Source organism: Alkalinema pantanalense CENA528, assembly GCF_050753345.1.
GTDB classification, from domain to species: Bacteria; Cyanobacteriota; Cyanobacteriia; order Leptolyngbyales; family Leptolyngbyaceae; genus Alkalinema; species Alkalinema pantanalense.
Genome location: NZ_JBLZFX010000006.1, coordinates 1 through 57,671, shown reverse-complemented (window position 1 = coordinate 57,671; position 57,671 = coordinate 1). Strand labels below are relative to the sequence as shown.

44 protein-coding genes, 2 tRNA genes and 1 pseudogene (1 of these 47 running past the window's edge) are annotated in these 57,671 nt (G+C 49.2%); 23 read left to right on the top strand and 24 right to left on the bottom strand.

Going from position 1 to position 57,671, the window contains the following annotated elements; all coding sequences use genetic code 11:
* The 4 genes from ACN4EG_RS03625 to ACN4EG_RS03610 form a co-directional block, all read right to left on the bottom strand.
* Positions 1-2,026 carry the 5' portion of a prolyl oligopeptidase family serine peptidase gene (locus ACN4EG_RS03625; RefSeq protein WP_431627816.1) on the bottom strand. The gene continues 35 nt to the left of window position 1, outside the view, so only the first 2,026 of its 2,061 coding nucleotides appear in the window; its start codon is at positions 2,024-2,026; the stop codon falls past the left edge of the window.
* Between the two features lie 182 nt (positions 2,027-2,208).
* Positions 2,209-2,571 (bottom strand): dihydroneopterin aldolase, encoded by a 363-nt coding sequence (gene folB, locus ACN4EG_RS03620; protein ID WP_431627815.1) that lies wholly within the window; start codon positions 2,569-2,571, stop codon positions 2,209-2,211.
* 125 nt (positions 2,572-2,696) lie between these two features.
* Entirely contained in the window at positions 2,697-3,497 is an 801-nt protein-coding gene (locus ACN4EG_RS03615) for a Ycf66 family protein (RefSeq protein ID WP_431627814.1), read from the bottom strand.
* A gap of 213 nt (positions 3,498-3,710) precedes the next feature.
* On the bottom strand, positions 3,711-3,827 hold the full coding sequence (locus ACN4EG_RS03610) for a photosystem II reaction center X protein (RefSeq protein WP_431627813.1): 117 nt from the start codon (positions 3,825-3,827) through the stop codon (positions 3,711-3,713).
* A gap of 156 nt (positions 3,828-3,983) precedes the next feature.
* Here ACN4EG_RS03610 and ACN4EG_RS03605 point away from each other — a divergent pair, with 156 nt between their 5' ends.
* A complete protein-coding gene (locus tag ACN4EG_RS03605) occupies positions 3,984-4,271 on the top strand; it encodes a YggT family protein (protein WP_431627812.1) in 288 nt (95 codons plus the stop codon).
* Between the two features lie 59 nt (positions 4,272-4,330).
* Positions 4,331-4,576: a hypothetical protein gene (locus tag ACN4EG_RS03600; protein WP_431627810.1), complete on the top strand. Its 246-nt coding sequence runs from the start codon at positions 4,331-4,333 to the stop codon at positions 4,574-4,576.
* Positions 4,577-4,661: 85 nt separating this feature from the next.
* On the opposite strand, the gene ACN4EG_RS03595 is transcribed toward ACN4EG_RS03600, so the two are convergent.
* Entirely contained in the window at positions 4,662-6,068 is a 1,407-nt protein-coding gene (locus ACN4EG_RS03595) for an ATP-binding protein (protein WP_431627809.1), read from the bottom strand.
* 393 nt (positions 6,069-6,461) lie between these two features.
* Between ACN4EG_RS03595 and lepA the strand changes: the two genes are divergently transcribed.
* From lepA to ACN4EG_RS03580, 3 genes are all read left to right on the top strand, one after another.
* Complete coding sequence (gene lepA, locus ACN4EG_RS03590; RefSeq protein WP_431627808.1) at positions 6,462-8,282, top strand: translation elongation factor 4; 1,821 nt, start codon at positions 6,462-6,464, stop codon at positions 8,280-8,282.
* A 266-nt stretch (positions 8,283-8,548) separates the two neighbouring features.
* Positions 8,549-9,508 carry a UDP-glucuronic acid decarboxylase family protein gene (locus tag ACN4EG_RS03585; RefSeq protein WP_431627807.1) on the top strand — a complete coding sequence of 320 codons (960 nt, stop codon included), beginning with the start codon at positions 8,549-8,551 and terminating at the stop codon, positions 9,506-9,508.
* A gap of 172 nt (positions 9,509-9,680) precedes the next feature.
* Complete coding sequence (locus tag ACN4EG_RS03580) at positions 9,681-11,081, top strand: UDP-glucose dehydrogenase family protein (protein WP_431627806.1); 1,401 nt, start codon at positions 9,681-9,683, stop codon at positions 11,079-11,081.
* A gap of 662 nt (positions 11,082-11,743) precedes the next feature.
* On the opposite strand, the gene ACN4EG_RS03575 is transcribed toward ACN4EG_RS03580, so the two are convergent.
* On the bottom strand, positions 11,744-12,439 hold the full coding sequence (locus ACN4EG_RS03575) for a lysophospholipid acyltransferase family protein (RefSeq protein ID WP_431627805.1): 696 nt from the start codon (positions 12,437-12,439) through the stop codon (positions 11,744-11,746).
* 544 nt (positions 12,440-12,983) lie between these two features.
* On the opposite strand from ACN4EG_RS03575, the gene ACN4EG_RS03570 reads away from it, so the two are divergent.
* Both ACN4EG_RS03570 and ACN4EG_RS03565 read left to right on the top strand, forming a co-directional pair.
* A tRNA-Glu gene (locus tag ACN4EG_RS03570) sits at positions 12,984-13,056 on the top strand.
* 261 nt (positions 13,057-13,317) lie between these two features.
* A tRNA-Glu gene (locus ACN4EG_RS03565) sits at positions 13,318-13,390 on the top strand.
* Between the two features lie 100 nt (positions 13,391-13,490).
* Here ACN4EG_RS03565 and ACN4EG_RS03560 read toward each other — a convergent pair.
* Positions 13,491-17,108, bottom strand: coding sequence for a CHAT domain-containing tetratricopeptide repeat protein (locus ACN4EG_RS03560; RefSeq protein WP_431627804.1), 3,618 nt, complete (start codon positions 17,106-17,108; stop codon positions 13,491-13,493).
* Positions 17,109-17,417: 309 nt separating this feature from the next.
* Between ACN4EG_RS03560 and ACN4EG_RS03555 the strand changes: the two genes are divergently transcribed.
* Complete coding sequence (locus ACN4EG_RS03555; RefSeq protein ID WP_431627803.1) at positions 17,418-22,820, top strand: AAA family ATPase; 5,403 nt, start codon at positions 17,418-17,420, stop codon at positions 22,818-22,820.
* Between the two features lie 143 nt (positions 22,821-22,963).
* Positions 22,964-25,078 carry a carotenoid oxygenase family protein gene (locus tag ACN4EG_RS03550; protein ID WP_431627802.1) on the top strand — a complete coding sequence of 705 codons (2,115 nt, stop codon included), beginning with the start codon at positions 22,964-22,966 and terminating at the stop codon, positions 25,076-25,078.
* A gap of 156 nt (positions 25,079-25,234) precedes the next feature.
* Here the strand turns inward: ACN4EG_RS03550 and ACN4EG_RS03545 are convergent, their stop codons facing one another.
* From ACN4EG_RS03545 to ACN4EG_RS03535, 3 genes are all read right to left on the bottom strand, one after another.
* Complete coding sequence (locus tag ACN4EG_RS03545; RefSeq protein WP_431627801.1) at positions 25,235-26,734, bottom strand: anthranilate synthase component I; 1,500 nt, start codon at positions 26,732-26,734, stop codon at positions 25,235-25,237.
* A gap of 165 nt (positions 26,735-26,899) precedes the next feature.
* The gene (locus tag ACN4EG_RS03540) at positions 26,900-27,094 is read right to left on the bottom strand and encodes a chlorophyll a/b-binding protein (protein WP_431627800.1); all 195 of its coding nucleotides are present in this window, start codon (positions 27,092-27,094) and stop codon (positions 26,900-26,902) included.
* 48 nt (positions 27,095-27,142) lie between these two features.
* Positions 27,143-28,138, bottom strand: a complete 996-nt coding sequence (locus ACN4EG_RS03535) for a succinate dehydrogenase/fumarate reductase iron-sulfur subunit (RefSeq protein ID WP_431627799.1) — start codon at positions 28,136-28,138, stop codon at positions 27,143-27,145.
* Positions 28,139-29,245: 1,107 nt separating this feature from the next.
* Here ACN4EG_RS03535 and ACN4EG_RS03530 point away from each other — a divergent pair.
* Positions 29,246-29,647 carry an AbrB family transcriptional regulator gene (locus ACN4EG_RS03530; RefSeq protein WP_431627798.1) on the top strand — a complete coding sequence of 134 codons (402 nt, stop codon included), beginning with the start codon at positions 29,246-29,248 and terminating at the stop codon, positions 29,645-29,647.
* An 89-nt stretch (positions 29,648-29,736) separates the two neighbouring features.
* Here ACN4EG_RS03530 and cbiE read toward each other — a convergent pair whose 3' ends face one another.
* The 3 genes from cbiE to ACN4EG_RS03515 are packed head-to-tail and all read right to left on the bottom strand — an operon-like array spanning position 29,737 to position 32,635.
* A complete protein-coding gene (cbiE, locus tag ACN4EG_RS03525; protein WP_431627797.1) occupies positions 29,737-31,134 on the bottom strand; it encodes a precorrin-6y C5,15-methyltransferase (decarboxylating) subunit CbiE in 1,398 nt (465 codons plus the stop codon).
* A gap of 13 nt (positions 31,135-31,147) precedes the next feature.
* A complete protein-coding gene (locus ACN4EG_RS03520; RefSeq protein ID WP_431627796.1) occupies positions 31,148-31,849 on the bottom strand; it encodes a precorrin-8X methylmutase in 702 nt (233 codons plus the stop codon).
* A gap of 6 nt (positions 31,850-31,855) precedes the next feature.
* Complete coding sequence (locus ACN4EG_RS03515) at positions 31,856-32,635, bottom strand: DUF1868 domain-containing protein (RefSeq protein WP_431627795.1); 780 nt, start codon at positions 32,633-32,635, stop codon at positions 31,856-31,858.
* A gap of 289 nt (positions 32,636-32,924) precedes the next feature.
* Here ACN4EG_RS03515 and holA point away from each other — a divergent pair, with 289 nt between their 5' ends.
* Both holA and ACN4EG_RS03505 read left to right on the top strand, forming a co-directional pair.
* Positions 32,925-33,908 (top strand): DNA polymerase III subunit delta, encoded by a 984-nt coding sequence (gene holA, locus ACN4EG_RS03510; RefSeq protein WP_431627794.1) that lies wholly within the window; start codon positions 32,925-32,927, stop codon positions 33,906-33,908.
* Between the two features lie 378 nt (positions 33,909-34,286).
* Complete coding sequence (locus ACN4EG_RS03505; protein ID WP_431627793.1) at positions 34,287-34,865, top strand: DUF4168 domain-containing protein; 579 nt, start codon at positions 34,287-34,289, stop codon at positions 34,863-34,865.
* Positions 34,866-35,279: 414 nt separating this feature from the next.
* Here the strand turns inward: ACN4EG_RS03505 and aroQ are convergent, their stop codons facing one another.
* The 4 genes from aroQ to ACN4EG_RS03485 form a co-directional block, all read right to left on the bottom strand.
* Complete coding sequence (gene aroQ / locus ACN4EG_RS03500) at positions 35,280-35,717, bottom strand: type II 3-dehydroquinate dehydratase (protein ID WP_431627792.1); 438 nt, start codon at positions 35,715-35,717, stop codon at positions 35,280-35,282.
* Positions 35,718-35,800: 83 nt separating this feature from the next.
* Positions 35,801-35,941: a hypothetical protein gene (locus ACN4EG_RS03495; protein WP_190573468.1), complete on the bottom strand. Its 141-nt coding sequence runs from the start codon at positions 35,939-35,941 to the stop codon at positions 35,801-35,803.
* A 243-nt stretch (positions 35,942-36,184) separates the two neighbouring features.
* Positions 36,185-37,438: a competence/damage-inducible protein A gene (locus ACN4EG_RS03490; RefSeq protein WP_431627791.1), complete on the bottom strand. Its 1,254-nt coding sequence runs from the start codon at positions 37,436-37,438 to the stop codon at positions 36,185-36,187.
* A 72-nt stretch (positions 37,439-37,510) separates the two neighbouring features.
* Positions 37,511-38,560, bottom strand: a complete 1,050-nt coding sequence (locus ACN4EG_RS03485) for a glycosyltransferase family 4 protein (RefSeq protein WP_431627790.1) — start codon at positions 38,558-38,560, stop codon at positions 37,511-37,513.
* 311 nt (positions 38,561-38,871) lie between these two features.
* Here ACN4EG_RS03485 and ACN4EG_RS03480 point away from each other — a divergent pair, with 311 nt between their 5' ends.
* Positions 38,872-38,997 (top strand): hypothetical protein, encoded by a 126-nt coding sequence (locus ACN4EG_RS03480; protein ID WP_431627789.1) that lies wholly within the window; start codon positions 38,872-38,874, stop codon positions 38,995-38,997.
* A 23-nt stretch (positions 38,998-39,020) separates the two neighbouring features.
* On the opposite strand, the gene glyA is transcribed toward ACN4EG_RS03480, so the two are convergent.
* Positions 39,021-40,316, bottom strand: a complete 1,296-nt coding sequence (gene glyA / locus ACN4EG_RS03475) for a serine hydroxymethyltransferase (RefSeq protein ID WP_431627788.1) — start codon at positions 40,314-40,316, stop codon at positions 39,021-39,023.
* Between the two features lie 411 nt (positions 40,317-40,727).
* On the opposite strand from glyA, the gene ACN4EG_RS03470 reads away from it, so the two are divergent.
* Complete coding sequence (locus ACN4EG_RS03470; protein WP_431627787.1) at positions 40,728-40,925, top strand: hypothetical protein; 198 nt, start codon at positions 40,728-40,730, stop codon at positions 40,923-40,925.
* Between the two features lie 164 nt (positions 40,926-41,089).
* On the top strand, positions 41,090-41,587 hold the full coding sequence (locus ACN4EG_RS03465) for a Tic20 family protein (protein ID WP_431627785.1): 498 nt from the start codon (positions 41,090-41,092) through the stop codon (positions 41,585-41,587).
* Between the two features lie 230 nt (positions 41,588-41,817).
* Here the strand turns inward: ACN4EG_RS03465 and ACN4EG_RS03460 are convergent, their stop codons facing one another.
* The gene (locus ACN4EG_RS03460) at positions 41,818-42,627 is read right to left on the bottom strand and encodes a fumarylacetoacetate hydrolase family protein (protein ID WP_431627783.1); all 810 of its coding nucleotides are present in this window, start codon (positions 42,625-42,627) and stop codon (positions 41,818-41,820) included.
* Positions 42,628-42,766: 139 nt separating this feature from the next.
* Between ACN4EG_RS03460 and rpsF the strand changes: the two genes are divergently transcribed.
* Together rpsF and ACN4EG_RS03450 are read left to right on the top strand one after the other, a co-directional pair.
* Complete coding sequence (rpsF, locus tag ACN4EG_RS03455) at positions 42,767-43,084, top strand: 30S ribosomal protein S6 (RefSeq protein WP_431627781.1); 318 nt, start codon at positions 42,767-42,769, stop codon at positions 43,082-43,084.
* A gap of 423 nt (positions 43,085-43,507) precedes the next feature.
* Entirely contained in the window at positions 43,508-44,074 is a 567-nt protein-coding gene (locus tag ACN4EG_RS03450; protein ID WP_431627780.1) for an Npun_F5560 family protein, read from the top strand.
* A gap of 228 nt (positions 44,075-44,302) precedes the next feature.
* Here the strand turns inward: ACN4EG_RS03450 and ACN4EG_RS03445 are convergent, their stop codons facing one another.
* A complete protein-coding gene (locus ACN4EG_RS03445) occupies positions 44,303-44,650 on the bottom strand; it encodes an STAS domain-containing protein (RefSeq protein ID WP_431627779.1) in 348 nt (115 codons plus the stop codon).
* Positions 44,651-45,113: 463 nt separating this feature from the next.
* Between ACN4EG_RS03445 and ACN4EG_RS03440 the strand changes: the two genes are divergently transcribed.
* Positions 45,114-45,764, top strand: a complete 651-nt coding sequence (locus tag ACN4EG_RS03440) for a DedA family protein (RefSeq protein ID WP_431627778.1) — start codon at positions 45,114-45,116, stop codon at positions 45,762-45,764.
* A 367-nt stretch (positions 45,765-46,131) separates the two neighbouring features.
* Here ACN4EG_RS03440 and ACN4EG_RS03435 read toward each other — a convergent pair whose 3' ends face one another.
* Positions 46,132-47,334 carry an argininosuccinate synthase gene (locus ACN4EG_RS03435; protein ID WP_431627777.1) on the bottom strand — a complete coding sequence of 401 codons (1,203 nt, stop codon included), beginning with the start codon at positions 47,332-47,334 and terminating at the stop codon, positions 46,132-46,134.
* A gap of 229 nt (positions 47,335-47,563) precedes the next feature.
* Between ACN4EG_RS03435 and ACN4EG_RS03430 the strand changes: the two genes are divergently transcribed.
* Together ACN4EG_RS03430 and ACN4EG_RS03425 are read left to right on the top strand one after the other, a co-directional pair.
* A complete protein-coding gene (locus ACN4EG_RS03430) occupies positions 47,564-48,343 on the top strand; it encodes a Uma2 family endonuclease (RefSeq protein WP_431627776.1) in 780 nt (259 codons plus the stop codon).
* Between the two features lie 65 nt (positions 48,344-48,408).
* Positions 48,409-49,335, top strand: a complete 927-nt coding sequence (locus tag ACN4EG_RS03425; RefSeq protein WP_431627775.1) for a glycosyltransferase family 2 protein — start codon at positions 48,409-48,411, stop codon at positions 49,333-49,335.
* A 107-nt stretch (positions 49,336-49,442) separates the two neighbouring features.
* Here ACN4EG_RS03425 and ACN4EG_RS03420 read toward each other — a convergent pair whose 3' ends face one another.
* Both ACN4EG_RS03420 and ACN4EG_RS03415 read right to left on the bottom strand, forming a co-directional pair.
* Complete coding sequence (locus ACN4EG_RS03420; RefSeq protein ID WP_431627774.1) at positions 49,443-50,651, bottom strand: SGNH/GDSL hydrolase family protein; 1,209 nt, start codon at positions 50,649-50,651, stop codon at positions 49,443-49,445.
* A gap of 262 nt (positions 50,652-50,913) precedes the next feature.
* The gene (locus ACN4EG_RS03415; RefSeq protein WP_431627773.1) at positions 50,914-52,371 is read right to left on the bottom strand and encodes a DUF2079 domain-containing protein; all 1,458 of its coding nucleotides are present in this window, start codon (positions 52,369-52,371) and stop codon (positions 50,914-50,916) included.
* 355 nt (positions 52,372-52,726) lie between these two features.
* Between ACN4EG_RS03415 and rpsB the strand changes: the two genes are divergently transcribed.
* Positions 52,727-53,500, top strand: coding sequence for a 30S ribosomal protein S2 (gene rpsB / locus ACN4EG_RS03410; RefSeq protein WP_431627772.1), 774 nt, complete (start codon positions 52,727-52,729; stop codon positions 53,498-53,500).
* 157 nt (positions 53,501-53,657) lie between these two features.
* Positions 53,658-54,323 (top strand): annotated as a pseudogene (gene tsf / locus ACN4EG_RS03405) (translation elongation factor Ts); the annotation flags it as partial.
* A gap of 271 nt (positions 54,324-54,594) precedes the next feature.
* Here the strand turns inward: tsf and ACN4EG_RS03400 are convergent.
* Complete coding sequence (locus ACN4EG_RS03400; protein WP_431627769.1) at positions 54,595-55,041, bottom strand: tellurite resistance TerB family protein; 447 nt, start codon at positions 55,039-55,041, stop codon at positions 54,595-54,597.
* A gap of 120 nt (positions 55,042-55,161) precedes the next feature.
* Here ACN4EG_RS03400 and ACN4EG_RS03395 point away from each other — a divergent pair, with 120 nt between their 5' ends.
* Complete coding sequence (locus ACN4EG_RS03395) at positions 55,162-57,390, top strand: DEAD/DEAH box helicase (RefSeq protein ID WP_431627768.1); 2,229 nt, start codon at positions 55,162-55,164, stop codon at positions 57,388-57,390.
* Positions 57,391-57,671: the final 281 nt, after the last annotated feature.

The following is a 57,671-nucleotide window of genomic DNA, read 5'->3' as shown; positions in this document are numbered from 1 at the left end:
ACTTGTCGGTTGCTTCCTCAATTTGTTTGGTAGTGGGTTTGCCTGCGCCATGGCCCGCCTTCGTTTCAATGCGAATCAGCACCGGATTTGGCCCCTGGTGAGCCTTTTGCAGTGCTGCTGCAAACTTGAAACTGTGGGCAGGCACCACCCGATCGTCGTGGTCTGCGGTGGTAATCATCGTCGCGGGGTAGTGGGTGCCGGGTTTTAGGTTGTGCAACGGGGAATAGGCATAGATCGCTTGGAACTCCCCCGGATTTTCCGGTGAACCGTATTCTGAAATCCACGCCCAGCCGATTGTGAACTTGTGGAACCGCAACATATCCATCACTCCCACCGCCGGAAGTGCTGCCCCAAATAGGTCGGGTCGCTGAATCATGCAAGCCCCCACCAACAAGCCACCGTTACTGCCCCCGGCGATCGCTAATTTTTTGGGGGATGTGTAGCGTTGGGCAACCAGCCATTCCGCAGCAGCAATGAAATCATCAAAGACATTTTGTTTTTTCAGTTTCATGCCCGCTTCATGCCAAGCTTCGCCATATTCGCCACCGCCTCGCAGGTTTGCCACCACGTAGACCCCACCCCGCTCCAGCCACACCAAATTCGACACGGAAAAGGCCGGGGTGAGCGACACATTAAAGCCGCCATAGCCGTAGAGCAAGGTCGGATTTTTGCCGTTCAGTGCCAACCCCTTGCGGTGGGTGATGAACATCGGCACTTGGGTTCCGTCTTTGCTGAGGTAAAACACTTGTCGGGTTTCATAGCGATCGGCCTCAAATTGGATCTGCGGCTGTTTAAAGACCGTGCTTTCATCCGTTTGTAAGTTGTAGCGGTAGATTGTGTTCGGCGTCACGAAACTGGTAAAGCTGTAAAACGTTTCCGTCTCTTCCCGTTTGCCGCCAAAGCCGCCGACGGAACCCAATCCCGGCAGAACGACCTCTCGCACGTAGGTGCCGTCTAACCCGTGGATTTTGATCTGAGATCGGGCATCCTTCAGGTAGGTCAGCACAAACTGGTTGTTCAGGATATTTACCCCCTGCAAGGTTTCCTCAGCTTGGGGAATAATTTCCCGCCAATGGGCCTTGTCCGGTTGAGCCAGATCGATCGCAATGACCCGACCGCGTGGTGCATCCAGATCCGTCTGTACCCAAAAGGTTGATCCGTCATTCTCAATCACCCCATAGCTCGCTTCCCAGGTGTTAATTAACTCCACCACAGGTGCATCGGGTTGGGTCAGATCTTTGTAGAACAACAAATTACGGCGATCGGTGCCCTGCCAAACGGAAATAATCAGATAGCGACCATCATCGGTCACATAGTTACCAAAGCCCCATTCCTTTTCATCCGGGCGCTCGTAAATTAACTGATCCGCTGCCTGGGGTGTGCCTAAACGGTGATAGTAGAGTTTTTGGTAGTAATTAACCGCAGCAAATTGGCTTTGCTCGTTGGGTTCATCGTAGCGGGCGTAGAAAAATCCCTGGCCGTCCTTTGTCCAAGCGGCCCCGGAAAATTTGACCCACTGGATACGATCGGGCAAATCCTGACCCGTAGCAATTTCCCGTACCTGCCATTCCTGCCAATCGGAACCGGATTTAGAAATCCCGTAGGCCAGCCGCTTGCCGTCATCGGTAATGGCAATGCCTGAAAGGGCTACCGTTCCATCTTCTGATAACTGGTTGGGATCTAGTAAAACGTTGGGTTCCGCGTCTAACGTTTCCAATGTGTACAGCACACTTTGGTTTTGCAACCCATCATTTTTGTAATAGAAATAGCGATCGCCCCGCTTAAACGGCAAGCCATACTTTTCGTAATTCCACAGTTCCGTTAAACGGGCTTGAATCTCCGATCGTTGGGGAATCGTTGCCAAATAATCAAACGTCACTTTATTCTGTGCTTCTACCCAGGCTTGGGTCTCGGCAGAATCTGCGTCTTCCAACCAGCGATAGGGATCGCTGACTGCAACCCCGTGGTAATTGTCTACTTGGTTGGTGACTCTGCTGGTTGGATAGGTAAAACTGGCTTGAGACATACTGGCCTGGGTGATAGTGTGCAATGAAAGACTGATTGTGAACAGGAAACTGAGCAGGAAATTAAGCAAATACTTCATGCTCGCAAATGCTTGAATTGTGACGAGGAACTCTGGAAAAACGCTTTATTGCGGGCACCTAGTTTGTGCTAGTGCCAATAGGAAATTATTAAGACGATTGTTAATCAGGACGATCGTTGGCGGGTAATGTCGATCGTAATTTTTCCGCCGAAGTCAGGAATGGGGGCAGCAGGTTTATGCAGCTGGACGCGCACTTCATGAACCCTCGGAAGGGCTAGAATGCTGTCTGCGATTGCTGTTGCCAGCCGTTCTACTAAGGCAAATTTGGCTTGTTTCACGATCGCTTTTGTTTGTTCAATGACTTGACGATAATCTAGAGTGTCGTTCAGATCATCGGTCTGCCCTGCGATCGTCAAATCCACCGCGATCGATAAATCCACCTCAAACCACTGTCCTAGAACGGTTTCTTCGGGCAGAAATCCAGTGTAGCCGTAGCAACGAATATTCGTCAGTTCAATCCGATCCATGGGGGTTTTAAGGCTGTAATGATGTCCTAATATTTTCTACTGGCATTGGCTGCAATCGGTTCCCAATCCAGCCTGAAATTTCCACAAAAAAAGCCCAGAAATCTCTGAGCTTTCATCTTAAGTTGCTAAGCTTCGTCCGCTGTAGGCCCCCAGCTTTCCTTAGGCGGTGGGGGTTCCACAGGCCGAAAATCAACATAATCCGCAGGCGGCTCATCGGAAGGCGATCGCCGGGGTTTGCTATCTTCTACCGGACGACGGCGGCGGGGACGGGGCACTTCCACCTCATCCGTAGTGATCCCTCGATTACTCAGATCAGGTGCGCTGGAACGAGATGGAATACTCCGGGGGGCAGGTGGTTCATCTTCCCAGCTATTCGACTCGCGACGATCGCGGCGGGGCGCATCCATCGTAGGCAAGTCTGTGGGGTAGTCATCCTCTGGCCGAGCCCGACGGCGGGACGGAGGCCGATCTTCTAGATAGCGATCGCGCTCTGTGCGACGGCGACTGCTGCGATCATCCAAATCATCTCGGCGATCGCCCCGCACTTGGCGGCGAGGTTCCCGATCGTCCAGTCCCCCCATGGCACCATAATTCTCTTCGAACCCAGCGCGATAATTCCGAGGTGGCAAATCATAATCTCGAGGCCCTCCCCCCGACTTAGGTGTATTATCCGGAGTGCGCTTACCGATCGACTCAATAATTAAGGCAACAAACATCCCTGTAAAAATTACTGACTGCAAGGAATGCTGCAGCGTTGCACCTAGATCGACTAGCGACAAAATTCCTACAGAAAGCGCCAAAAACGCATAGACTACATCCGAATCCCGTTTGTATCCCGGCTTAAACCGTTCCAAAAAGAACAGAAAAACCGCAAACAGAATCAGAATAATACCTAGTAGGAGTGGAACGGGAGTACCGAAATTCACAATGAATTCCTCGTCAGGATAAATGCTGGTTCAGCAAGAAAGAATCTGTTCTATGTTAGCGACTTGCAGGGCACTCGGCGCGGGAAAGTTGCCACCATACAAAAAACCTCAGCCCACGATCGACGCACGATCGTACACTGAGGCTCATACGGAAAAGATTGAAAGCCGGAGTAATCGGGACATCCCCTGACCACCCTAGCGAGATCAACTAGACTATGAGCGAGAGATTTTATCTTGTTGGCTAACAAGAATGACAGCGGCCAAAATCCCACCAACAACAACTGCTCCGTACAGTAAGCCCCAGAAGAAATTTGCTAAAGATGGCGTCATAATTCGATCCCGGAATCCTTATAATTCAAGTTGTCTAAATTCTAGGGGTTTGCGGAGCTAGGGGCAAGGGGCAAGCCCTAGGCGGCGCATAATTAAGTACAATTAAAGTTACAAAGCTTTACATTCACGAACATTTACCAATAGGACGCTACAGGTATGTCCATGTTAGAGGTTGCTAATCTAGCCTTGGGAATTGGTCTTGGAGGCATGATTTTTCTCTTCATTTTCCGCATTGTCTTGACCTGGTACCCCCAAGTTGATTTAACTCGCTTTCCGTTCAATGTTGTGGCGCTGCCCACCGAGCCGTTTTTAGTGATTACACGCAAGTTGATTCAGCCGATCGGGGGTGTGGATATTACCCCGATTCTCTGGGTGGGAATTTTGAGCTTGGCACGGGAAATTCTCTTAGGTCAACAAGGTTTAATGACGATGGCGCTGAAGTAAAGGATTGCAGCGGAAAATTGCAGTCAATTGATTTTAATCTCTCAAAAATGCTGCCAACGATGGATGCTTTTTCTCTAGTACCCCCTGTCTGGACTGAAGCGGCGGTTCATGCCCGTGGCTTCCAATGCCCAGCTTGTGCAAAATCTCCGCGAGAGGCCAAGCAGGTCTGGTTGAACCGTCGATCGCCTGTCTATGCCGACGAAGGCCGCAAGTACCAGGAATTCTATCAATGTGATTGCACAACAGTGTGGTGGGCTTGGAGTACCGATCGGCCCAAGCCTGATTCTGCGATCGAATCGGATTGAAGCCCCATTTTCCTTAGGGCGGTCAGGCCAGTTTGATTGAACTTGAATGAAACTTTGATTCAACAAGGTTCCTGTACGCCATGGGCTAGGTTGCGATCGCGACGGGTTCTTGGAACAGCGGCACGGTAAACGTTACGGTTGATCCCAAGCCTTCCCCCATGCTGTAAAAATTGACTTCACCGCCCATCTCATGGACGAGGGTTTGAGAAATTGCCAGCCCTAAGCCTGTGCCGCCATAACGTCTTGTAAGGGAACCATCAATCTGACTAAAGGACTGGAACAGCCGATCTTGTTTTTCCAAGGAGACCCCAATTCCCGTATCTGCCACCCGAATCATGACCAATCCGGGACATTCCTGATTCTGCACGGTGGTCTTTTTACGGACAAACTCAGTACTGATAGTGATGCCGCCTTCGTGGGTGAACTTCACCGCATTACCCACAAGGTTAATTAACACTTGGTAGAGCCGCTGGTAGTTGGCGTAGACAATCACCTCATCATGGGTGCTGGGCATTTGCAAATCGAAAGTCAGTCCTTTTTGTTTGGCAGAGGTGGCCTGAGATCGCTCCAGTTGCTGCAGTACTTCGTTTAAATTCACTGGACTGAGATCGATCTGGAGCTTACCTGCTTCGATTTTGGCCAAATCTAGGACGTCGTTAATAATGTCCAACAAATGTTCCGCCGACTTCAAGGCTTCCTCTAGGAATTCCCGTTGTTCCTCCGGATCATCTGCCATGCCATCCATGATCAACTTCAAAAAGCCAATCATGCCGTTCAACGGGGTACGTAGCTCGTGGGATGTATTAGCCAAAAACTCGCTTTTGAGCCGAGACGCTTCCTCCGCCCGCTCGCGGGCGTCTTCTAGTGCTTCTTGTTTTCGGACTAAGCTATGGTTGACCCGTTGCAATTGCTGGAACAAGCTAGCATGGGCGATCGCCGTACCCACTTGATCGGCTAATTCTTCCAAAAAACCGATTTCTGCCTCTGTCCACGGTTGATGAGTCTTATGGCAACGACAGAGCACAATAAAGCCGTTGGGTTGATCCTGGTGCCCCGTTGCCACAACTAGGCGATCGTAGAGCACATCTTCGATGGGAATGGCATCGGCAACGACACAACAGTCATCCAGCAATCCATTCACTTCAAAGTGGACATCCGCAGGGGTGGGGCGCAAACTGTCCAAGGCTGTCTGAAAGCTGATATCTTGGGCTAAGTTCACCACAGTATTGACCCAAGACTTTAATCCTTCTTGGTGATATTCGGCCTCCACCAACACCACAGACTGATCGGGATCGATCGAATAAATCAAACAACGACTCACATCCAATGCTTGCCCTAGACCATCTACCGTCTGCTGATAGATCGTTTTGAGATCCAAGGTGCGGCGAATGCTCCAAGCAATCCGGGTTAATAGGCGATGGTACAAGTCTGGGCAAGTGCCAAGATTTGTGGTGGGCGAGACGATACCGGGGGAATCGATCGGAGCTGCCATAGCACAATCTTTGAAGGATGACTAATTGTAAGGGCGATGAATTCAAGTTTGCCAACTCTAGCGGTAGAGAGGAACGTTTTTTTGGATCAGGACAACTCGAGCTTTGGTTTTAAGCTTCTTCTATCTAGTGTTAACTCATAATGCTGGTGGTTAACTCATCTCTAATCTGATTCTCAGGGCATTGCCTCCCTCAATCAGCGCAGGGAGTCCATTTATCCCAATGCTTACTTGAGTACGGGGAGCGCGGGGGACTTATCGTTCCCCGAACCCTTCATTAGTTAAAATATTTTAAGCAATCTGCTCTAATGGGTTGTGCCCTCGTGGCAAATGTTTTTCTAATCCTTGTTTCGCTTTCACTTGTTTCGCTTTCACTTTGGATGTATTAAAAGTCCTATGACCGACGTACCCGTCAACCGAATTCGTAACTTCTCTATCATCGCTCACATTGATCACGGCAAATCCACCTTGGCCGATCGGCTCCTGCAAGACACTGGCACCGTGGAAGCGCGGGAGATGAAGGAGCAGTTCTTGGACAACATGGACTTAGAGCGGGAACGTGGCATCACCATCAAACTGCAAGCTGCTCGGATGAAATATCGAGCCCAGGATGGTCAGGACTATATCCTCAACCTCATTGACACGCCGGGACACGTTGACTTTTCCTACGAAGTGTCCCGATCGTTGGCAGCCTGCGAAGGGGCATTACTCGTCGTCGATGCGTCCCAAGGTGTGGAAGCGCAAACCCTGGCCAATGTCTATCTGGCCTTGGAACATAATCTGGAAATCATCCCGGTTCTCAATAAAATCGACTTGCCGGGGGCTGAGCCCGATCGCGTTCGCGAGGAAGTGGAAGAAGTGGTTGGTTTGGATTGCAGCGATGCAATTTTGGCCTCCGCCAAAGAAGGAATTGGTGTACCCGAAATCTTGGAAACGATCGTTCGTAAAGTTCCCCCGCCCCAAGACACGATCGACCAACCGCTGCGGGCCCTTGTTTTCGATAGCTACTACGATGCCTATCGCGGTGTAGTCGTCTACTTCCGCGTCATGGATGGCGTGGTCAATGTTGGCGATAAAGTGCGCTTCATGGCCTCCGGGAAGGAATATGTGATTGACGAATTGGGTGTGCTCGCTCCCACGCAAGTCCGGGTCGATAGTCTCCATGCCGGAGAAGTGGGATACCTCGCAGCTTCGATTAAAGCGGTGGGTGATGCCCGCGTCGGCGATACGATTACGATCGCGGGTAAAGCAGCTCCCGCACCGCTCCCAGGCTACGTCGAAGCTAAACCCATGGTCTTCTGTGGTCTCTTTCCCACGGATGCCGACCAGTTTCCCGATCTGCGGGAAGCGTTGGATAAGTTACGACTCAATGATGCGGCCCTCAGCTTTGAACCGGAAACGTCCAGCGCTATGGGTTTTGGTTTCCGTTGTGGCTTCCTCGGGCTGCTGCACATGGAAATTGTTCAAGAACGGCTGGAGCGGGAGTATAACCTCGACCTGATCACCACTGCACCTTCGGTGGTCTATCGGGTTACCACCATCAAAAGCGAAGTATTACTGATAGACAACCCCAGCCATTTACCCGATCCCCAGTACCGCGAAAAAATTGAAGAACCCTACGTTCAGGTCGATATCATCACCCCAGAAACCTACGTTGGCACCTTAATGGAACTTTGCCAAACTCGGCGAGGCATTTTCAAAGACATGAAATACCTGACACCGGGGCGTACCACGTTAATTTATGAACTGCCCCTGGCGGAAGTGGTTACGGACTTTTTTGACCAGATGAAGTCCCGATCGCGGGGCTATGCCAGTATGGAGTACCAACTTATTGGCTACCGAGAAAATAATCTGGTACGGTTGGACATTCTCATCAATGGCGATCCAGTGGATCCATTAGCAACGATCGTGCATCGAGACAAAGCCTATGGTGTGGGCCGTGCTTTGACAGAGAAATTAAAAGAATTGATTCCCCGGCACCAGTTCAAAATTCCCATCCAAGCGGCGATCGGCAGTAAGGTCATCGCTAGCGAACATATTCCGGCCCTGCGCAAAGACGTTTTGGCTAAATGCTACGGAGGGGATATCTCCCGGAAGAAGAAATTACTGCAAAAGCAAGCTAAAGGTAAAAAACGGATGAAGGCGATCGGGACGGTTGATGTGCCCCAAGAAGCCTTTATGGCAGTTCTGAAGATTGGTCAAGAAAATAAGGGCTAGTCGATTTCACTGTTGACTTCATCAAGCTTTCATAAATTATTCTTGAAGGGCGGACACAGGTGACACCTTATGCTAGGTTGCCTGTGTCATCGGGATTGATTTGAGATATTGCTGTGAGAGTTCGGCCTCAGAAACCCCTGAGGCCAAAACTTGCCTTGATATCCATTCCATCATGGACTTTCCGAGGCTCGCGTTTTCTGGCGAGTTGACCGGATTAAGGATGGGATGACCAGAATCTGTACTCACAACCCTTACAACGTACAACTATGCGAATTTTAGTGACAGGCGGCGCAGGCTTCCTTGGCTCCCACTTGATCGATCGGTTGATGACTGCTGGTCATGAAGTGATCTGTCTCGATAACTTTTATACAGGCAATAAGCACAATGTGGGCCAGTGGCTCGGAAATCCTAATTTTGAGATGATTCGCCATGATGTAACGGAACCGATCCGCTTAGAAGTGGATCAAATTTACCACTTGGCCTGTCCAGCATCGCCCGTTCACTACCAGTACAATCCTGTCAAAACCATTAAAACCAATGTGATGGGAACACTCAACATGTTGGGACTAGCAAAACGGGTGAAAGCTCGCTTTTTCTTGGCATCCACGTCCGAAATTTATGGCGATCCGGAAGTGCATCCCCAACCGGAAGAGTATCGCGGTAACGTCAATACGATCGGCATTCGCAGTTGTTACGACGAAGGGAAACGGGTTGCAGAAACCTTGGCTTTTGATTACCATCGCCAGAATGATGTCGATATTCGAGTGGTGAGAATTTTCAATACCTATGGTCCCCGCATGTTGGAAAACGACGGTCGGGTCGTGAGTAACTTGATTGTCCAAGCCCTTCAAGGCATTCCCTTGACGGTGTACGGCGATGGCTCGCAAACCCGCAGTTTTTGCTATGTCTCGGACTTGGTTGAAGGCTTCATTCGCCTCATGAATAGTGATTACGTTGGCCCGGTCAACTTGGGAAATCCAGGGGAATACACGATTCTAGAATTGGCAAAAACGATCCAGGACATGATCAATCCTGATGCACCCTTAAAGTTTGAACCCCTGCCTCAGGATGATCCCCGCCGCCGTCAACCGGACATTACCCGTGCTAAGACCTATCTTGACTGGGAACCAAAGGTGCCTTTGAAGGAAGGCTTACACTACACGATCGAAGATTTTCGGCAACGGTTGGGCGATCGGGTGGCTGCTGCTGCTTTGCTGAGTCGCTAGCCAAACTGGCCCCCAAAGGCGATGAAAAAGGCTCTCGCTAGTTTCAGGATTTTGGGGGCACGCTATTAACGAAAGGGTATTAGCGAAGGGTTACTCAGCTGAGATAAACAAACGGATTCAGTAACGCCTTCGTGATTTGTTGTTGTTGTAACTTTCCCTTTGAGGACTTTCTATGCGTGTTTGTGTGATTGGTACAGGATACGTGGGCTTGGTTACAGGTGCTTGTCTTGCTCACGTAGGGCATCATGTCATCTGTGTGGACAATAATGAAGCCAAAGTGAACCTGATGAAGTCTGGACAATCTCCCATCTTTGAACCGGGATTGTCGGAGATTATGCAAGCTTCTATTCAATCGGGTCGGTTGGAGTTTACTACAGATTTGGCAGCGGGGGTTGATCACGGACAAGTTCTCTTCATTGCGGTGGGAACCCCTGCCTTACCCACTGGGGAAAGTGACACTCGCTATGTTGAAGCGGTTGCTCGCGGGATTGGGGCCAATCTGAAGCGGGAAAGCGGCTACAAAGTGATTGTGAACAAATCAACGGTTCCGATCGGCTCTGGAGATTGGGTTCGGATGCTGGTTTTAGATGGCGTGGCGGAACAACAGGCAGTAGAACCCGTTTTAGCAGGTGTTGGGGTAGCAGATAGTCGGCCCAGCCTGAGTGAACCGGAATTTGATGTCGTTAGCAATCCGGAATTTTTGCGGGAAGGGTCTGCGGTTTATGACACCTTCAATCCCGATCGGATTGTGTTGGGGGGCAATAGTGAGAAAGGTATTGGCCTCATGCAGCAACTCTATCTCCCCATTATCAACCGGGAGTTTGCTGAAGAGAAAGATTTGTCTCCGGTGCCCGTTGTGGTGACAGATCTGAGTTCTGCGGAAATGATTAAGTATGCCGCCAACGCTTTCCTAGCCACCAAAATTAGTTTTATCAATGAAGTGGCCAACGTTTGCGATCGGGTTGGTGCAGATGTGACGCAAGTTGCTAAGGGGATTGGGTTAGACTCCCGTATCGGTAGTAAGTTCTTAAATGCTGGTTTGGGCTGGGGTGGCTCCTGTTTTCCGAAGGATGTTTCAGCACTCATCCACACTGCCGATGATTATGGCTATGAAACCCAGTTGCTTAAAGCTGCTGTAAGTGTCAATGAACGCCAGAAAATGGTTGTGATTGAGAAGCTGCAACAGGTGTTGAAAATTCTCAAAGGGAAAACCGTTGGGCTACTGGGATTGACCTTCAAGCCCGATACCGATGACCTGCGAGATGCCCCCGCCTTGGTGTTGATTGAGAATTTGACTCGTCTTGGGGCGAAAGTCAAAGCCTATGATCCGATTATTTCCCAAACGGGGATGCGCCATGGTCTCTCGGATGTCGTGGTGGAAACTGATCCAGAGCGTTTGGCGGATGGTTGTGATGCGCTGGTTCTGGTAACGGAATGGCGAGACTTCCAACACTTGGAATATAGCAAAATGGCCAAGTGCATGACTTCTCCCATCATTATTGATGGCCGTAACTTCTTGGATCAAGCGCTTTTGGAAAGCTTTGGATTCCGGTATGTCGGCATTGGTCGATAGCGATCGCTGAGGGGCTTGTTAGAAGCGAATGTCTTTGTAATTCTGACAAGCCTCATCTAACAATCCTCAATGGAGATTACTGAATCAAGTAGGTCGAATCAATAGATTCAGTTGAGATTGAAATTAGATATTTAGAAGCACGATCGAACGTTCAAGAGGGTTCGATCGTGTTTAATGTATTTGCATACGCATGCATGACGCGAATTTTTCCGGCACCGTTTGGGCCATTCCAACAAGCAAGCAAATTGCGTGACATCTCCCGGTCTCTCGCCTAACCGATGGTCATTGCCAAGCAATAGAGTGCGGGATTCCGAATCCTTGGTTCCTCGTTTTATTGGCTTGGCAATCCGACACCTCCACGAGATTAGTTTGACTTCCTCGTGATGCCTCACCACAGAAGGATTTGAAGCGAGTTGTACAACCCAAAAGTTTGGGAAGAGATAACTTTTACGCCCTGTCCCAACCCTTCATCCTACATGCCCTGTCTTGTGGCAGGTTCAGAGGCATTCGACTTGAGCCGCAAGGCGGGAAGCCCTGAAACACTACGCCTACTTGGGCGGGTGCGTCAATTGCACCATACTCGTTTGCAGCCTAAGAGTTTGCTCGTTTCCCCTCCCAACGCTTACCCTATCGGGTAGGGCATCGGGCTTCCTGTCTAGAAGCTAAAAATGTTGAGGGGCTGTATAGGATGCTTCGGCTGTAGACCCTAAGGCTCGATCGTTCAATTTTTGAAGAGATTGCGTTAGGTCAGCCGTCAGAGATCGGGCATCTTGTTTTGTGTGGCCTGTTATGTACGACTTCACAGATAACGGCTGTCCAATTTCAATGCGCACTGCCGTCCGACAAGGCACTTGGGGATCGCTATACTGCAAATGAATCGGCACAATGTGGATATTGCTCTCAGGCTTCAGGGTTTCCGCTTGCAGTGCTAGACGTGCGAGACCGGGCTTAAGGGGATGAATATGGGGTTCCCGAAAAATGTTGCCCTCTGGGAAAATTACGAGCATTTCTCCCGATTCTAAAAGTTCAATCCCATGGCGTAGGCTAGCAATCCCCGGTCGCTTTGTATCGATCGGAAATCCACCCAGCCGCTTAATAAACCATCCTTGTACTCCAGCCACTTCATCAGCAGTTACCATGAATCGAAGATGCCTGCCGGTAACGTGTTTACCTGCTGCAAAGGGCACTAAAATAGCATCCCAGCGAGAACGATGGGTGGGAGCTAGAATAACAGGCCCAGATGCTGGTAGATGCTCGCGACCTAAAACTTCAATGTGACTAAAGTAAGCTGGTAAAACGATGCGATGCCCAAGCGGATAAACGATCGGGACTAGCCAAGGGGATAAACGAGAGCTCACAGTGGCATTACGTGCAGTACGGGGTGGATGCAGAGAGATCTGAGAAAACCGATTTCGAGGCATTAAGAATCGACGAGCGAATCGAGGTGCGATCGCTGGAATCCCTTGACGGACAAGAGCTGACCAATCGTCATCAGAATGAAGTGGAATAGGCTCGTCAATTCTTCTAGGTTGGCTATCTTCTGATGCAGTTTCAATTGACGAACTTCTATGGAAAAGGTGACCAGATTGAAAAACAACCATCTCGTTGATGTCCCTGGGCAAAGTCAGGCCATGATCCTACAACCCGAGGAAGGCTGTAGGGCAGATTTCAGCTGAGGCAAAGTACTGCAAAGGCACGGTTTAGCCTCTAGGCTAATCGCTATGATTAGACCAATGATCAAGGGACAGGACAGTTCCTGGGCTGTCATGATTCACTAATTCGAGTGATAAGAAGAGGACTTAACCGTTCTGATCTTCCCATGAAAATTTCCAGCAAGCGAGTCTTGACAAACCAAAAACTTTCTTTTAGATTAATAACAGTGAGCGCAATGCGCTGGTTCAGGCCCCCATCGTCTAGAGGCCTAGGACACCTCCCTTTCACGGAGGCGACGGGGATTCGAATTCCCCTGGGGGTATTAAAATATATAGTGGGAAGCGAAGTCTTATTAGGCTTCGCTTCTTTGTTGATTCTCAGGCTGGTGCTGGTGTCGTTTCACCGAATTTGCTGCATGTTGGAGCCGTATTCAGAACTGGTGGGACTGAGACGGTTAGTGGAATTTGGATAGTTGGTGGAATTTGGATAGTTGGTGGGAACTAAAAAAATGTCTTGAGGGCTTGCATCTCTCCAGATTTTGAGTTATGGTTGATAACGCGAAAGCGCAAGAGCGCTAACTTAGGCCCCCATCGTCTAGAGGCCTAGGACACCTCCCTTTCACGGAGGCGACGGGGATTCGAATTCCCCTGGGGGTATTTCTAGGAATATAATTCAATTCAAAGCGAGCTTGTCTTTCTAGATTGGCCCGCTTCGATTTTTTTTTGTCTTTTTTTGAATTTTTTTGTCTTTGTGGAATCAGTTGGCGTTGCCTATCAGGTTAAATGCAGCCCAATCACTTGGATGAGAATATTTCTCCCGTGTTGCTAGCATAGCTTGGCGCAGTGCTTGGGCTTTTTGGGATGGGTCTACCTTAAGACGTCTATAAAACTCTGTCATCAGGAAGGCTGTACTTTCATCCTTTACATTCCACAATGACACCACCACACTGGGTACACCTGCAATAAATAACGATCGCGAAAGTCCAATCACGCCATCCCCGGTGATGTCTCCCCGTCCAGTGCTGCAGGCGCTCAAAACAGCTAAATCGGCTTTAAGTTTTAAATCCAGGATTTCCCCTGCGGTTAAAAATCCGTCATTGCCTGCGGAGGGTGTGAGCGCGATCGCTCCAGGAACTTCACCCCGCAGAGTATCGAGTAAACCATGGGTTGCCAGATGAATGATGCTAGCGGTTTGCATCCGTTGAACGACGGTGTTTTTAGTCGCTTGATTGCCAATCAACGCTGATCCTTGCAGCACTTGGGCAATTTGGGTCGCTTCCTGCTCAGCACCGGGCAACGACGCTAGAGGCTCGTTATTGTAGGTAGGCATTTTAGGGTTACCCACAATCAGTGGTGCTGTGAGATTGGTCGATCGGGAATTCGGTGTAGTCAGGCCGATCGCTTGTAAGGAAGGGACTGTCGCGATCGTATGGCGGGTGATTAAGGGGTCGCCCTGTCCATCTTCCAAGGCAGCAAAGGGGACTAAAAATAAAGCTCCTTGGGGAACAAAGATGACTAGATCCTCCGGGTTACTGGGTAAGTCTTGGCTGATGGGAGCAATTAACAGATTGTGGAGGTGGCGCAGATTATTGACCAAGCTACGGGTACTGGGATTTGGCTGCTGGGTAATGGTGATCTTCGCGCGACCTCTGATGCCCAGTTCATCGCGGCTGTCTTGAATGAGGGTGACGATCGGTTCTGTCGCGGAATTGCGATAGAACCGCACAGTCCCATCGGGCTTGATGACCCAGATATATACTTCCTGATTTGCAATGACGGAATATTGTACTAACGTGGCTTTGTGGATCTGAGCTAGTTGACGCATATCCTGAAGCTTAGGCACGGAGCCTAAAATTTGTTGGTTTTGCGGCCCTAACCGAGAGGCCAGCAATTCCACAAACGCCCTTGCCCGTCCCCGTTCTGCCACTTCTAAGGCTGCTTCGGGCTTCTGTTGCAGAATCAGTGCTTGTTGCAGTAACTCATAGGTTAACTTTTGGGTTTCAAACAGCGAGACACGATCGAAATCAATCAGGCCGGGACGTTGAGATTCCCAAAGCTGAGCCGCTTGGGTAAGGAGGGGAATGGCAGTGGCAGACTGCTGCTTCTGGATCTGCACAGCGCCCAGTAAAGTCAGTGCTTTACCCGCAGTACCGTTGTTACCGAGTTTTTGGGCAAGGGCGATCGCAGATTTGAGATACTGTTCTGCTGGATTAAAATCCCGACGATCGAGGGAAACTTTGCCTAATTCTGTCAAGAGTTCCGTTTCCTCGGGCTGCAACTTGAGTTGTTTAGCCAAAATCAGCCCTGCTTGCAATGTCTGTAAGGCTTCAGGGGGACGATTTTGCTGGGCATAGACCCGGCCTAGCTGCTTCAGGGTCCCAATTTCCGTGCGTCGGCTGCCCAATTTGCGATGGAGCGCCAATGCTTGCTGAAGGGTTTTTTCTGCTTGGGAGAGTTGTCCTGCTTCTAAATATAAACTGCCTAATCCGCTCAGAGCCACTGCCTCATGGATGGGACTCCCCATTTCGCGGGCCATTTGTAAGGCACGATCGTAAAATTCCTGGGCTTTGGCATAGCGGCCTAGGGTGCGATAGGCCAACCCAAAACTAACCAAGGTGCCTAACTCCGCTGGACGGTTACCGATCGATCGATGAATGTCAAAGGCCCGCTGATGATAGGTTAACCCCTTGGCGTATTGGGCTTGGTCATCGTAAAGTCGGCCAATGTTGTCTAAGTTGATCGCTTGCAGGTTTTTCTCGCCGATTTCCTGGGCAATTAGTAAAGCCCTTTGGTGAAAATCCAGCGCTTTGGCATAATCGCCTAACGTGGCGTAGAAAACCGCCAAATTGGCTAAGGTGACGGCTTTCCCTGGACGGTTACCGCTGACCTCGTACAACATTAGAGCATGGTCATACTGCTGACGGGCGTTGGGATAATCGCCTAGGGTTTGCTGGGTTGAGCCGATGTTGTTCAAAACCGTCGCTTCATTATCTAAATCGTTAAGGGTTTGGGACAAATATCGGGCTTGCTGATAGACTGCCAGCGCTTTGTCATAATCCCCCTGACGATCGTAGACTTGGCCGATGTTATTGAGCGTGATGGCAATCTGGCTGCGGTTGTTGAGGGTTTGGTGGAGTTGCAAACTTTGTTGGTACAGGGTCAATGCTTGCTGGTACTGTCCTAAATTGGTGTAGAGATTAGCCAGGTTATTGAGACTGGTGCCTTCATTACTTTTGTCACCCAAGTCCCGATCGATCAGTAGGCTGCGTTCGAACAGTCCTCGGGCAGTTTGGTAATCACCCAAGCGGACATGGCTATTGCCTAGATTATTTAACGATCGACTTTCCAGAACTTTGCCTTGGTTGACTAGCTGCAGACGTAGTTTGTTAAAACTTTCTAGTAAAACGGTTTCCGGCAATTGTTGCACTCCACAGAACTGGCGCATAAACCGATAAAGCGAAGAGTTTTCGCCGACTTTGGCCGCTTCGCAACTCCGCGCTAAGTTCCTAGATGTGATGGCTTCCCCGTAGCGCGTTTGCATTTCTTGGGCGGTTTGTAAGCCTTGAAGATAGCGCGCGATCGCTTGGGTATGGTTGCCTTGGCGATTTTGTAGTGTTCCTAGGTTATTGAGAATGGCGGCAATTTGTTGGCGATCGCCCATCTGTTGTGCCAATGTCAGAGCTTGTTGATAGGTGTCGATCGCGAGGGCTGTTTCTGATAAATCATCGTAGGTTCTCCCTACCGTGATCAGCACAATCGATCGCAGGTCGCTCTTGTCTGGCAATACCGTTAACGCCTGTTTTAGGAGGGGAATGGCTTGGCGGAACTGCTGTTGCTCCCGCCAGAGATTGGCCAAGGCTAACAGAGAGAGTCCCTGCCCATCTGGATCCGATATAGATTGTGCTAATTCTAATGCGGTTTGGTAGGCCGTGGTGGCGCGATCGAACTGTCGCTGTTGTTGCAATTGACTCCCGAAGCCACTGTAGGCAATCCGTAAACTTGCGGTGATTCCTTGCAACGAATTTGTGCCCTTAGGCAATAACTGTCGAGCTTCTTGTAGAACTGTGATCGCAGCTTGATATTTTTCCTGCTGGTGATAAACTTGACCGATATTCCAAAGTGTTTGCGCAATACTTGGCGTATCCTTTTGTTGACGAAAGTCCTTCAGGGCTCTTTGGTAGTGGTGCAGAGCGAGATCAAGATTGCCTGCTTGGAAGGCGTTGGCCGCCGCTTGCAGGTCTGGATGGGAGGTTTGAGGATTGGTACGAGGAGTGGTTTGAATTTGAGCCAGTGCTGTACCCGGAAAGGACAGAACGATCGGCGTAGAGACCAAAAGAACTGTCATGGTTGCGAGTTCTACCCATTGCCGACCCATGGTTTTCTCCTTGGTCTATCTGCTCCAGGAATTTCTTCTTTTAATCTAAGATTGGCCACCACCAAGGTGGTAATTTTCCGGAGAATTTCTTCCAGATTAGATCTAAGGAAATAAGTCTTTGGATAGGCAAGCTTTTCCATTCGTAAAGCTTTGTAGCTCTATACTCTCAAATCTGGTCAGAGAGCTCCTCTGGTCAGAATGTTTGAACGAAGGCTTGGTAGTTGAACTGCTTCCAAGGGCACTCTGAAATGGGTGGTTCTACGGATTTAGCAGATTTGTTTTTGTAGGTGCAATGCCCCAGAGATCTTTATGCTCCAGCTTCCTGGTTATCAAGTCCTTGATCCACTTTATGTGGGAGCGAACTCCACCGTATTTCGGGGGTGCCGATTAGCGGATGGCTATCCAGTCATTCTCAAAGCCTTACAGCTCAAGTCTCGCGATCCGTTTGAACAATCGCGCTATCGCCAGGAATACGATCTACTGCAATTCCTTACCCCGATCGAAGGGGTGATTCAAGTGTATGACTGGAGTCTCCACCAACAAGTTCCCGTCATTGTTTGTGAAGATTTTGGTGGACAGTCCCTCGAAGACTTTCTGGTTCAGCAACCGCTGAGTTTGGAGCAGTTTTTCCCGATCGCGATCGCCATTGCCCAAATTCTGGGAGAAGTCCATGCGGCTCAAGTCATCCACAAGGACATTAACCCTTCCAATATCCTGATTCATCCTCAAACCCAAGTTGTTAAGCTCATTGACTTCGGGATTGCAACGCTGCTGACTCGGGAAAATCCAGCGATTAAAAATCCCAACGGACTGGAGGGCACCCTGGCCTACCTCTCCCCAGAACAGACTGGGCGGATGAATCGCCAGGTAGACTATCGCACCGATTTTTATTCCTTGGGGGCGACGTTCTATCGCTTGCTGACTCGGCAGTTTCCCTTTGAGGCTAAAGATGCCTTAGAACTGGTTCATTGCCATCTAGCCCGATTGCCTCTGCCTGTGCATGAGCTGAATGTGGCCGTTCCGCCTATGCTATCAGCGATCGTGGGCAAGTTGATGGCTAAAACTGCTGAGGATCGCTATCAAAGTGCTTGGGGGATCCAAGCGGATTTGGAAACCTGTTGGCAGCAATGGCAAAAAAATCGGACGATCGTTGCTTTTTCACTGGGACAGCAGGATGTTTCGAGCCAGTTTCAAATTCCCCAAAAGCTCTACGGTCGGGATGGCGATATTCAGCAATTACTGGCAGCTTTCGATCGTGTCGCATCTCCAGTGGAGACTCGCGTAGCTGGTCAAACAGGCGTTAGTGAACTGGTTTTAGTCACAGGTTTTTCTGGCATCGGCAAATCGGCCCTAGTGCAGGAAGTCTATAAACCCCTAACTCAGCGGCGGGGATATTTAATTTCGGGGAAATTTGACCAAGTACAGCGCAACATCCCCTACAGGGGATTTATGACTGCTTTGTCCAGTTTGATTCAGGAACTACTCAGCGAAACAGAAGCAGAATTACAAGCTTGGCGATCGCGGTTACAAACGGCTTTAGGCCAAAATGGCCAAGTGATTGTGGATGTGATTCCAGAAGTTGAGCTGATCGTTGGCTCCCAGCCACCCTTGGTCGATTTGGAACCTGCTGAAGCACAAAACCGTTTTAATTTAGTGTTTCAGAATTTCATTCAGGTCTTTGCCCAAGTAGAACATCCTTTAGTTTTATTTTTAGATGATTTGCAGTGGGCTGATAGTGCCTCGTTGAAGTTGATTCAACGGTTGATGGTGGGCGACGATCAGCAGAATTTGCTGCTAATTGGAGCCTATCGTAGCAATGAAGTAAATGCTAATCATCCGTTGCAGTTAGCGATCGAGGAAATCCAGAAAGCGCAAGGCCAGATCTCCCGAATTGTTCTGAAGCCGCTCTGTCTAGAAGATGTTCAGCAGTTGATTGCTGATACGGTTAAAACTTCGATCGAAGCTGTCCAAGACTTAGCTCAACTCGTCTTACAAAAGACAGAAGGCAACCCTTTCTTCTTAAATGAATTTCTCAAGACGTTGTATACCCAAAAACTGATTGATTTTGATACTCGTCAAGGGAAGTGGGAGTGGGATTGTACCCAGATTCAAAATTGTGGCATCACGGACAATGTGGTAGAGCTGATGACACAACGGATTCAGCAACTGCCATCCAGGACTCAAAAAGCGTTGCAGATGGCTGCTTGCATTGGGGCGCAATTTGATCTGAACAGCTTGGCGATCGTCATGCACCAATCCTGCAAGCAGACTTTACAGGATCTATGGGATGCCATTTCTGTGGAATTGCTCTACGCGATCGACCGACCCGTTCACCCTGAAACCCTAGAGGATGAATCTCTGACTAGCGTTTTTGAGGGGCAATTGCGTTATCGGTTTGTTCACGATCGTATTCAGCAAGCGGCCTATGGATTAATTCCAGAACCGGATAAGCAACGGATACATTGGCAAATTGGACAGTTGTTATTGGTGCAAACAACCCAAGAACAACAGGAACAAAAGTTATTTGAATTGCTGAATCATTTGAATTTGGGTCGATCGTTGTTGACCAGTGAATCCCAACGCCAACAATTGATTCAACTCAATGTAGAAGCTGGCATTAAAGCTAAAAATTCAGCAGCCTACGAGCCAGCACTCCAATATTTTGAAACAGCATTGGAATTATGTTGTGATCAGGATTGGCAAGATCAATTTGATTTGGCTTGGCAGGTTCATCGTGAAACAGCAGAAGCTTGCTGTATTTGTTCGCAATTCGATCGTATGAATCAATTGGCCGCGATCGCATTGAGCCAAGAGCAAGACGTGTGGAAACAGGCAGAAATCCAAACGATTTGCATCCAAGCTGCCATCATGCAAAACCAGCCCCTTCAGGCCATCCAAATGGCCCATCGGGTGTTACGTCAAATGGGGTTACGGTTGCCGAAAAAGCCGAATCAGGGCCATGTCATTTGGCAAATGTTGATAACTCAAGCCAAACTAGCGCGGAAAACGCCACAAATGCTGCTAGAACTGCCGGAGATGCAAGATCCAAAAATGGATATGATGTTGAGTCTAATGGGACGAGTCGGGGCAGCATCCTATTTTGCTTACCCCGAATTTACATCCATTCAGATGTTCAAAGCTATTCAAATTGCTTTGAACCATGGAACCCATACCAATTCCAGTGGGAACTATGCCACCTATGGCTTGGTTCTGTGTGGCATTCTAGGCAAAATCCCAGAGGGGTATAAGTTTGGCAAATTAGGGATGGATTTGGCCAAGAAGCGTCAGCTAAGCAGCTCCTATGTGATGACGCAATTTGTGTTCAATTTCCTAATTCGCCACTGGCAAGATCCCTTATATTCCCTCATGCCTGAATTCACAGAAGGATACCAAAATGCCCTAGCGGTTGGGAATCTGGAGTATGCAGCTTATTTCCTGTTTAGCCGATGCAATCTCAAGTTTTTGTCGGGTCGGGATACCTTGATTGATTTGATGCAAGAACTGAAGACTAGCACGGAGACGATCGATCAACTGAATCAAGTGGCTACAGGGCGCTGGATTCGTGCAACGTTGCAAGTGGTGCAAAATTTCTTACAGCCTTCGGAACACCCACATTTATTACAGGGGGAGTTCTACAACTTACTAGATATGCAACCCTTGCATGAAGCGGCTAACGATCGCACGATCATTTTCCAAGCCTATTTCTATCAGGCAATGCTGGCATTTCATTTTAGACAATGGGATACGGCGATCGAATCGATTCGTTTAACAAAGAAATTTGCAGATTCAGCTGTTTCTTCTCCTGTTATTTCAATTCTGAATTTCTACGAATCCTTAACGTATTTATTTTGCTATCCCCAATCTTCTAAAAAGCAGCAAAAGCAGTTATTAAAAGTAGTGAATGCTAATCAGAAAAAGTTAAAGGAATGGGCTAGACATAATCCGAACAGTTGTCTCCATAAATTCCATTTGGTAGAAGCGGAACGGCAGCGCGTGCTGGGAAATCCCATTCAAGCCATGCACCACTATGAACAGGCGATCGCCCTTGCCTATGACCATGGCTATTGTCAGGAAGCCGCGCTGGCTAATGAACTGGCTGGACGGTTTTACCTACACCTGAATCAACCCATCCCGGCTCAGGTTTACTTAGAGAAAGCTTGCGCTGACTACCAATCTTGGGGCGCGATCGCCAAAGTTGAATGGCTAAGAGCGACCTATAAAGACTGTTTGGAACCTGCTGGAATAGTGACCCAAGTTAGAACAACCACGATTAATACAATTAGCAATACTATGACGCTGTCCCAGGGGACTTTATCCACCACCGATCGGGGCAATTTTCTGGATTTAGATACCGTTGTGAAAGCAGCACAGGTCATGACGGAGGAAATTGTTTTAGACAAACTGTTGTCTAAGCTCATGCAAATTCTGATTGAAAACATGGGAGCCCAAATTGGCTATTTGATTTTAGAGTCAAAAGGGAAACTCTATATAGAAGCAGAGGGTTCCCTTAATCATGAGCAAATTACAGTTCTGCGAGGCATTCCGGTAGAGCAATCGGTGAGTCTCTCAACCGCGATCGTTAATTATGTGGCTCGGACTGGTGAAAGTATGGTGCTCTCCGATGCCAGCGACGATCGACGCTTTCAACAAGATCCCTACATCCAACACCAGCATCCCAAATCGGTGCTCTGTGCTCCACTGGTCAACCAAGGGCGCGTGAGTGGTTATGTTTATCTGGAAAATAATCTGACTGTTGGAGCCTTTACCCCCGATCGGTTAGCCCTACTGAATGTGTTATCCTCCCAAGCTGCCATTGCGATCGAAAATGCGCGCCTATACACTAATTTGACCGAACTGAATAATGCCTATTCTCGATTTGTGCCCCGCCAATTTTTGCAGTTTCTCAATAAAGAAAGTGTGGTCGATGTGCAGTTGGGCGATCAAAAACAGTTGGAAATGTCTGTCCTATTTTCAGATATTAGATCGTTTACGGCCCTCTCGGAACAAATGACACCAGAGGAGAACTTTCAATTCATTAATGACTACCTCAGTCAAATGGAGCCGGTCATTATCGATCACCACGGCTTTATTGATAAATATATTGGTGATGCCATTATGGCGTTATTTGGCCGATCGGCGGATGATGCTGTGCGGGCGGGGATTATGATGCTACGAGCCCTCGATCGCTTCAACAAAATTCGAAATCAATCCGGAAAATCTTCGATCCAAATTGGAGTTGGCATTAACACGGGCTTGCTCATGCTAGGAACCGTTGGTGGTTACAATCGCATGGACAGTACAGTGATTAGTGATGCGGTTAATTTAGCTTCTCGCATTGAAGGGCTGACTAAGACTTATGGTGTGAACCTGTTGATTACAGAACAAACATTACAAAAATTAAACGACCCGGCTCAATATCACATTCGTAAAGTCGATCGCGTTAGAGTGAAAGGCAAATCGGAAGTCATTACAGTCTATGAAGTATTTGACGCTGATCCCGACCCTCTTTTAGAGGCAAAGTTAGCCATTTCTGACCAATTTAATCAGGCTATTTTGCTGTATGAATCGGGTGATCTGGCTAAAGCGATGCATGAGTTTGTTCAATGTCTCATGCAAAACCCGTCGGATTTGGTGGTTCGGCATTACCTCAAAGACTGTATGCAACGGCGCTTTGAGACAGTGCGCGATCGACAGCTTGCTGGGGAACTCTGAAGCTAAATCTTCCCGAGATTTTCACAGCGATTTTTCACAGCGATTGCTAAATAGGGTGCATCACGAGTTTTGTAGCCAGTTCCTCAATGCAGGAACTGCAATGGTTTCGCACATATTTTCCTATTCATTTTAATGAGGCTCTGATGACCACTCGTTATCCTGTGTCTACGCCTTCCAATCTTGTGCTCTCTACAGATGAGATTTCTAAATTAGATCAGCTAGAAACAGATAAATTAGAGACGACTTCAGGCACAATTCGGTTTCCTGAAGCTGGGATGATTACCAGCCGCGCAGAAGTCACCGATCGTCCCTTGCAAGTTCTAGAGGGAACGCTCCCGACCGATCTCACAGGCCATGTAATTTTCATGGGTCCTGCGGGGAGCCTGGATATGCAAGAACAGGCCGGAAAGCCTTTATACCCTTCGGCAGACGGCACCTCCTTGTTTAATGGCGATGGGATGGTGCGCCGTTTTGACTGCCGACCTGAGGGGATCCGCTACACTAGTCGCATCCTTAAAACGCCTTGCTACTATGCAGATGCGGCTAGCCGTCCGGGAACTCGCTATGCAGATCTGAAGTTTTTCAGCAGTGGATTGGCTCGTTTTTCCTTCATGCTGGGTTTCCGGGATGAAATTAACACCGCTTGTATTCCGGTCAAATTTGCGGGCGATTCCCATTGGCGATTGTTAGCGTCCTGGGATGCGGGACGACCCTACGAAATTGATCCGGTTTCCTTAAAAGTTGTGACTCCGGTGGGTTCTAATCAAGAATGGCGCGAACAAAAGTTACCCTTCAAATACGGCCCATTTCGGTTGGTGACGACGGCAACGCACCATGCCTATGATGACCATACTCAGGAACTCTGGACGGTCAACTGGGGTAAATCGCTGTTGACGATGGTTTCTCCGCTGGTCATCCAAATCTTTCGATCGCTCACTCGAGGTAATCCTTTCCTGGAATTTCTGGGCAAAATTGCCTTCTGGCTGATGATGCAGGTGTTGCAGTTCGTTAGTTTAATCTTGCATGTTTTTGGCTTTGGGGGGGAGGATTTTGTTCGGTTAATGCGGTGGGATGGTGAAGGCGAACTGAAAGCGTGGAAGGTTGTATTACCGACTGGGTTGCCTGTTCAAATTGAGCAAAGCATGCACCAAGTGGCCGTGACTCGTGATCACATTGTGTTGATGGATACGTCCTTTAAGTTGGGGCCAGAGCAGTTAATTCCCAATCCCTTGCCGGGGAATACTCAAACGGAGCGAGTGATTCGTGAAGTGTTGAATTACGCGCAATTTCCCGATACCAATGTGTATATTGTACGGAGATCGGATTTAGATCCCAGCAAGGATAAAGTCGTTGCCCATCAGGTGAAGATTAAACGGGAAATCGCCCACTTCCGGGTGGACTATGATGATTCCAATGGCATTGTGCTGCATGTTGCCCATAATAATGCCTGGGATCCTTCGGAATGGCCCCAAGCCTATGATAATTTTGTTCCCTCACCGCCTAATCCGGCTCACGTGGACGATCGTATCGATCGTTTAGTTGGGATGACCGTTACAACCACGGATTTAAACTATTTGGGACGGTATACGATTAATCCCAAAAATTGGAAAATCACGGAGGAAAAACGAGTCAGCGATCCGACCTGCACTTGGGCCCCTGCGCTCTATGCGGACAATGGCACGCTGACTGCACCGGAACGTTACCAAACGATTTACTGGAACGCCTGGGGTTGTTGGGATGAATTAATGACGGAGTTCATTGCCAACCTCTACAAGAAATACAAGTATCGCCAACTGCCGTTGCAGGAGGTGTTGCAGTACGCCAGTAAGGGGCAACCCGCGAGTCTCTGTCGCTTAGATACCCAGTCCATGGCGATCGTGGATAAGTATGCATTCCCCGCAGGCTACTTTGGTAACTCGCCGCAGTTTGTGCCTCGTGATGCCAACAGCCAAGATCCCACGGATGGCTATTTGATCTGTGGCGTGATTTTTGATGGGGCTGAGGGGCAATTAAACAGTCAACTATGGGTGTTTGATGCGAAAAACCTAGCCCAAGGGCCTGTGTGTAAGCTGGGCGATTCGGAAGGTAAGAGCTTGTTTGGATTAACCATTCATACGACTTGGATTCCTGAGATTGCACCTCGCACAGCCAGTTATAGCATCCCGGTACGATCGGACTATGATCCGTTGCTACAAGACCAACCGGAAATTGTGCGGGAGTTGTTTGAGCAGGAAGTCTATCCCCACTTCGAGGCTTAATCAGCGTTTCCAGTAAGATTTCTAGCAAAACAATAAAACATAAGTTTCAGGTGGGCGATGGATCGCGATGAATCGAGGTCAGCGATCGTCCACCTGTTTTTTGTTGATATTGATGAGCAGACGATCGGTTGGCATCACGCGCCTATCGAACGGATATTAATGCAAATCTAGTGCCGCTAACTGAGCTTTCGCTTTCTGTAACGACTCATACCACTCTCGCTCAGGATCACTATCCGCTACAATTCCTGCTCCCACTTGCCCCCAAACCGTTGCAACGTGGGGTTCTATGGTCTGTAGTGCATTATCCTTTAACTGTTGAGATATGTCTTTTTTAGAAGCATCTTGGGGTGCATAAAGTAATGTGCGGATCAGAATATTTAAATCCAAATTTCCTCGCCCATCCAAATACCCACAGGAACCATAAAATAAGCTACGGCGCACGGGTTCTAGTTCTTCAATAATTTCCATGCAACGCACCTTGGGACACCCGGTAATCGTGCCACCGGGAAAGAGAGCTTGAATCACATCGACACTATCCACGTTCGATCGTAGGGTTCCGATAACGTTACTCACCAAATGCATGACATGACTGTATCGCTCAATCACAAGTAATTCATCAACCTGTACAGTCCCCCATTCGCAAACCCGACCTAAATCATTCCGCTCTAGATCAACCAACATGATGTGCTCGGCCTGCTCTTTAGCATTCGATCGAAGTTCTGCGGCTAATGCTCGATCGATTTCTGGCGTCATGCCTCGGGGGCGAGTTCCGGCGATCGGGCGTGTTTCTACTCGGCGATCGATCTGTTTGACTAAGCGTTCGGGAGAACAACTAATGACATCGCCATAGGGTGTTCTCCAATAGCTGGCAAAGGGGGATGGATTAATGGTTTGTAGTGCTTGATAAATGGCCCAACTGCTGGTTTGGGTTTCTGTTTCAAACCGCAGGGATAAATTGGCTTGGAAAATATCACCTGCTTGGATGTAAGCTTTGGCTTTCAGGATCGCGGCTTCGTATTCAACACGATCGGTCTGCAATCTCAAAGGTGCTGCTGGAGAAGAGTTCTGGAATAGGTTCCGATCATCTGTCTGATTTCCACGTGCGATCGCGTCTGTTAATGCTTGCTCCAGTCGCACAAAATCCTGATCATCCGTGACTGCTAGCCAAAGTATCTGGGCTTCGTGATCCAGTACTGCAAAGCAATCCGGCTCATACCAGTAGGCTACGGGAAAGGGAAGTCGATCGGATTTGGTATGGGGCAACTGCTCAATTTCCCAGGCTAAGTCATAGCCTAACCATCCTAACCAACCGCCAATAAAGGGTAGATGATCGGGCGAGGCGGGGCCTTGCGTCGTTGGTTGCCCCTCTTGGATGTTTAAAGCTGGGGGGTTTAAAGCTGAGCCATCGGCTAACCGCTGGCGTAGAAACGGCAAAATTTCCCCTACAGGGGGTGTCCAAAGCTGCTCTTGGCCTGCTACTTGGCGAGGTTTTCCCGCGCAGATCGAATATCGTCCCAACTGAGGATAATCTGGTGACGCAGGATAGGGACTCTCCAGCAGAGTTGCCACCGGCTCTGTGACAAATAGGGCTGAAAAGATATCAGAACCTGTACGATCGGCCAACGGATACGATCGCCATTGCCAGGAAGTCACCATAGAAAACGGAGCAACCAATAAAAGACTTGTCAGAACTCAAAAAATCAAAAACTCAGGGGACGCCATTTTGCAAGGCATTCCCCCATAACGCAACCATTAGACAGCAGTCATTGAGATCGCTTGAATCCAATCTGGACAAGAAACCAGTCCCAGCCCAGTCCCGACTTAACGCCAGCCAATCCAGCTAAAGAAATCCTGACGGGTAAAAAATTCCAAGAGAATTAGTCCGAGTAACCCAATCATCGCAAAGCGACCATTGATCTGCTCGGCATACTGCGTCCAGCCAAATCCAGGCGTTTCGGCGTTAGTGGTTTCTCCAGATGGCTGGGAATTTTCTTTTACTTGCGGCTCTTCAGTCATCGGTTCGAGATCCTTGATGGAATATTGCAGAATTTTAACCTGTGGTGCTTAATCTTGGGATTCTGCTTCAAAGGCTTGGACAGATTCAATTAACGATCGCACCTCTTGGGTGCCTTCCGAAGGATGAAAATCTAGGGGTAATTTGCCCTTTGCCAGCATCCGCAAACCCAAGGGCATCAAGCTGACTAAGCCGGGTATATCGCGAAACTTGTTGGCTACGACGTTTAAGCCAAATTTGCGTTCGTCGATCCAGCCTCCTTCTTTCACCAGTTCAATCAGTTGCTTGCGGTGACGGATCGATCGACTGGCTTGGTCATCGTTGCGATCTAAAATTTCACCCTTAATTTTGCTAATTTGCTGAAGGGGAGCCACCTCCATTGGACAGACAGAGTCACACTGCTGGCAGCGGGTACAGCCCCAAACCCCAGCATCCCCCGTGTTATACTGCGCCAACCGTTGCTCCGTTTGGTCATCCCGGCTATCGGCTACCATCCGGTAAGCTTTGGCCAGGGCGTGGGGGCCAACAAAGCTGGGATTGACTTCTCGAGCGTTACAGTCTGAATAGCAAGCTCCACAGAGAATACAGTTACCCACTTGGTTGAGTTCTTCCCGTTCCGCTGGAGATTGCAAGAATTCCCGTTCGGGTACCTGCCGCGCTGCTGTACTGACGTAGGGTTCCACCGCCTCTAGATTGTCCCAGAAGGTTTTCATGTCCACGACCAAATCGCGGATCACGGGCATATTCCCTAAGGGCGCGATCGTGATGGTGGGAATGTCGTCCGTCGAGTTGTCACTAAACCGAGCCACTTCGCTACCCACATGTTCTTTGCAGGCCAGCGCCGATCGTCCGTTAATGCGGATTGCACAACTCCCACAGATGGTATTGCGGCAGTTACGACGAAAGGCCAAGGTGCCATCCTGCTCCCATTTGATGCGGTTTAAACAGTCTAGAATGGTCGTTCCCGACTCCGTTTCAATGGAGTAGGTTTGAACGCGAGGCGTTTCGTTGGGGGCTTGCCGGACAATTTGAAAGTTAACTTGCATAGCCAAGAGGACACCAAACTAGAAAGATGTAACCTAAAAAAACAACCTAAAAGACTTATCGAAAAAGTGGTTAGCTCAACCGTGATTAGATTTACAAGGTAAAAGGGATGGCTGCCGAAGAGATACCTTAGGGCCAGTTGGATCCCGTGGAAGATGATCCGACCTTGTCTTCCATCATACTGAGCTTTTTAGTTTTCCTAGCGATCGCTCATCATTAAATTTTAGTAAATTAATGTCCAGGGAACGATTGGGCTCCCATTTATAGGACTTCACTTCAGACCTCAATTGAGGTAGGTAGCCCCTACTGATTTCGATCTCAATCACTCATTCGAATTATTCACCTGATTCTTGATTGAACTTCTGCGTTGTTGTAAATGGTGAAAAAAATCTACTCAGAAAATCATTAGCAATAGAAAAATTAGGGCTAATTTTACTCAATAGCCTGGATCAACCTTGATAATTTTACTAGATTTCCTACTAAATCAATGATTTATCTACCAAGAATATATAAAATGTATCACTTTGCCGCAGCCTAGCCCTAGGTCATCAAAAGTAATCACAAGTAATCAAGCCTTCAATCATCCTATCTGTAATCAGTTGTGGAGAAAATATGGAGAACGTGTCTTTATTTCCAATGTAATTCAGCCTTAACTTCTAACATTTCTACCCCAAGCCAAGTGGGAGACTAAATGGAATGAATAATCACGCCAATATCGATTTTCCAAAGAATTTGAATTATTGTGTTTAGAAATCCTGAATCTTCTGTGGTAGGCACTTACGAGCAAGGGGGGCGATGGGGTAGGGAATTATATCCTTCTCAAAGCTGTTCAGTCAGAGTTGTTCAGTCAGAGGACTATATTTTCTGATGACTGACTTTGGTCGCCGCGATCTGGTCGCCGCGATCGATTCAGTGGATTGATTAAAAGTTGCAGAATTTTTTGGAGAAAGTTATAAAGACTTTACAACTGCTATAGAACGGTGGAATTGGGGCAGTAAAACCTTGAAAATGATCTATAGACTACTTCTCAAGAAGTGTGTTCAAGGGGTAAACTTTAGCGATATATTTTATTAGGCTAAGTAAGAACAATTAGGAATACTTTCTAGCGAATGACTGAGACAGCAACTGCTCCTCTTACAGGTAAGGCTTTACTTCAAAAAGTCAAAGATCTAGCCCATTGTTCTCGCCGAGAAAAGGCGATGCGCTGTGGTTACTATACCGTTAGTAAGAATAAGAAAGCTCGGGTTAATTTGACCGAGTTTTATGATGCGCTTTTGACCGCGCAAGGTCTAGCTTTAGATTCTGCTGGTGGCAAGGATAACCGAGGGCGAGAAGCCTCTTACCGTGTGACTGTGCATAAAAATGGTCAGATTATTATTGGCACGGTGTATACCCAAGAAATGGGTCTTAACCCTGGCGATCAATTTTTGATTAAACTCGGCTATAAGCACATTCACTTGATTCAAGTCGATAAAGACGAAGCGTTTGAAGATGAGGATGAAGCAACTTAGCTTGCCGATCTTTGCAGTTCTGTTCTAGTTGAGGTTCCATTCTAGAAAGTTTGAGGACAACATGGGATCGATCTAACTGATGCTCGATCCTACGACTGACGTTGAACCGTTATGAGTGTGACTGGATTTAAGGGAGTCCAACGGGTCAGGTGGGCAATTTCTGTAGCACGGGAGAAGTTGAGTTGGAGTAAATGATAGCTCCAGCTCGATTTTTCTTGGCGATTCCTTTCCTTGAGATATTGAAGTGTCTGAAATTGGTGCTCAAGGGTTGCGATCGCCAGTACTAGGACTCCCTGGGCATTCAGCCGTTGTAGGCCAACTTCCAGCAAGATCTCTAAATTTCCGCCGCTCCCGCCAATAAAAATCCGATCGGGATCGGGAAGAGATTTAAGAACATCAGGGGCCTCACCCGAGATCGTCTGCACGTTCGGAGTTGCCAACCGTTGGGCATTTTTTTGAATCAGTGCAATTCCAGCATCCGTTTTTTCGATCGCGTACACCTGGGCATCGGGCACCAGACGAGCCATTTCCACCGCGACGGATCCCGTTCCGGCACCAATGTCCCAAAGTACCTGCCTCGGTTGTAAATCAAGTTCTGCTAACACTTGGATACGCACTTCCCGCTTGGTCATGAGTCCCGGTCGATCGGGAAAGCTCAAAAAGTCAGAGTCTTGCAGGCCGAACAGCGGTAATGATCGATCGATGGGAGTAAAGTCAGGCTCTTGGCGCTGCAAAATTACGACATTTAGGGGAGAGACGAGATCTGGCACAGTGGTTAAATCCTGAAAGGATCGGACTTGCTCCATCTCGCCACCTAAGTTTTCGCAAATCCACAGCCCATAGCGGGTCGGTAACTGCAAAGACAGCACCAGACGGGCGATCGCTGCGGGTGTATTTTGATTATCCGTCAACACCGCGACCTTTGCAGACCCTTGCTGAAGAACGGGAATCAGCTTGTCCAGAGATCGACCATGGGCACTCACGACTCGTGCGTCCTGCCACGGTAACTTGATTCGACTAAAGGCAAGCTGGATGGAACTGAGATGGGGATGGAAGGTGATCTGTTCCGGCGGAAATATTTCTAATAGCAATCTTCCTAAACCAAAAAATAGCGGATCCCCCGAAGTTAGGATCACGATGCTGGGCGCAAGGCAAACTTCTGGCCTTTGCTCAATTTGTTTTTGCTCAATTTGTTTTTGCTCAATTTGTTTTTGCTCAATTTGTTTTTGCTGAATTCGCTCAAACGCTTGAGCAAAACTGCCCAGTACAATGCGATCGCCCACAAAATTTGGGAAATAGCTTAAATGCCGATTACTGCCTACCAGTAGCTCAGCCCGATCGATCAGCGATCGAACTTCATTAGTCAGCCCCTGAATGCCATCCAGGCCGATTCCAACGACATGAATCATAGATTGATGGCTTACCGATTCATCATTCACAGATTGATAACTTTCTAACCCCAAGGACGAAGCGTACTCAAATTCCATGGTGCAATTTGTTTCAGTCTCTCCCGGTGGTTAGTGATTGTCTGGTGGCTAAATCAGCTACAGGGTGTGATCGCAAGGGTTGTTGTTCCCAATCATCCCAAGCCAGAACCAAAAGGGCATTGAGAATTGCAGCGGCTGCCGGAGATCCCCCTTTGCGGTCTGTAATGCGGATTTGCGGTAGGTTGCTCTCCGCCAGCGCCTGTTTAGACTCCTTGACTGCAATGAACCCCACCGGTGCACCTATGACTAGTGCGGGGCCGGGGAAGGCGGGGCTAGAAAGGGATCGCTCTCCCGCCCAGTGACAGAGAGCCAACAACGCGGTGGGAGCATTGCCGATTACATAAATCGCTTGGGGATACTGGGCTAGGCATTGCAGTAATCCTGTTTCTGTCCGAGTGCGACCAGGTTCCGCTTCTGTGGCCTGTTCTACAGCTACGATCACAGGATTTTGAAAGGTTTGCTGTACTAGGTTGACGATGCCTTGGCGCACCATGCCCACGTCAACTACGATCGGAACCCGTTGCTGCAAGGCTGAGATCGCCTTTGCAATGCTACCGGGGCTAAACTGAAGCAATTCTTTAAACTCAAAATCCGCCGTGCTGTGAATCACACGACGCATGATGGCATACTCTGACGAAGAAAAGCGGTGATCCCCAATTTCTTGATCAATCACCGCAAAGCTCTGCGCCATGATGGGATGCATGGGTAGGGGCATAAACGTTTAGAACTGAAACACCGGCCAATCTGCTTCTCGGTGATAGTTCATCATATTGGGAAAGTGGCGCAGTTCGGCCTGCTTTACCCAAAATGTCGCGTCCGTAGCCTCTAACCAAGGTTGATTGAGTTGATCGCAGGTTTCGGCCATAGTCTCCCGATCAATTTGGGAGACATCTCCCAAATACCCCAACGTAATGTGGGGGGTGAAGTGGTACTGCTGCTCAATCCCGATCGCAATCAGGTTGGGATTTTGATAGATTGCTCGTCGCAACTCCAAAATTTGGTTGTACCCTACTTCATCGGTAGCTGCGAGGGCAAGACCAATAGCACGGGTCATGACAATGAGTCCGGCCACCCGAAAGGGAATCGGCTGGCCACTGGTTAGATGGGTGCTTTGCTCAAAACTTTGCGCAATTCCCGATCGTAACTTACCGTCAAACTCCGGATCCTCGGTGGCATGGCGATAGGCGCTTTCCCAGATAATGTCTGCAATGGTTAAATGAAAACTCTCGGGTGCAATGGGAATAAACACATCGGGCCCCAACGTTTTGACTAACTGATGTTGATAGTCAGTGAGACGCTCATACAGAGAAGGATTAGCACTGTCTTCAGGGCCAGGGGGCGTAATAACGGTATACCCTGGAAATGGGCTGGGCTGCCAATCGCCTGGTTGACTTCGCTCAAATTTTGGTGACTGCTGAATATTTTGCACCTGGGAGCGATAGGTTTCCGGCAGCGTCATCCGCATCAGTCGGTTGAGATAAATTTGATAGGTCTCGTCCAAGAGCGATCGCCTCAATTACAAAATGAAGATTTATCCTTAATCTAACGGGATCAGTGACGCTTCACCTAGGGAATTTTCACCAATCTAAAAAAGCTCTTTGACAGCATATTTTTGATTGGGGATCAAGTCAGGGATCAACGTAATATCTCATCCAAGGTGAGATCTCATCCAAGGACAGGCGTTAGAATGCCCCTTTGGAACAGAACACTTCTACCGTAGTTTAAGTAAACGTAGTTTAAGTAAACGCAGTGCAAGAATATTGCAAGTAAGCAAGATGTTATAGGACGCTATGCCCGTTTATTTCTTCTGGGGAGAAGATTCCTTTGCCCGCGATCGTGCGGTCAAAACCCTACAAGCAAACACCCTGGATCCGGATTGGGCAAGTTTTAACTTCGACAAAATTGGCCCGGATCAACCGGATGGTATTGTTCAGGCTCTCAATCAGGCCATGACGCCTCCCTTTGGCTTGGGCAATCGTTTCGTCTGGCTTGTGGAGACTTCCATTGCTCAGCGGTGTGCAGACGACCTATTAGCAGAGTTAGAGCGGACTTTACCAGCAATTCCTGCAACCACAACCTTGTTGCTGACCAGTGCAAGTAAGCCCGATGGTCGTCTCAAATCTACCAAGCTCTTACAGAAATATGCTGAGATTCAAGAATTTTCGCCCATTCCTCCTTGGAAAACCGATCAATTGGTGCAACAACTCCGTAAACTTGCCCAAGAGCTGAATCTCAAGCTAACCAGTGCAGCGGTGGATTATTTAGTGGAAGCCGTCGGTAATCAGACCCGGCAATTGCACAGTGAATTGGAAAAAATTCAACTCTTAGCCGGAACGACTCAGCAACCGCTCGATGTCGATACGATCGCGCCCATTGTTACGGCTTCCAATCAAAATAGCCTCAAACTGTTTGCAGCGATTCGGCAGGGACAAACTACAACTGCGTTGGAACTGGTTGCGGATCTCCTGCGTCAGAATGAACCAGGGCTCCGAATTGTTTCGACACTGATTGGCCAATTTCGCCAGCGCCTTTGGATCAAGCTCATGCTGGAGTCTGGAGAACGGGACGATCGCACGATCGCTCAAGCTGCTGAGATTGGTAATCCCAAGCAACTCTACTTTCTCCGCCAGGAAGTGGTGAGTACACCGCTACAAGCTTGGGAAAGGGCGCTTCCGCTCTGTATGGAATTAGAATTTGGTCTGAAACGGGGGGCGGATGAAATGGTAGTTCTTCAAACCAAGGTGATCGAACTGTGCGAATTATTTCGAGGTTAGACGAATTCCTGACTCACAGAGTTTTCCTTCTGGGCTAAATTTTTATTGAAATGTCATTCACTGCAATGGCTGGCAACCTTTTTGTTCTCCTAACTATTCTCCTAACTACTAGTTGTTTGTCTACTTAAGGGACTTGCCCAGAAATAACCTCCCCTCGCCCCTCTGACCCTCCCCCTCTGACCCTCCATGGGGGATGTTATTGGTACGCTGCTTCCTCACTAGACCTGCCGAATGAGTTACTTGATGACTCGCCCTGTGTCTTCCACATATCTTCTAGCTGGCTTGCTGAGGTTTCAAGAATCTGTGACAGGTCAGGGAACTTATCCCGCATAGAATGAATCTAGAAAATAAATCCTCTGTTGTGTGCAAGTTTCTCAAATGTCACACTTTGCCATGATCAACCTGCTGTTCTCCCCCAAGACAATGCTTCCATCCCATTTACCAGACGCCCATTTACCAGTGAGTGATTGTCCAATCCAGCCAACTCAGTTTCGTCGCTGGCTCGCTCGATCGCTGTGGGTCGGGACTGTATCGTCCTTAACCCTGCTAGCAAGTTGGGCTCCGATCGTTCCCCTCGGAACCCCTTCCTCGGTTTTGGTTGGAACCGGTCTGGTTGGAACCCAGGGGGCAAGGGCAGAAGAATCGTCCTTTACCCGCTATGTTCGGGCTGCGTTTGAAATTGAAAAGCAGCGGCGGGCTTTGATTGGTAAGGTGAAAGAGCTAACCGATGGCAATGTGCCCAATAATGTCTGTCATTCCAGCGGCTTGGAACAAATTCCAGGAGGGATTCGAGAAGCTGTTCAAGGAATTTGTAATAACTTTAACCGCTTTGCTGGAGAAACCGTCAAGAAATATCAACTCAAACCTGAGGAGTTTAACGGCTTCCAGCGACAAGCGGGAAATAGCGACATGCGAGAACGGATTAATGCAGAAATCAAGCGTCTCAATCTCAAATAGACACTTGATAGAGGACGGCAGCAGCTGTTGAACGTCACGCTTAATGAATTACATTCACGGATAGAATTTCTCCGTCCAACCCCTGCCTTGATCAGCTCTCAAACAGAGTGTGGAGTTGGGGTATTTTTGTGACAACGATGGATGCTTAGGGATGTGCTAAGGAAAACATCCCTGATTCATCTATCCATCCACCCATCTACTTTGGCTTTGATTGATAGGGTGCATCCCACCTTTACAACCCTCACCCTAATTCCCTCTCCCAGTGCGGGAGAGGGAATTTGAATTTTGAATCTGGCTCCCCTTCTCCTATTTTGGGAGAAGGGGTTGGGGGATGAGGGCAAATTTGCAAAACTGGGATGCACTCGATTGATACGCTGTTCCCTTAGGGCTAGGACAGACCCAGGGTAAGGACATTTATTGCTGCAAGTGCGCGACCAAAGCCTGCAGTCCCAATCGATAGCTTTCAGCCCCAAACCCACAAATTTGCCCGATCGCAACTGGGGCAATGTAGGAATGATGGCGAAAAGCTTCGCGTTTATGGATATTACTTAAGTGCACTTCTACGGTAGGTAAATTAACCCCCGCGATCGCATCTCGAATGGCCACACTAGTGTGAGTGTAGGCACCGGGATTAATTAAAATGCCTTGGTGAATCCCCATCGCAGCATGGATGGCATCCACCAAGGCTCCTTCATGATTAGACTGTAGACTAGACACCCTGACTCTCAAGTCCAGAGCTAGTTGCTCTAGCATTGAATTAATGTCTACCAGAGTTGTAGAGCCATACACTTCAGGCTCACGCAATCCTAAGAGATTCAAGTTAGGGCCGTGTAGTACTAAAACGCTTAACAAACTTGACCTTCTCGTCGCGTCAGCAAATGTTCTGAAAAAGAACAACAAAAGGTAAGAAGAAACCGATTCAGTTGAACGTTCGTCTAACGTGGGTAGCGGCGACGATCGTCTACTGGAACTGGAATGGGTTCAGGCTCGGGTTGGGCGTCCGGCCCTAGTAAAGCTTCAATCAACTTACGAGCCCACTCTTTTACCTTTTCCAGAACCTTATCAATGACATCCATTGAACAGACCTCTCCTTAATGTCTAGTCTGGACACAGTCACTTTTCGGAACGTCAACCTTTCTAGTTCAGGACTCTTCCGCCGAAGTAAATCCTTGTAGGTAGACATAACCTGATCTTAACAAGGGAACGAAGTAAAGCCAAGCAGAAATTTTGCAGGACTCCTCCTCCCTAATTCAAATCATAACGAATCTTGACAAAAACGTAAGGGCGAACTGAGTAGGGTTATCCAGCCAGAATGAGGATTATCCAGCCAAGATTTGTCGCCGCAACTGATCAATCGCGCTGCAAGCACTGACTTGCCGCAGCCAGTCCCGGCCTCGGTTGCCAAAGCGGTATTCCTGCGCCATGGCGCTGCCATCCGGGGCCGCTACCCCAATGTAGACCAGGCCAAGAGGTTTACTATCCGTTCCACCGGTGGGGCCTGCAATGCCAGTAATGCTTACGCCCCAGTCAGTGCCTAGGGCCGATCGTGCCCCCATTGCCATCTGTTCCGCAACGATCGCGCTCACAGCTCCTTCGCTTTGTAGTACCGCAGGATCCACACCTAGGATTTTTTCCTTAATGCGGTTTTCGTAGGCGATGATGCCCCCCCAAAAGTACTCCGAGCTACCGGAAACCCCAGTGATCATCTGTCCTAACCCACCGCCAGTACAGGATTCTGCCACGGCGACGGTTTGTCCCTGCGCCTTGAGTAAAGCTCCTACAACGGAGGCCAAGGAATCTTGATCCGCGCCATAGCAATCAATGCCTGCGATCGTTCGTAATTGCGCTTCTACGGGTTGAATCAGGTGTTGAGCGGCAGCAGCAGATTCGGCTTTGGCAGAAATTCTCAGTTTGACTTCCCCCCAGTTGGCGTAGGGGGCCACCGTTGGATTCGTCAGGTTCAAAAATTCACTGACCCGTTCAGCGAGACTGGATTCTGAAATGCCCCAAAACCTTAGTGTTCGACTCACGATCGTGGTTGAAGTCCACCCCTGGGCTTGGAGATAGGGGATGGCAGTTTCCTGCCACATGGCTTTCATTTCCGTGGGTACCCCTGGAAAGGTGAAAATCGTCACATTGGGCTGAGGTTGCCAAATCATGCCGGGAGCCGTCCCGACGGGATTGGGCAAAATTGCGGCACCTTGGGGGCGAAGCGCCTGTTTCCGATTATTGTCGGTCATGGCTCTGCCACGGGCTGCAAATTTTTGGGCAATGTCTGCAACGACTTGGGGATCTTCCAGCAGCGGGGTACCGAAGGTTTGGGCGATCGTTTCCGTGGTCAGGTCATCGGGGGTTGGCCCCAGCCCACCCGTGAAGATGAGTAGTTGGGCTCGACTCGCGGCTAGTTCGATCGCCCGTCGTAAACGATCGGGATTATCGCCAACCGTGGTTTGGTAGTAGTGGGCAATCCCCAACTGCGCCAACTGTTGGGCTAAAAACTGCGCATTGGAATTCAGAATGTCGCCCAGCAATAACTCGGTGCCAACACTCAGCACTTCTGCAACGATCGTCATGGTTTATGAACCTGCTGTTCTGAGGCTATTGGACTATGCCGGATTTCTAAGCTAGATTTCTAGGCTGAATTTCTAAGCTTGCTTTGCGATTCGCCAAACTCGCCAAGCTGCAAAGCTCAGAATTAAAGTCGCTGAAATGGCATAGGCAAAGCCACTGGGAACGCCTGAGAAGGCCAAGGCTAAGCTACCGACCCAAAGAGTGAGGGAATAGATAAACAGGACGGTACGGCGATGGGAGAGTCCGGCATTGAGTAAGCGATGGTGTAAATGGCGCTTGTCTGCAATGAAGGGCGATTTCCCATTGCGTAACCGATCGAGGATGACTGCCGACATGTCAAGAATGGGAACTGCCAAAATTAGGTAGGGCAACAGGACTGCAACGGTTGTCACGCCTTTGACTAGGCCGATCGCGCCGATTCCAGCCAAGGTGAATCCAATAAAATAGGATCCTCCATCCCCCATAAAAATCTGCGCAGGGTTAAAGTTATACCGCAAAAAACCGAGTGAGGATCCAGCTAAAGCTGCTGCAATCAACGCGGCAGCAGGCTGTTTCATGAAAATACAGGTCAGTAACATTACCACAGCGGCAATGCCAGAGACCCCCGCAGCCAAGCCATCTAGACCATCAATCCAGTTAATGGCGTTGGTCATGCCCACCAGCCAAAGCACTGTGATGGCGAGACTGACCGGATCCGGAAGCTGAAGGAGTCCCAATCCAGGAATTGTAATGAAGTCAATCTGCACTCCCGCTGACCAAGCCGCGATCGCGACAATGACTTGCATAATCAATCGGCTTAGGGGTGACAGGTTAAATAAATCGTCAAGCAAGCCAATTCCAAAATAAGCCAAGGCTCCTAGGGCAACTCCCCAGGCTTCGTACTCTTTAACTTGGGGTAGTTGCCCAAAGCCCCCCGTCCACCAAACCACGAGAAGCGCAAGGGAAAATCCCGCAAACATAGCAACCCCACCCAATCGCACCATGGGATGCTTATGCACTTTACGGGGATCAGGACGATCGACGAGTCCCAATCGGAGTGCCGTTTTTTTGATGAACGGGGTGGTAACAATAACGGTTAGAGCAGCAATTAGGAAAGCAGCCAGGGGATAGAGAAGAGACAGCATCTGGAAGTGCAGTGAAATTTCTTTGGACAGACGTTGCCAGCAGGGAGAGCCTACCACATACTGATGTTACTCAGCAAAGATTTATTAAGAGCGATCAATTTTGCTTTTTTCTTCGAGGTTTTTTCGGAAGTTCCGTCAAGTTTTAGCGAAGATTAGCTTAACTGATAGGAATTCGCGCTTAAGGTGCCTCAGCATACACGCAAAATCGCCAGAGTGAGGCGATCTTTTGCGAAAAAGTTGACTCAGAATAGCTTGGCCAATGGCAACGCTCGCAGAGATGTCCAATCGGTATTTGAGCGGTTTTGAGTAGGTTGTCTATTCTCCTATCTCAAGAACTCCTCATCCTCAAACTTGCCCACCAAAAAGATGGCTTGTCAGAAATTGCTACCGGGTTGAAATCATCCACCGGAGGCATCCTAGACGATCGCCTCCGGTGACAAATTATCCCTGCAAGGTTTCCCTATACTAGGGCCGGTTCTGCAGCACCAACTGCAGTGGTACCTAGGTGGGCGTACAGCGGAAAACGCTCACAGAGGGCTGCGACACGATCGCGGCACGATTGTGCTACCGCTTCATCTTCCGGACTCAACAGACGATCGGCAATGATGTTAGCAATTTCTGTGAACTCAGCCGTGCCCATGCCACGGGTGGTCATGGCCGCAGTCCCCAGCCGTAAACCGCTGGTCACAAAGGGGGATTCCGGGTCAAAGGGAACGGTATTTTTATTGGCGGTAATGTTGACTTCGCTGACCAACGCATCGGCGATCTTGCCCGTCATGCCGATCGATCTGAGATCCAGCAGCAGCAAATGGTTATCGGTGCCGCCGGAGACGATCTTGAAACCCCGTTCTTGCAGTTGCGCTGCCAAGGCTTGGGCATTGGCAATGACTTGGGCGCAGTAGGTTTTGAACTCAGGCTTCAGCGCTTCCCCAAAGGCCACAGCTTTTGCTGCGATGACATGTTCCAGCGGCCCCCCTTGGGTTCCAGGGAACACCGCCTTATCGAACAATTTGCCCAGTTCTGCATCACGGGTCATGATTAAGCCCCCGCGTGGCCCTCGCAGGGTTTTGTGGGTGGTGGTGGTGACGACATCGCAATAGGGCAGGGGATTGGGATGATGGCCAGTGGCAACAAGACCCGCAATGTGGGCAATGTCTGCCATCAGGTAAGCGCCCACTTCATCGGCGATCGATCGGAATTTATCGAAATGGATTGTGCGGGGATAGGCCGAATAGCCACAGATGATCAGCTTGGGCTTGTGTTGTTTAGCCAGTTCCCGAATTTTCTCGTAGTCCAGTTGCTCCGTTTCTTGACTGACGCCGTACTGCACGACGTTGAACCACTTGCCCGATACGTTCACCGGAGATCCGTGGGTCAGGTGGCCCCCATGGGACAGATCCATCCCCAGAATGGTATCGCCCGGTTTAAGCAGCGCTAGAAAAACGGCAAAGTTGGCTTGGGCCCCGGAGTGGGGTTGCACATTAGCATGGGCTGCACCGAACAGTTCCTTGATGCGATCGATGGCAATTTGCTCAATCTGATCCACAAACTCGCAGCCGCCATAGTAGCGTTTGTTAGGCAGACCTTCGGCATACTTATTGGTGAGTACCGAACCTTGGGCAGCCATCACGGCAGGAGAGGTAAAGTTTTCGCTGGCAATCAGTTCCAAGTGATCTCGCTGGCGCTTCAGTTCCTGATTGATCAGCGCAGCAACTGCTGGATCCTGTTGGGAGAGGAGATCGGAATTCGTAGTCACAGTTTCAGTCCTATGCAGATGGAGTGATGAAAAATGGGAAAAACGTCAGAGACGTGCTTTGATGTCCTGGTTTAGGGCGGTTAGCCTCCTAGGGCGGTTGCCTGGTTATCCCAACCGCTAGGTTTGCTAGCCAATTGGATAGTTGAGCTGGATAGCTCAACCGATTTTTAGCTCAGTCAGATTTCAAATCATACTGCGTTGAGAAGTCTGACGCATTGGGCAACCTGAGAGGAAACTAAATTTTTTAAATTCGAGGCAAGGATTTTGAGGTAAGGGCTGTAGCCTGTCTCATTGGTTACGACCTCAAGATGCGTAAGAGTTTAAACTGTCCATAAAGTTTGAAACGATCATTCCTATCCCTCGCCTACAATAAAGTCAAGAGACACAGGCGAATCACTGGAGGTAGCAGTCATGTTAGTGGTTCTAGTCGGTGATCAACTGATTTCTCCTCAGCAAGTTTGCCAAAACTGCCTAATGGCCGATCAGAGTGGTCAACCTCGTTGGCACGGGGGGCGGTTGCGGTGTGGAAACGCGATCACCAAAACCGTTGATCAACAACCCCGTCAGTTTCAATGCCAGATGGGCTTTAAGATTTTGAACGTTGAATAACCTGGAGGCCCGATCGACCTGTCAGGGTTCAGCAGAGACCGTGTCACTAGAGAGACTATAGAGAGACTATGTGGCTAGGCTTTTCTAACCAGAAAAGCCTGACTAGAAAAGTCTTAAAGTATGCTGGTGCATAGCCTCGTTGTATCTTAGTGGAGAATTTGCGCATGACTGGCCGTGGGTCGATTAGTCCCTCCGATCGCTTTTTTTCTTGTTTGGTCTACATCTTGCCCTTGATGGAAACCCTGGTTTTAGTCAGTCAAGGCATTACTGCGGGTTCGTTGCTAGCACCAGTTTTTGCACTGTTGGTCGTGCCCTTAGGGCCGATCATCGGCATTTACTATGGATTTGGCGGCTTACTGTCCTTTGCTATCTTTTTAGCCCTCTATATGCTGGTGGTGCGGAACTCAGAGCTTTCCCATTTCCTGCGCTACAACGTTATGCAGGCTATTTTGTTTGGTATCGTCCTCAGCCTGATTAGCATTGTCTGGCAGTACTTCCTAGGGGCTATTTTTAGAAATACGATCGTGGCAGAGACGCTGTTCAACACGATCTTTCTCGGTGGTTTAGTAGCGGTGGGTTATTCCGTTATCCAGACAGCACTAGGCAGATACGCGGAGATTCCAGCCATCTCTGAAGCGGTTTCTAACCAAGTGCGTTACTAACCATTGGGTTCCTCACCAAGTGCCTGACTAAACTAGTAGACAGACGACTAGCGCTGCTACTCTTAGCCAGCCAGCTTATGACTTGCTTATGACTTGTGGTGGGCTTGCTGCTTGCCCACGATGGATGATCTAGTGCAAGCAGGTCGGACAGTGGCTGAGTGAGAGCTGTGAGAGCTGAGGGATACTGAGTGATGACTGAGTGATGACTGAGTCATAGCAAGGTCGTTAAGTTATAGCAAGGTCGGGGCGGGATTGTCCGAGGGCTCAGGGCTTAAACGTTTGTGAACTGGGTTTTCCAGAAATCCAATGCCCTCGATCGACACTCGTACCCGATCGCCGATCTGCATCGGGCCGATCCCCTCCGGAGTGCCTGTAAGAATCACATCTCCCGGCAGCAACGTCATAATGTGGCTGATGTAGGCCACCAAAGCGGTGGGAGAAAAAACCATTTCACTGATTGAGGCGGCTTGTACTTTGGCTTCATTCAAAAAAGTTGTGACTTGGGCCTCTGGACTAATTTCTCGAACTATCCAAGGGCCGATCGGACAAAAAGTATCAAAGCCTTTTGCGCGCGTCCACTGGCCATCTTTTTGTTGTAAATCTCGGGCGGTCACATCGTTGGCGATCGTGTATCCCCAAATTTTGGTTTCAGCTTCGGCGAGCGAACAATCCACTGCCCGATCACCAATAATCACAGCGAGTTCCCCTTCATAATCCACCCGCTCTGACTGGGGAGGATAGAGAACACGCGCACCATGGGCCACGATCGTCGTGGTGGGTTTGAGAAACAGTAGGGGCTCTGAAGGTAACGGCCCACCCATTTCTGCGGCGTGTTTAGCATAGTTTTTCCCAACGGCCACAATTTTTGAGGGGGCGCAGGGCGCTAACAGTTGGTAGTCAGTTTCAGGAAACGTCAAATCCATGGGCTGCCCGTGTAACCAAGGGGGGGCATCGAGCACCTGGACAGTGCGATCGAGGTGAAGCAACCCATAGAAAATGCGGTTATCAGGGGTTTGGATGCGGACATAGCGCTGTGCCATAGGACTTTGTGCTCAAACTGGTATAGAATTGTAGATCCTTGCTTTTTTGGTGTCAGCGTCATGGAGTACTGGATCACGTTCAGTACTGGACAAGCGCCTGGTGCTGGAAAAAGCCAGTTAGTCCAAAAGGAGAAAACCCATGGCTAAGAACTTTATCTACGAAACAATGTACATTCTGCGCCCGGACCTCGGGGATGAATCCGTCGATCAAGCGATCGAAAAGTATCAAGGCATTCTCAAGGATAACGGTGCAGACATCCTGGAGACCCAACACCGGGGTAAGCGCCGTCTGGCTTACGAAATCGATCGTCACCGTGAAGGGATCTATATCCAGATGAACTACCGGGTGACGGGCGCAGCGATCGCCGCGATGGAGCGAGCGATGCGTTTGAATGAAGATGTCATTCGCTACCTCACCGTCAAGCAAACAGTTGAAGCTGAAGAAGTACCCGCTTAAGCTAATCAGTCAATTGCGAGTTCCTTAAGCTAGCCAATCGATCGTGGGCGAATCTGATGATGAAAGGACGATCAAGTGCTAGCTTGAGTTCTAATAACCGGGGCGGCCCATCGATTCCGCCTCGGTTTTTTATTGGGTCGGTTGGGTGTTCTCCGTTATTTTAGGCAGCATTGGATTGACCTATTGGATTGACTAATCTGGAGAGTCTTGATTAAGTGGTTCTCAAGTGCTAATTGCTGGGTCAGATCAGTGAGCCAGATCACGCTACTGCACGGTTAAGCTTGCCCAGACGTTAAGTTTGCTGAGAAGTTTACGAGAACAGTGTGTCATCTTGCCGATCGCTGATTAAAATAGCCAGCATCCTTCCTTGATCAATTTCTTGTTCACCGGATTGTCCGCGTTAGTTAACGGAGCTACGAAGTCGTGTCCCAAGCTGAAATCCCTACTCTCCAGCAGCTTCAGGCTGAGGTGGTTCATCTCAAAGAAGAGCTGCAAACCCGTGACCAATTAGTTCAGCAGCTCTCCCAGGAACTCTTTCGCCTGGTCAAAGGAAATAGCCGCCAGCCAGTTCAACAAATGACCACTGAGCGGGATTTAGCCGAAATGCGGGCACTGCGGGAACAGTTGCAGGGTATGGAAGAGCAGGTGAGTTTTTACCAGGATCAAATTTCTGAGCGCGATACTCGGATTAACTCTCTGGAGCAGTCGGTTCAGGAACTCAGCGATCGATCGCAAATGCTGGAACAGGTGGTTCAGGAACTGCCCAATCTCTACCGTCAGAAGTTTGCTGAACGGATGGCTCCCGTCAAGGAAAAAGTCGCCCAAATTCAGCGGGAAAATCGCAAGCTCCATGCCGAGTTACAAAGTGTCAGCTATCGATTGGCAGTGCGGAGTCGCAAGGCAGGACAGTTGGACTTGCCCAGCTTTGCCCGAACTGACGAGGAAGGAGAGTTCCCTGTGGTAGGGATCTCCTCCCTGGATAATGTTTAACGGCAAAGTTTAACGGCAAAGTTTAACGGCAAAACTAAGGTGTAACTGGGAAATGTGATGGCTTAATTTGGATCCATTTAGGGGGATTGTAATTAAAGAAATTACAATCCCCCTAAAACATCAACAGGACACCTCGCAATGTGTGTCCTGTTTCTCTGTTGAGGTAATGAAGATGAGTTGCCTTGAGTTCCCCATCCTGTGGAGACAGGAGGGTGGAGTTGTTCAAAGTCAGCGGTTTTGTACAAGACCTTCATAGGTTTCGACGATCGGGAGAACGTTATCTAAACGAGAGATTTCTAAAATCAATCGCATTGACGGATTGAGGCCACAAAGCACCATTCGAGCTCCATGGTGCTTGGCCATTTGGACACCCGAGGCAAGGGCAACTAAGCTGCTGCTATCTAAGGAGTCGATCGCAGAGAGATCTAGGACCCAGAGCTGTTTGACTTGAGTGGGATTAGAGTAACTGGATTGATGGTGTGAAACCTGATTCATTTGTGCAGCCAACCACTGTTCATCAAACTGAAATTGGGGTTGTAGAACCACCAAACCGTTAGTTTCTATTGGCACTGTCATGGAACACCCCTCGGTTAAATGCTTTTGGTTAAGATTTTCTTGACTAAGACTCATGGATTGAACGGTTATGATTTGATGTTGATTTGGTTCAAGCCGGTACCACGTCAATCAATTGTCACAGTATGGATTGAGAAGATAGCCAGCTTCCTCGGTGAAATGCCTAACATTTTCTCTCCACAGAGTCCGTGATTCTGCGGAGGCTAGATAGTCTCAATATAGAAATCATGCTTTGGGGAACCCAGCTATTTTGTCAGGGTTTCATTAAATCTTGACCTTAGGGCAGAAAGCAAGCCTAGTTTCTTAAAGAAATCTTTGAACAGGGATCATGTTTTCTTTAATTTAAAATCTCGATCGTCCAAATTGGCTGGCTAGACTTTACTTAAAGCAATAAAGACTTGATTGACAGTCTGGATAACTGCACGCCAAGATAGATGGGTGCATGAAGGATTGTAAAGGACGTCTAATGTCATTGGACTTCATTTCGCCAGAGCTAATTGAAGACATTGCCCAGAAGTACGGCTACTGGGCAGTTTTTGTGGGGATCTTGCTGGAAAATCTGGGTTTACCCATTCCTGGCGAAACGGTGACGATCGTCGGTGGTTTTTTGGCGGGTAGTGAGCAATTGAAATATCAATGGGTGCTCCTAGATGCGGCAGGTGGAGCAGCTCTGGGTGGTACTGCGGGCTATTGGATTGGCCGTGCAGGGGGGTGGCCGCTGCTGCTCGGTCTGGGTAAGCTGCTGCGTTTCCAGGAGTCTCAATTAGAAGATTTGCGCCAACAATTCAGCGCTAGTGCTGGTAAAGCCGTCTTTTTTGGACGCTTTATTGCCCTCTTGCGCGTCTTCGCTAGTCCCTTAGCGGGGATTGCCGAAATGCCCTTTTGGAAGTTTATGGCTTATAACATCGCTGGGGCACTGACTTGGGCCACGGTGATGGTAAGTCTTGCTTTTTTTGCAGGGCAATTGGTGCCTCTGGAGAAACTCATCAGTTTGGCCTCACAGTTTGCTTTCATTGCCCTTGCGATCGTAGTTGCTGTGATCGCCATTCCTCTCTGGTTGGAGTCACGCAAGCATAAGCCCATCGTGACCCCTCAACATTCTGCTGAAGGGGAATAGTTAGTCAAATTGCTCTGGAGGGCACGATCGTTTAACCCGCGATTGTTCAACAAAAATAGCGATCGTCTTCATCCTGGGACGATCGCTATTTTTGTTGGAAGTTTATCTGGTTAACGTGAGTTCGACAAGCAAAATTTCCCTTCACAAATCCCCTGTACTGGGACGGAGAAGTCACTTGGGTGTCGGGGGAGTAGAGTCCCCTGATATAGCAGGGGGTAAGGCGATTTCTCTGACGCTCTGCCAGAGCAAATTGCCTTAAGGGGAGAAGTTCCCCGATCTTCGCTGCGGAGCAGCCCCGACGATCGAATCGCCCCGCGAATTCATCGGACTCACGTCTGGTTAAAGCTTCAGCAGCACCGCCAAACGCCTAACCGCGAACTTTCTGAGACCAGACGCGCGTAGGCAAGCCCCAGACATAGATGAAGCCCTCTGCGGCCTTGTGGTCGAACTGATCGCCAGACCCGTAGGTTGCCAAATCTTCGTTATAGAGCGAGTTGGTGGACTTGCGACCGACGATCGTGGCATTCCCCTTAAACAGCTTCACCCGCACAGTACCAGTGACCCGTTCCTGGGTTTTCTGAATAAAGGCATCCAGCGCTTCTTTCAAAGGGCTATACCATAAGCCGTTGTAAACCATTTGTCCGTAGGTTTCTTCTAAGCCGCGTTTGTATTGGGTGACATCCTTGGTCAGGGTGAGGCTTTCCAAATCTCGGTGGGCATGGATCAGAACCAGCAAAGCAGGCGTTTCGTAGATTTCGCGGGACTTGATACCAACCAGTCGGTTCTCCAGCATGTCAATCCGTCCGATGCCGTGGTTGCCCACCCGTTGGTTAAGGTGAATAAACAGATCTACCGGATTAAAGGCTTGGCCATCGATCGCCACGGGAACGCCCTGCTCAAAGCTAATTTCTACGTATTCAGGTTCGTTGGGGGTATCGGCGATCGCCTTCGTTAGCACGAACACTTCTTCCGTCGGCTCGTAGTAAGGATCTTCCAGCGGGCCTGCTTCGATACTACGGCCCAGCAAATTGAGATCCACACTGTAGGGTGAAGACTTTTTCACCGGAGAAGGAATGCCAAATTTTTCGCCGTAGGCGATCGTCTCTTCCCGGCTCATGCCCCATTCCCGTGCCGGAGCTAGGACTCTTAGATTGGGATTGAGTGCCGCGATCGCCACATCAAAGCGCACTTGGTCATTGCCTTTTCCAGTGCAGCCATGGGCGACGGCATCTGCGCCATATTCTGCGGCGGCATCTACAAGCAGCTTGGCGATCAATGGCCGTGCTAATGCAGTAGACAAAGGATAGCGATTTTCGTAAAGGGCATTGGCTTGAATTGCTGGAAAGGCGTACTTCTTAACGAATTCTGCCTTGGCATCGGCTACCAGAGAAACGGCGGCCCCAGAATTGAGTGCTTTTTGGCGGATGGGTTCCAATTCATCCCCCTGTCCTAGGTCAGCCGCCAGGGTAATTACTTCTTCGACGCCCCATTCTTGTTTGAGGTAAGGAATACAAACGGAAGTATCCACACCGCCGGAATAGGCCAACACTACCTTCTTTGCTCGCCCCATGATGTCTCTCATTGCTAATTAACAAGTTTTCTATTATCTGGCAAAGTGGGGGTTCAGGGGACGATCAACGGGAAGAATCCCTTTGAAGTTAATGGTTTCTAGACAGACTCGGTACACTGAAATAGGGGAATCGACCGAGCTCTGACCTACGGACGATGCTAGACAGGCAAAATATAGGGACTCGGAATCCAGGTTACAGTAATCACATCGCAGCGACAGAGGGAAAACCATGGTTACCCAACTGACCAAGCCCGATGAAATTTTCTACCCAGAATCGGATGGAGAACCGTTGGCCAATAGTACGATTCAGTTTGATTGGATTGTTCTAATCAAAGAAAACTTGGAGATTTTCTATCGCGATCGGGATGATGTCTTTGTTGCGGGGGATTTATTTTGGTATCCGGTGGAGGGCGACCCTACGATTCGCTGTGCGCCTGATGTATTGGTTGTCTTGGGGCGACCCAAGCATAGCCGCAAATCCTATAAACAATGGGAAGAAGGGCAAATTCCGCCACAAATCGTTTTTGAAATCCTATCGGATAGTAATACTGCTGACGAAATGGCCCGGAAGCTTCGCTTCTATGATCGCTATGGCGTAGAGGAGTATTACGTTTATGATCCTCGGGTTGCTGAATTACAGATTTTTCTCCGAGGGCGATCGGGTCTTGAACCGGTGACGATCGACAATAACTGGGTGAGTCCGCGTTTGCAAGTTCGCTTTTGCTTAACTGAAGACGACCTAGAACTCTATCAACCCAACGGCGATCGCTTTCTCAATCCGGTGGAACTGCGGGAACTGGCGGATCAGGAACGGCAACGGGCCGAGACTGAAAGGCAGCGGGCCGAGACTGAAAGGCAGCGGGCCGAGACTGAAAAGCAACGGGCCGATCGGGCTGAGGCTCAAGTGACCCAAGCAGTGCTGAAACTTGCAGAACTGGGACTAAGCCACGAACAGATTGCCATAACTTTGGCGCTAGAGGTGGAAACAGTTGCTGTTATTGTGGGTTAGCGTGAATTCGATCGCACCAGTCGCCACGATAGACTGAAGGGAATCCCATTGCCAGGAGTTGTTGAGTGTTTAGTGTTGTCATTCCGACCTACAATCGCAAGCCCATTCTGGAAAAGTGTCTGCGGGCACTGGAGAAGCAAGCTTGGAGCGAACCCTATGAAGTCGTAGTGGTGGATGATGGCTCAACCGATGGCACGGTGGATTGGTTGCGCGATCGATCTTCAGAATTTCCCCATGTCAATCTCTTTTGCCAAAATCACCTCGGCCCCTCAGCGGCGAGGAATCTAGGGGTGGAAAAGGCCCAAGGGGACATCATTATTTTTATCGATAGTGATTTAGTGGTGCTGTCTACGTTCCTTCAGTCCCATGCGGCTGCGTTGGCAAAGGGGCGTCAGGAATTGGGCAGCGATCGCTTCTTTACCTATGGTCGAGTGATTAACACTTGTAACTTTGATCAACCCACGTCGGAACCCTACAAAGTCACAGATTTTTCCGCAGCCTTTTTTGCGACGGGCAATGTGGCGATTCCAAAGCATTGGCTACTGGAAGCGGGCCTGTTCGACACGGGCTTTCAACTTTACGGCTGGGAGGATTTGGAACTGGGGGTGCGGTTGAAAAATCTGGGACTCAAGCTCATTAAGGCTCCGGACGCTGTGGGCTATCACTGGCATCCTCCCTTCAGCTTGGCGCAGATTCCTAACCTGATTGATAAGGAAATTCAGCGCGGTCGGATGGGGGTGTTGTTTTATCAAAAGCATCCGACCTGGGAAGTGCGCATGATGATCCAAATGACTTGGATTCACAAGGTGCTCTGGGGCTTGCTGTCCCTGGGGGGCTTGTTGAATGAGAAAACGATGGCTCCTCTATTGCAATGGTTGATCGATCGCGGACAACCTCAACTAGCGTTGGAAGCGGCCCGCATTTTTCTCAATTGGTACAACGTGCGTGGGGTCTATGATGCCTACGCTGAACTCAAGGCGCAGGGCTGTTAAGGGGACTGCGTACCAATAAAATCCAGGTGAAAGGGTGGAGGGGTAGGCGGGTAGTAGGGGCAATAGGGGATGCTATTTCTCAGCTAGTCCATCAACCAAACTCGTTCCTAGATCGAGCTCAGTGGAGCGGGTGAAGTTGCCGATCGAGTAACCAATAGGGGATTCAGATTGGATAACTGTTGGGAACTGTTGCTGAGTAGGTTGGTAAATGCCGATCGTAGTGCACTGCCGTTACTGCTATTGAGTAAGCCGATCGCTGTGTTCAAACTGGTTTCTAGTACTCGGCTGCGTGTCGGAACGGACAATGCGTGCTCAAAGGTTTTTGCAAGTACATTGTGGAATGCTTGCGTGGGATGGAACTCGTCCCAGAAGAGATAGGTATTGGGATCGATATTCGGTAATTTGGTAATCGCTGCCTCTGTGATGTTGGTAAAGCCAAACTTGCTGGGATTGGCTGCGATCGCTTCTCCGAGCGAAAAGGTATCCAGTTCCACGATGTCAGCTTTGAGGTAGCGATCGAGTTTCTCCAGGGTAAAGGAGAGGGTGATATTAAAGGCCAAGCTGTAGAGCGTACTTTCCGTGGAAATATTGCGAGTTGTGGCGAAGGGGGTGCGGCCTAGGTTAGGCAAGTTAGCGACCGCGATCGTATTGGCTCCCAGATCCGCCAGCGTCATCACCGATCGGGCAATGTTGGTTACGCCTTGGACAATGTCATTGGCGGCATTGGCAAACTGGCTTTGCAATGAAAAGAGATAATCATTGGCTCCGCCCCAGACGAAATATATGGCATTGGGATTAGCCCGTTGTCCAGCTAAACTGAGCTGAAAGGCATTGACTTCCTGCTGAATGCCGGGAAAGATATCGGGTAAGGGTTGGCCTAAGGTTAAGGAAGCTACATTCTGGGTCCCAGTTGTCGCTCCAATGTAGGCAAAATTGGCTATTCGATCGATCCCAAGATCCGCCGCAAGAGACTCAACCCATAGGGCTCCGTTGGACAACCGACCGGGGGCATAGGGGGGACTGGGCGGAAAGGTTACTCCAAAAGCGCTGGCAAAGTCGCGGGAAAAATTTCCGGTGTCCGTCAAACTATCGCCAAAGGCTACAATTTCGTTGTATTTTCGGCGATACAGTGTATTTTGGGGTGAAATCGCTAGTAGGTAACGATCGTCAAATAGGTCATGGATCAGGGATTTGATCCACTGGCTTGATCGCGATCGTCGGCTCAGAGCACTGGTGTAACTAGCAAGAAAATTGGCAAAGTCATAGTCATTTTTGACGGTGTTCTTATCCGTGGGTGTGATCGTCGCCTGGGGCATGGTTGGACTCCTGGATCAGTTCAGAGCACTAATTTTCTTAAGCTGATGCACACCGGATGCGGGGGGAGCTATACCGACTTGTAAGGCGTATAGAGCTTGTAAAGCGTATAGAGTTATAAGCCGCATAGAGTTGGTTATAGCGACTTAGCTAGAGAAAATGTTACCTGGGAAATAAATTGTTATCTGAACTTGTGCAATCCCCCATTTGCCCCATTCGCCCCATTCGCCCCAAGTACCCATATCCGTTATTTTCGGGTTTGTATTAGAGTTTGGTTTGCGATCGCTGGACAAAAAGAAAGACTCCATCCTTTTCAGACTGCAATTGCAATTGCCGATCGCTCTTTAATTGACTCAGCCATTGGTTAGCTAAGGCAGGATTCTTTTGGAATGCGGGGTAATGCTGGTTAATCAGCACATAATCCATTGCTGCAAAGCCCTGGGGCAGTTGATTCGGCGTAATTTGATAAATTCCGCGACGGTGGGTGAGGTGGGGAATCAGCTCGTGGGTGGTCAGCACCGTGCCTTGGTGGGCCGGAATTTGAGCGATCGCCTCCCGCCTTGCCTGCCATGTTTCTAATCCATCAAGATATTTGCCTGTGAATTGCCCATATTTCGCCATAGTAAGAAAACTGACGATCGTCCAAACCCAGATCCAACGCCTTGCTTGAATCAATCCTTTCCCATCGGCCAAGATCGCGATCACGGTTAATAACAGAAAGGGCAAAATCGGCAGGGAGTATTGATGGATGATATTGCGCATCAAGTCATTCTCGGCCAGTAAATTCATGGCTAATTGGGGAATCGCAGCGACGAGGGGCGCAAGGTGATTCCAGGAACGTAACCCCGCCAATCCCCAGGCCAACGGAATCAAAAGCACGAACAAGTAGTTCAACGTTTCCAGGGAAACAATGTGTTCTAGCCAGAGCCAAGGTTTAAAGAAAATGTTGAAAACAATTTCGTTTAGGGATTGCCCTAGATAGCCATAGCGTACTACGGACTCCACCCCATTGGGGCGGAATGCCGGAATCACAACCTTCGTCGCCAGTAGAAACCATGCGGTTCCGGTCACCAACGCGATCGCACCGCAGGCTCGGCGCTTTTCCCAGACCATCAGCCACAGCCCCATAGCTGCGATCGTCAGCGCCAAGGCATCTCGGCAGCCCAGTGCCAGAAAGATTGCACCACAAAACCAGCCTATACGATTGGCCCGAGCGGCCCAAACTGCGGTCAACAGGGCGGGAAAGGCCAGCACCTCGGGATGGAAGTCCGACAAATTTAAGTTAAACAAGAGCGGATAGAGCAATGTTGTCCCTGCAATCGTCATGGCTTGGGACGGGGACAATCCGGTTTGTCGCGCTAAGGCCCAGACGGGCCAGGGGCTGAGACTGAGAGCGATCGCTTGCAAACCTAGCAGCCAGTACACCGTGGGATACAGTTTGTAGAGAATGGCGATAAAGTACAAAATCCAGTCCGCATGGCCGCCCATAAAGTGGTAGCCCCAAAAGGACACGATCGGCTCTTCCCCTTGGCTAATTAGATAGGTTGCTTGGTCAAAATATCCTAAATCTAAGGAGCCCGATCGCAGCAGCAAATGGCGAGCGGTACTACAGCCCAGCAAAATGCAGGTACTGATGCCCATCATCCATTGCAACGGCTTGGGGGGAAGTTGATGCGACGAAATCTTGGGAAACTTGAGCTGTTGCCAGTTCACTGTATGCATAGGGCGATCGCACCACAATTATCAGCACCCCTCATTATCCAGTACGCCGTAAATTGCTGACCCAGCTAAGGGAACAGCTTACAAATACAGTCCCACGGGGAAGGGCTGGGGGTGGGAGAGTCGGAGGGTGAACAGGGGCCGTGATTTCTCGGTATCCCTCATTTATGGAGGGGCCAGCTTATGCTAGGCTAGAAAAGCTGTAAAAACCACACATTCAGGGTTTCGGGTGCTTCTAGAATTGTGCAGGAACGGACAGGAATTGAATGCCTGTATGTCTTCCTTGGTCTTGCTTTCCCATCAATTCGCCCTATGAAGTACGCCTGGATGGAGGATTAACCCGAAAGGAGAAAATTGAATGCCAGTTGTATCTTTGGCTCAGTTGTTGGAGTCTGGGGTTCACTTCGGTCACCAAACCCGTCGTTGGAATCCCAAAATGAAGCCGTACATCTTTACCTCGCGTAATGGTGTGCACATTATTGACTTGGTGCAAACTGCTGAGTTGATGGACGGCGCGTACAACTTTGTGCGGACTGCTTCTGAGCAGGGCAAGAAGTTTCTGTTTGTAGGCACCAAGCGTCAAGCTGCAGGCATCGTGGCGCAAGAAGCGTCTCGTTGTGGTGCTTATTATGTGAACCAGCGCTGGTTAGGTGGAATGCTGACCAACTGGACGACGATCAAAACCCGTGTCGATCGCTTGAAGGAACTGGAGCGTCTAGAAGAAACCGGAGCGCTGGATCTTCGGCCTAAGAAGGAGGCAGCGGTTCTTCGTCGTGAGCTGGACAAGTTGCAAAAGTACCTCGGCGGCATCAAGAACATGCGGAAAATTCCTGACGTGGTGATCATGGTGGATCAGCGTCGTGAGTATAACGCAGTACAAGAATGCCAAAAGCTCACCATTCCGATCGTGGCGTTGTTGGATACTAACTGCGATCCTGATACGGTAGACGTGCCCATTCCGGCTAACGATGATGCAATTCGCTCCATCAAGCTGATTGTGGGTCGTTTGGCCGATGCGATCTACGAAGGTCGCCATGGTCAAGTTAGTGCTGAGGAAGACTTCGAAGATTACGAAGGCGCAGAGTACGAAGACGAGTACGAAGAAGTAGCGGAAGAAGGCAGCGAAGAATAAGCCTTTTGATGCGATCGTGCGATCGTTTAAGTGTTCTCGATCGTCTAGTCAGCTTTAAGTTTGCTGAGTTTCGAGTCCGTAGCACTGTATTTGAGGAGACGTGGTCGATCGCGTCTCCCACCGCATAATCAATCATTGACGCAGATTCAGGAATAAAAAAATGGCTGAGATTTCCGCACAGGCAGTCAAGGAACTGCGCGAAAAAACAGGCGCAGGCATGATGGACTGCAAAAAAGCCCTGAAGGAAAATGACGGCGACATGGAGAAATCCATTGATTGGCTGCGTAAGAAGGGTATTGCTTCCGCTGAGAAGAAAGCGGGCAAAGTTGCGGCTGAAGGTTTGGTGGGTCAGTACATCCACACTGGTGGCCGGATTGGGGTTCTTGTAGAAGTCAATTGCCAAACTGACTTCGTGGCTCGTAACGAAGCGTTCAAAGAGTTGGTTACCAACATTGCAATGCAAATTGCTGCTTGCCCCAACGTGGAGTATGTCAAGGTTGAGGACATTCCCGCAGACTTCATCGAGAGAGAAAAGACTGTGGAAATGGGTAAAGAAGATCTGGCGAACAAGCCTGCTGATAAGCGTGAAATGATCGTCAAGGGTCGTTTAGAGAAGCGCTTGAAGGAACTGTCCTTGCTGGATCAGCCCTACATCAAGGATCAAAATATCACCGTTGCTGAACTGGTGAAGCAACAAGTGGCAGCTTTGGGTGAGAATATCCAAATTCGTCGCTTTGTGCGCTTTGTGTTGGGTGAAGGCATTGAAGTTGAGCAAACCGACTTCGCTGCAGAAGTGGCTGCTCAAATGGCAGGTCAAGCTTAAGCTGTAATTGAATCGGTGATTGCTGTAATCACAGGTTGAGAAGTCACCGGTTGAGAGCTTTGGTTTTTAAAGAATTTACAGGTGGGTTTCTGATTGAATCCCGCCTTTTTTGTGCTGCAATATTCGATTAAAAATAGCGAACAAAAAACGAGAGTTTTGTTTTCAAAACTCCCGTGGGATTTGACCAAGCTCATAACCAACGACGAGAGGCCAAAAGACTTGCAGCTACTCAAACCTGACAATTCTTTGTAACCTCTTCGATCGAGTAGATTTAACCCCGACTTTTAATCATCATCACTTCAACGATTTTGGTTGCAGTTTCCTTCGCGATTTCCAGAATTGTGCATAGGTCGTTGAGAAACAGTTGTTCATCTTGGGTCATGATTCCATCGGATAACACTAAATCTGCGGCTACTGCAAAGGCTGCTTCCCGTAATTCAAATGGGAGGGACTCCTTTGCCGCTTGTAATAAAACCGCAATGCCATCCCGCCGCATAATGCCAAATAACTTGTCATATATGCAGCGCATGGTCTCCGTGGAATCTGTCCGGAACAGATGCATCCGAGCAAGACTCGTCGTGATGGTATCAATCTCTTCATCCGCCAAATAGCCATCGGAAGAAATCGCCACGATCGTGATGGCCGCAAATGCCTCCGCAGGACTCAATGCAATCGGGATAGGTCTGGGTGGGCTGCAAGGGGCATCGAACATGACCATGGTATCGATCTCCTGATCGCAGGGGTGACTGTCGTATTTTTCTGTACTCAAAGTGCCCAGAAGTCTGCTAGAGTGAACGCGCCGACAATGGGTTCAGTCATTTGGCGGAATTGAATCAGTATGAAATCGCGTCTTGCTCCCTTTATCCAGGAATATATTTACCAGCAGGGTTGGGCGGATTTGCGTCCGATTCAGGCGGAGGCTTGTCGGGTGGTGTTGGATACGGACGACCATCTCTTGGTGGCGGCGGGAACGGCAGCAGGTAAGACGGAAGCCGCTTTTTTACCCGTCCTGACACGATTGTATGAACGACCTTCAGCTTCGATCGGGGCATTGTATATCGGCCCAATTAAGGCGTTGATCAATGATCAATTTGAACGGCTGAATGACTTGTTGCAATTTGCTGATATTCCGGTGCACATGTGGCATGGGGATGTAACGCAAAGCAAAAAGGCTCAAGTTCTGCGTCAACCCCAGGGTATTTTGCAAATTACGCCGGAGTCGCTGGAAAGTTTATTGGTGAATAGGGCCGCAGATCTCCAGCGATTACTGGGCGAATTGCAATTTGTTGTCATTGATGAAGTCCACGCCTTTATTGGTAGCGATCGTGGGGATCAAATTCTCTGTCAACTGACTCGATTGGCGCAGTTAACCCGTAATGAGGCACGTCGCATTGGTTTATCTGCTACCTTAGGTGATTACGATCTAGCAGAACGTTGGATGGCAGCAGGGACCCAGAGACAGGTCATTACGCCCAAAATAGCTGGAGCCGATCGTAAAATTCAACTTTCCCTAGAGCATTTCTACGATCCCGGTGTCGTGGTACGTGCTCAGGAAGATACGCGGGATCAGGCATTTAATCCCTACTATCTGCATTTGTTTACCCAGAGCTTCGGTAAGAAATGTTTGATTTTTGCCAATGGCCGCACGGCTACGGAAGAGGCGATCGCGGGTATTCGTTCCCTTGCCCAGGCCAAGGGGTATCCCGATATTTACCACGTGCACCACGGCAGCATTTCCGCTGATTTGCGCCAGGTGGCAGAGGCGGCCATGCGGGAGCCCGATCGCCCTGCTGTTACGGCTGCTACCGTGACGTTTGAAATGGGCATTGATTTGGGGCAGCTCGATCGGGTCATTCAACTGGAATCGCCCTCGTCGGTCGCCAGCTTTTTGCAACGGTTGGGGCGATCGGGACGGCGCGGCGGGGTGGCGGAAATGCGCTTCGTTTGTGCAGAAGATAAACCCACGGGGGAAGAAACCCTACCGGAACAACTTCCTTGGCAACTGCTGCAAGCGATCGCGGTTATTCAACTGTATTTAGAAGAACAATGGATTGAGCCGCCTCAATTTGTGCAATATCCCTACAGTCTGCTCTATCACCAGACAATGAGTACATTGGCATCGCAGAGAGAGCTGACTCCGGCAATGCTGGCCCAACAGGTTTTAACTTTACCATCGTTTCATAACATTACACAGGAGAATTATCGCCAACTATTACGTCACTGGATTACTTTAGAGCACATTGAAACAACAGAATTAAATACTTTAATTGTTGGGTTAAAAGGCGAAAAGATTGCTCGAAATTTCAAGTTCTACGCCATCTTTGCCGATAATGAAGAATACATCATTAAGTTCAATCACAAAATTGTAGGTTCGATCATGGTGCCGCCGATCGAGGGCGATCGGATTTCCTTGGCGGGACAGGTGTGGGAAGTGCTGCAAGTGGATAGCCAGCGCAAGGCCATTAAGGTGCGCCCGACCCAGCAAGCGCCCAATGCCAGTTCTTGGCGGGGATCCACGGGTGACATCCACACACGGGTGTTGCAACGGATGCGGCAAGTCCTGCAAGAGGATACGGTCTATTCCTATCTCCAACCTAGTGCCCAGGCACGGCTCGATACTGCGCGACAGTTTGCCCGTAGCCATGGAATTTTGAGTAGTCCGATCGTGCTGTTGGAAGAGGGCTACGCTTGTGTTTTTCCTTGGGTGGGAACGAAGGCGTTTCGAACCTTGGAGCGGTTTTTGCGGCTGTACTGTCGGCCTCTGTTGAATATCAAAGGTGTGAAGGGTCGATCGCCCTATTTTCTGGTGGTGAATTTAGGGAAATGCTCGATCGACAGTCTCCGCTATGAAATTCAAGTGTTGGCAGAACAGCCATTACGGGCAGAGGAACTGATGGAAGCGGAGGAGGCCCCGAAGGTTCAGAAATACGATGCCTATATTCCCGACGAGCTACTACGCAAGGCGTTTATGACGGATGGGTTGGCGATCGAAGATTTACAATCGGCCTTGGCTTACAGTGTTTTGCCCGGTGGTACTTTTACCGCAGTCAGTACGGGTGAAAAATGATACCGGGATTGATGTTTTGATATACGGATTGACAGCACCCTGGTTTGTCTGTAGGGTGGTTTTTCATAGCGATCGCCATGGACATCCTTCTTTCAACAGGTCGGCATGAAGCATGGGGTTGCTGGGTTCCCAACAATTTAGAGCACTACCCTTCGTTGTACCACCAACTCCGGGTAGCTATTCCCCCTCGCTGGTCGAGCAGCAAGGAGGCTTGATGAGGATTTTAACATCTGACCGAGCCACTCTTGTTTGTGATGTCAAACGGGGTGGCTCTAAATTTT

What these genes read in the sequence shown, in the direction of transcription:
- folB (WP_431627815.1), bottom strand. Translation starts at nt 2,571, where the DNA reads ATGGATCGGATTGAACTGACGAATATTCGTTGCTACGGCTACACTGGA.
- ACN4EG_RS03610 (WP_431627813.1), bottom strand. Translation starts at nt 3,827, where the DNA reads ATGACGCCATCTTTAGCAAATTTCTTCTGGGGCTTACTGTACGGAGCA.
- ACN4EG_RS03605 (WP_431627812.1), top strand. Translation starts at nt 3,984, where the DNA reads ATGTCCATGTTAGAGGTTGCTAATCTAGCCTTGGGAATTGGTCTTGGA.
- ACN4EG_RS03600 (WP_431627810.1), top strand. Translation starts at nt 4,331, where the DNA reads ATGGATGCTTTTTCTCTAGTACCCCCTGTCTGGACTGAAGCGGCGGTT.
- ACN4EG_RS03595 (WP_431627809.1), bottom strand. Translation starts at nt 6,068, where the DNA reads ATGGCAGCTCCGATCGATTCCCCCGGTATCGTCTCGCCCACCACAAAT.
- lepA (WP_431627808.1), top strand. Translation starts at nt 6,462, where the DNA reads ATGACCGACGTACCCGTCAACCGAATTCGTAACTTCTCTATCATCGCT.
- ACN4EG_RS03585 (WP_431627807.1), top strand. Translation starts at nt 8,549, where the DNA reads ATGCGAATTTTAGTGACAGGCGGCGCAGGCTTCCTTGGCTCCCACTTG.
- ACN4EG_RS03580 (WP_431627806.1), top strand. Translation starts at nt 9,681, where the DNA reads ATGCGTGTTTGTGTGATTGGTACAGGATACGTGGGCTTGGTTACAGGT.
- ACN4EG_RS03560 (WP_431627804.1), bottom strand. Translation starts at nt 17,108, where the DNA reads ATGGGTCGGCAATGGGTAGAACTCGCAACCATGACAGTTCTTTTGGTC.
- ACN4EG_RS03555 (WP_431627803.1), top strand. Translation starts at nt 17,418, where the DNA reads ATGCTCCAGCTTCCTGGTTATCAAGTCCTTGATCCACTTTATGTGGGA.
- ACN4EG_RS03550 (WP_431627802.1), top strand. Translation starts at nt 22,964, where the DNA reads ATGACCACTCGTTATCCTGTGTCTACGCCTTCCAATCTTGTGCTCTCT.
- ACN4EG_RS03545 (WP_431627801.1), bottom strand. Translation starts at nt 26,734, where the DNA reads ATGGTGACTTCCTGGCAATGGCGATCGTATCCGTTGGCCGATCGTACA.
- ACN4EG_RS03540 (WP_431627800.1), bottom strand. Translation starts at nt 27,094, where the DNA reads ATGACTGAAGAGCCGCAAGTAAAAGAAAATTCCCAGCCATCTGGAGAA.
- ACN4EG_RS03535 (WP_431627799.1), bottom strand. Translation starts at nt 28,138, where the DNA reads ATGCAAGTTAACTTTCAAATTGTCCGGCAAGCCCCCAACGAAACGCCT.
- ACN4EG_RS03530 (WP_431627798.1), top strand. Translation starts at nt 29,246, where the DNA reads ATGACTGAGACAGCAACTGCTCCTCTTACAGGTAAGGCTTTACTTCAA.
- cbiE (WP_431627797.1), bottom strand. Translation starts at nt 31,134, where the DNA reads ATGGAATTTGAGTACGCTTCGTCCTTGGGGTTAGAAAGTTATCAATCT.
- ACN4EG_RS03520 (WP_431627796.1), bottom strand. Translation starts at nt 31,849, where the DNA reads ATGCCCCTACCCATGCATCCCATCATGGCGCAGAGCTTTGCGGTGATT.
- holA (WP_431627794.1), top strand. Translation starts at nt 32,925, where the DNA reads ATGCCCGTTTATTTCTTCTGGGGAGAAGATTCCTTTGCCCGCGATCGT.
- ACN4EG_RS03505 (WP_431627793.1), top strand. Translation starts at nt 34,287, where the DNA reads ATGTCACACTTTGCCATGATCAACCTGCTGTTCTCCCCCAAGACAATG.
- ACN4EG_RS03495 (WP_190573468.1), bottom strand. Translation starts at nt 35,941, where the DNA reads ATGGATGTCATTGATAAGGTTCTGGAAAAGGTAAAAGAGTGGGCTCGT.
- ACN4EG_RS03490 (WP_431627791.1), bottom strand. Translation starts at nt 37,438, where the DNA reads ATGACGATCGTTGCAGAAGTGCTGAGTGTTGGCACCGAGTTATTGCTG.
- ACN4EG_RS03485 (WP_431627790.1), bottom strand. Translation starts at nt 38,560, where the DNA reads ATGCTGTCTCTTCTCTATCCCCTGGCTGCTTTCCTAATTGCTGCTCTA.
- ACN4EG_RS03470 (WP_431627787.1), top strand. Translation starts at nt 40,728, where the DNA reads ATGTTAGTGGTTCTAGTCGGTGATCAACTGATTTCTCCTCAGCAAGTT.
- ACN4EG_RS03465 (WP_431627785.1), top strand. Translation starts at nt 41,090, where the DNA reads ATGACTGGCCGTGGGTCGATTAGTCCCTCCGATCGCTTTTTTTCTTGT.
- ACN4EG_RS03460 (WP_431627783.1), bottom strand. Translation starts at nt 42,627, where the DNA reads ATGGCACAGCGCTATGTCCGCATCCAAACCCCTGATAACCGCATTTTC.
- rpsF (WP_431627781.1), top strand. Translation starts at nt 42,767, where the DNA reads ATGGCTAAGAACTTTATCTACGAAACAATGTACATTCTGCGCCCGGAC.
- ACN4EG_RS03445 (WP_431627779.1), bottom strand. Translation starts at nt 44,650, where the DNA reads ATGACAGTGCCAATAGAAACTAACGGTTTGGTGGTTCTACAACCCCAA.
- ACN4EG_RS03440 (WP_431627778.1), top strand. Translation starts at nt 45,114, where the DNA reads ATGTCATTGGACTTCATTTCGCCAGAGCTAATTGAAGACATTGCCCAG.
- ACN4EG_RS03435 (WP_431627777.1), bottom strand. Translation starts at nt 47,334, where the DNA reads ATGGGGCGAGCAAAGAAGGTAGTGTTGGCCTATTCCGGCGGTGTGGAT.
- ACN4EG_RS03430 (WP_431627776.1), top strand. Translation starts at nt 47,564, where the DNA reads ATGGTTACCCAACTGACCAAGCCCGATGAAATTTTCTACCCAGAATCG.
- ACN4EG_RS03420 (WP_431627774.1), bottom strand. Translation starts at nt 50,651, where the DNA reads ATGCCCCAGGCGACGATCACACCCACGGATAAGAACACCGTCAAAAAT.
- ACN4EG_RS03415 (WP_431627773.1), bottom strand. Translation starts at nt 52,371, where the DNA reads ATGCATACAGTGAACTGGCAACAGCTCAAGTTTCCCAAGATTTCGTCG.
- rpsB (WP_431627772.1), top strand. Translation starts at nt 52,727, where the DNA reads ATGCCAGTTGTATCTTTGGCTCAGTTGTTGGAGTCTGGGGTTCACTTC.
- ACN4EG_RS03400 (WP_431627769.1), bottom strand. Translation starts at nt 55,041, where the DNA reads ATGGTCATGTTCGATGCCCCTTGCAGCCCACCCAGACCTATCCCGATT.
- ACN4EG_RS03395 (WP_431627768.1), top strand. Translation starts at nt 55,162, where the DNA reads ATGAAATCGCGTCTTGCTCCCTTTATCCAGGAATATATTTACCAGCAG.